The following is a 42,896-nucleotide window of genomic DNA, read 5'->3' on the forward strand; positions in this document are numbered from 1 at the left end:
ATCGGTAAGCCGTATGCGGGAAAACCGCACGTACGGATTGAAAGGGGGATGGGGAACCGGGTCCTTCGGGACACCGCGCCCCTGACTACCAATGGTTGATCGGTTTCAGGTCGTTCCTTCCGTTTACATCGCGCTTCGCAGGTCGGACGCCCGCGAGGAGGTTCTGCTGCAGCTGCGCCGCAACACCGGATACATGGACGGGCATTGGGCCATGGCCGCAGCGGGCCACGTCGAATCCGGTGAATCTGTCATCGACGCCGCGCGCCGGGAAGCCACCGAGGAACTCGGGATCGACATCTCAGCCGAAGACCTCGTACCGCTGTCGGTCATGCACCGAACGCATGGCGACCGCCGGGCGATCAACGAGCGGGTGGACTTCTTTTTCGAATGCCACCGCTGGACCGGTCAGCCCAGGCGGGCCGAGCCCGAGAAGACGGCCGATCTGCGGTGGTTTCCGCTGGACACGCCGCCGAGTCCGACCGTCCCACACGAGCAGTACATCCTCCAGCACCTGCGCGCCGGCACCGTCCCCCAGGTCACCACCTTCGGCTTCTGAACGCCCATCCCCGACGGGGTTTGGCCTTCACCCACGATTGTATGAGGACAGGCCGTCAATATACGAGGTCAGCCGGACGGTGATCCGGGAGGCGGGCGCATCCTGGAGCAGAACGAACGCGCCTACTTCGCGGGCCTCCCGAGGACGTTCGCCGAGCACCGCGCCATCCTCCAAGCCATCACGGCCGGCGACGCGGAGGCAGCGCGCTGGAGTTCGCGCGAGCACCTGAACCGCGTGATCTCGCAACAGGAATCTCTGGTTACAGCGGGCGAGGAGCCATAGTCGCGGCTGGCGTGGACCGACCGTGGTGCCTGCGCATGCCGCGCTCTCGGCACCGCGTGGAGGCTGGATCTCGCAGGCACACCTGTTCGGCTGCACGGCGGCGCGGAATCCGCCGCATTAGCCGTCGACGAACCGTGCGTCCACCAGCGATCGTGAATGGGGCAATTGACTCCGGGACCTTGACCGAAGCGTGCACGGCAAGGGCGTTGCACCACTCGGCCTCATCCGTGCGGCGCCCCTGCGGCACCGTCGCGCCGCGAGGCCGCACCCTTGCGGCAGCAGGAGCAACAGGGAACCGTCCACGACTCGGAAGACGTCGCCTACCACGGACGCCGCCTGGAGATGTTCGCCAGAACTCCGCCTGTGACCGCAAGATCCGGAAATCCTTTTCCGGCAGCTGAACTCGCAAGCGGGCGTCCCGGCGAAGCACCCGGTCGAGAACCCTGCGCCGGGTCGGCTGCTGTTCGAGAATTGGGGTCACCACACCCGCGCCGCGTCGACGGCGTAACCGACAGGAGCTATCCGCATGAGCGCTTCAGCGCAGATCGGCATCACCGGGCTCGCCGTCATGGGGCGCAACCTCGCCCGCAACTTCGCGCGCAACGGCTACGCGGTCGCCGTGCACAACCGCACCGCGGCGAAGACCCACGCCCTCATGGACGAATTCGGCGACGAAGGCGACTTCGTCGCGACCGAAACCCCGGCCGATTTCGTTTCCGCGCTGGAACGCCCCCGCCGCCTCATGATCATGGTCAAGGCCGGTGATCCCACCGACGCCGTCATCCAGGAATTCGCGCCCCTGCTGGAACCGGGCGACATGATCATCGACGGCGGCAACGCGCACTTCGCCGACACCCGGCGCCGGGAGCGCGAACTGCGCGAGCGCGACATTCACTTCGTCGGCACCGGCATCTCCGGCGGCGAAGAAGGCGCGCTGCACGGGCCCAGCATCATGCCCGGCGGATCCACACAGTCCTACAACTCCCTCGGACCAATGCTGGAGAAGATCGCCGCGAAGGCCGCCGACGGCGCACCCTGCGTGACGCACATCGGCCCCGACGGGGCGGGCCATTTCGTGAAGATGGTGCACAACGGCATCGAATACGCGGACATGCAGCTGATCGGTGAGGCCTACCAACTGCTGCGCGATGTCGCTGGATTCTCCCCCGCCCAGATCGCCGACGTCTTCCGCACCTGGAACACCGGCCGCCTCGACTCGTACCTGATCGAGATCACCGCCGAAGTCCTGTCCCATGTGGACGCCGCGACTGGCAGGCCGTTCGTGGACGTGGTCGCCGACCAGGCGGAGCAGAAGGGCACCGGACGCTGGACCGTGCAGCTCGCGCTCGAACTGGGCGTGCCGGTGCCGGGCATCGCCGAAGCGGTCTTCACCCACTCCCTGTCCGGCCACACCGCGCTGCGCGAAGCCTCCCGCTGGCTCGCGGGCCCCGCGGCGAAACCGCTGGGCAGCTCCGAGGCGACCGCGTTCGCCGACCAGGTCGAGCAGGCGCTGTACGCGTCCAAGATCGTGTCCTACACGCAGGGCTTCCACCAGATCGCCGCAGGAAGCACAGAATACGACTGGAACATCGACCTGGGTGCGATCGCCTCGATCTGGCGCGGTGGCTGCATCATCCGCGCCGCGTTCCTCGACCGCATTCGCGCCGCCTACGATTCGCGCCCCGACCTGCCGAGCCTGCTCTCCGACCGGACGTTCGCGCAGGAAATCACCGCCGCACAGGACGACTGGCGGGCGGTACTGGTCGCCGCCACCACCCAGGGCGTGCCAACACCCGGATTCGCGGCGGCTCTCGCCTACTACGACGCCCTGCGCGCGGATCGGCTCCCGGCCGCGCTCACCCAAGGCCAACGCGACTACTTCGGTGCCCACACCTACCGCCGCACCGACCGCGAAGGCTCTTTCCACACCCTCTGGGCAGCAAACCGCTGCGAAGTGCCGGCCTGACCGCTGCAGGCTATGCGGTTACGGCGCGGCCGTAGCGGTCTTCCAGGCGGACGACGTCCGCCTGCCACCCCGGATCCGCGGTTGAGGCTTCCAGCAGGACCACGTCGGACACGGCGATGATCCGGTGCACGACCCCGGACGGGATGCTCGCCGTCTGGCCGGGGCCCAGCTCCATCCGGACCAGCGACGCCCGGCTGGACCCGAGGTCGAGCAGCGCGAAGCCCGACTGGACGGCGACCGTCTCCTCCTTCTTCTCGTGGTACTGCAGCGAAAGCGCCTCACCTGCGCGGATGTGCAGCACCTTGCCGACGTATCGGCCCTCCACGACGGCGAAGATATCCTCGTGGCCCCAGGGCTTTTCGATCCGGACCACCGTTGCGAGCCTGGACAGCGCGAACTCTGCGACGTCGGTCACGACGATCAATTCCTTTCCAGGTGAAACGCCGACTCGAATGCGCGTTCGGGCAATCTGCCCGCGAACGCACGGACGTACGCGTCCACTGGGCATCTCGACGACCTGGCGGCGCATGACGAACCAGCATTCGATTCCCCCAAGCACGCGATGCGACGCACCACGGACTTGCGCACCATAACGCCGGAAATGCGATCCCGCCCGGTGTCCGGAGGCACCCGGGCCGACACCGCTACCGGATCGGACGACAGGCGGCGACGTGTGCTTCGGAAGTGACAACTGGGGCTGCTGTTGGGCTCGTGACCGAGCGCGTCAGGGAGTGGGGTCGGGCCCCACGGTCGGCAGGTAGCGCGGCGCCCGCCAGGCGTTGAGCTCGCGCTCGGCGACCGCCGCGAGCGACAGCAGCTCGGCGTCCTGCCGGTAGCCCGCCATGAGCAGCAACCCGATCGGCAGCTCGCCGACGGAGCCGGCGGGCACCGACACCGACGGGTAGCCCGCCACCGCCGCCGGGGTCGAGGACGGGATGACGTCGTCGTCACCGCGCTCGCAGTCCGTGGTCCACGCCGGTGGGTTCGTCGGCGAAGCAATGGCGTCCAAATGGTGCGCGGCCATGGTCTCGTCGAGAGAACGGCGGGAGAGATCCGCCAGCTCGGCGCGTATCGCCTGGTATTGCGGATCGGTCGTCGGCGGTGCGGCGAGCGCCCGCTCGAAGAGCTCCTGGCCGGCGAAGCAGGTCTGCTCCGCTGGCGTCCGGCGGTTGAACTCGATCAACTCGACGAGATCCCGGGGGCCCTCGCGGGTGGCGAGATAGGCGTCAATGTCGCGGTGAAACTCGCTCAGCAGCGCGGGGAACTCCAGCACGCCGAGCCGGTCTTGGTAGGGCGGGGTCACCTCCACCACCTCGGCTCCAGCGGCGCGGAGCCTCTCCTCCGCATAGGTCATCACGGCGTCGACCTCCTGTCCCAGCACCGGAAGCCGCCACAGGCCGATCCGCTTGCCGCGCAGGTCGCTCGGCGGTGAGAACGCAGCGTCGGTGTCCGCTCCCTGCAGCACCGCCAGGGTCAGCGCAGTGTCGATCACGTTGCGCGCCATCGGGCCCGCGGTGTCCTGCTCCGCCGAGATCGGCACCACACCTTCCTGGCTGACGAGGCCGAGGCTCGGCTTGTGGCCGACCACCCCGTTCATCCCGGCTGGGCACACGATGGAGCCGTCGGTTTCGGTGCCGATCGCCACCTGCGCCAGCGACGCGGCGAGCGCGGCGGCGGAACCCGACGACGAACCGCACGGATTGCGGTCCAGTACGTACGGGTTGCGGGTCTGCCCGCCGACCGCCGACCAGCCGGAAGTGGGCTTCTCCGCGCGGAAGTTCGCCCATTCGGACAGGTTCGTCTTCCCGAGGATGACCGCGCCCGCCTCCCGCAGCCGGGTCACCACAGCGGCGTCCGAGCGCGGCGGCCTCCCCGCCAGCGCCAACGACCCGGCCGTCGTCGGCAGGTCCCGGGTGTTCACGTTGTCCTTGAGCAGAACGGGAATTCCGTCGAGCGGCCCGAGGGTGGGGCCCCTGCGGTGCCGGACGTCGCTCGCGGCCGCCTGGAGCATCGCCGTCGGATCGGTGCGCAGCACCGCGTTGATCTTGGCGTCGACGGCGCGGATCCGCCCCAGGTAGGCGGCGGTCAGCGCCGACGAGGTCAGCAACCCGCTCGACATCCGGTCTTGGAGCTCCCCAATCGTCACCGTGTCGAGGTCGATCCCGACCGTGGACGCGGACTCCCGCCCGATGGCCCTGGAGTTGCCCAACATCAACGATCCTGCGGCGAGTGCCGCGATCAGCGCGACAGCGCCCGTCCTGCGCATGAGGCCCATGAGACAACGCCCAACCCGATCACCACAAGATCTTTTCGGCCTAAGTTTCACCCGCGGTGCGTACCCGCGCGGAAGCTGTCGGGCCACCGAGCCGGGCCCCTCGCCGAAGCGGTCGCCGAGATCTCCGGGGTCACCCGCCGAGAGATCCGCTAAGTCCAGCTGTCCCCGGGAGATTTCCTCTCAGCACTGACCGGCCCCCTACCTATCAACGGGCTGCGCCGACGCGGTGGAACCGATCCGGCAGAGCTTAGACCGGCGCCACGTCTCCGACGGCGTGCAGCACGCGCTCGACCGAGAGCCCGGCGACCTTAAGGAGTTCGCCAACCGCATCGGTGCGGGGGCCTGGCAGCTCTGGCCGTGCGTGCACTTCGGGCCCAAAAGATTCACGGCCGGCGTTGCCAGCACCCGTTTCAGGCTGGTGCACCAGTTTCTACAAGGCTTCCGTCGGCGAGGCGCAGCCAGCGGTTCACGCCGATGTTCGCGAGGAACCGCTCGTCGTGACTCACCACCACGAACGCGCCTTCGTAGGCGTTGAGCGCACTTTCGAGCTGCCCAACGCTCACCAGGTCGAGGTTGTTGGTTGGTTCGTCGAGCAGCAGAAGTTGGGGGGCCGGTTCGGCGAACAGTACGCAGGCCAGGGTCGCGCGCAGCCGCTCGCCGCCGGAGAGCACCCCGACCGGGAGGTGCACGCGCGTGCCGCGGAAGAGGAATCGAGCGAGCAAGTGCATCCGCTGCGACTCCGGCATTTCCGGCGCGGAGGCGACCAGGTTCTCCAGCACCGTGCGGTCGAGGTCCAGCAGGTCCAGCCGTTGCGAGAGGTAGGCGATCCGACCATCGGCGCGTTTCGTTCTGCCACCCTCCAGATCGCCGTTGATCACGCGCAGCAACGTGGACTTCCCGGCGCCGTTGAGCCCGGTCAGCGCGACCCGCTCGGGCCCCCGGATCGCCAGGTCGACGCCTTCGCCAGCGAAGAGGTCTCGCTCACCGCGGCGAACCCGCATCCCTTCGCCGAGGAAGACCGTGCGCCCGGCCGGAATGTTGGTCCCGGGCAGCTGCAGCGCGATCAGCTGCTCATCGCGCAACGCACGTTCAGCCTCGTCGAGCCGCGCCTTGGCGTCGTTGAGCCGCGCGGCGTGCGTCTCGTCGGCCTTCCCCGCCGATTCCTGGGCGCGTCGCTTCCGCGCCCCGGCGAGGATCTTCGGCAGCCCGGCGCTGTCGATGTTGCGGGCGGCGTTGCTGGCCCGGCGCTGCGTCCGCTCGCGGGCCTGCTGCATCTCCCGCTTCTCGCGCTTGACCTCTTGCTCAGCGGTGCGGATGTTCTTTTCCGCGACCTCCCGCTCGGCTCGCACGCTCTCCTCGTACACCGTGAAGTTCCCGCCGAAGTACCGGATCTCGCCCTGGTCCAGTTCGGCGATGCGGTCCATGCGGTCGAGCAGCGTCCGGTCGTGGCTGACCAGCAGCAGGCAGCCCTGCCAGTCTTCGAGCAAGCCGTAGAGCTTGCGGCGCGCGTCGACGTCGAGGTTGTTGGTCGGTTCGTCGAGTAGCAGCACGTCGGGCCGCTTCAGCAGCTGTGCCGCCAGGCCGAGGGAGACGACCTGGCCGCCGCTGAGGGTCGGCAGGCGCCGGGTCAAGGAGACGCCCCCGAGGCCAAGCCGTTCCAGCTGAGCGCGGGTGCGTTCCTCGATGTCCCAGTCGTTGCCGACCGCGGCGAAGTTCTCCTCGCTCGCATCCCCGGACTCGATGGCAGCGAGGGCCCGGAGCACCGGCGCGATGCCCAGGAGCTCGGCCACGGTCGGATCGCCGTCCAGGGGCAAGCTCTGCGGGAGGTAGCCGAGCACCCCTTCGACGGACGTGGAACCGCCGGCGGGCCGGTACTCGCCGGCGATCAGCTTCAGCAGCGTGCTCTTGCCCGCGCCGTTCGGGGCCACGAGGCCGGTACGGCCGCCGCCGACGGTGAAGGAGAGGTCCTGGAAGACCGGCGTGTCGTCCGGCCAGGAGAAGGACAGGTTGAAGCAGGTGATGAACGCATCGGACATGTGTGAGAACCCTCGTGGGTGATGCGGGCGCACCGAGGCGACCGGGCGGAGAACTTTGGAACGACGGCATGGCCACGACGGCGGCGCGCACGAGCGCCTGCCGGTGACAGATCACGTTCGGGTATCACCCGGAGATGTCGTCGTCGCCAATCACGTCTGGACTCCTTCACTCGCACTTCACTCCACCGTAGCAACAGGGCTCAGGACCGGGCTACCGGGTTTCCGGATCGCCGCACGGCCGAGGAGCCCCGGGCCGGTGCCGAAGTAGACCGCGAGCCGACCTGCCCGCAACAATCGGCTAACTGTCCACTTCAGACATTGGTGGCCCTTTCATCCGGGCGGTGCCCAACCGGAGTTCATCGGCACCAGAAGAAGAAAGAGACCTCGCGCTCGACGAACAGCCACGAGCCGTCCGGTCGGCGCCGGATCAGGTCGCGGTACCGGCCCGCCGCGACGTGCGGTTCGCCGTCGACGACGCACGACTGGAACAGCCAGGTCTCACCTTCGACTTCGACGCCGTCGATCGAGACGACTTCGTTACTAGGCGAAAATGGCGCCTGGACCTGGGAGTGCGTGAATCCCGAAGCGGGAAGGCATCGGCGGCGGTCGCGCTGCGTCCGCCGCCAACCGGGTGTTCCATTGTTGGTCGGGGTCCACCCACCGCTCGCGGAGCCGAATGCCGATTCAGGTACCGATCGGTACCGCGAAAGGAGACTCATGCTTCGAGAGGACTGGCCGACACCCGAGGAAGGCCTCGTCATCACGCATTTCCTCACCGTGCGCGACGTCGCCCGGTCACGGGAGTTCTACGCCGACATCTTCGGCGGGCAGGTCGTACTGGAGGAGAACCCGGCGATCGTCAAGGTCGCCAACTCGTGGATCATCATGAACCCTGGCGGTGGTCCTACTCCCGACAAGCCCGACGTAGTCCTGGAGCCCCCGGATCGGCCCACCACGCTGTCGGCCTTCATGAACGTGCGCGTGGCCGACATCGCCACCTTCCACTCCGAGGCGCGCCGGAAGGGCGCCGAGTTCCTCACCGAACCCATCGACCGCAAGGCCGAGATCCGTTGCTACATGCGCGATCCCGACGGTTACCTGATCGAGGTCGGCCAGGCCACCGGGATGCTCGAAGGGATCTTCGCCGACCGGCCGGTGGATTCGGGGCGCTGACCCGAGAATATCGAGCCCGCGCGCTTCGCCGCCCTCACTGCTTTGATGGACTGGGCGTCGAGCACGGCCGCCGACGGGTCCGCCGTGCGTCCGGCCTGGTGCCGAACCTGATCGCGCAGCGCGTCGTGGACACGGTCGATCGTGCCGTCGGCACTCCAGTCCCGAAACCAGCTACAGGCCGCGTCCCAGGGCAAGATCGCGGTGAATCATCCGCCACTGACGACCCGAACGCAGCACGTAGAAGATCCCGCTCAGTACCAGTCGATCGTCTTACTTCCTTGCCATACCGCCCTTTCGGCGGTCCCGTACCGGAATCAACGGTTCCAGGACGGCCCACACCTCATCGGCCAGACTGGACGGACAGCATGGGCGGCGATCAACCCCGCCGATATCGCAGTTGCACACACAACAAGATCACGGCGGGGATGATCTCTTTGCATCTCGACACGCTGGCCGCGATCAACATCACGCCACGCTCAGTGTCGTACAGTCACCCAACAGTCTCTGGGGCCCGCGGTCGCACCCGGTCAAGGACCCGAATCGCTTGCACGACCTTGAACTGGGAGAACTCGACCCGTTCAGCCGGGGAGATGCCTCGCGCCGACGCGCCATTGGCCGACCGCGGAAGCAGAGCCCGTTTGTCAGCCGTGCCGGGACAACCAGTCGACCGTGAATTCGTGCTCGGCCGCCAGAAGGCTGTGCACCTCACCCGCGAAGAGGTCTTCCAGTTTGCCGCCGAGCAGCGGGATGCCCACCTTCACATCGCCCGCTACTACGAACTCGCACCCCGTCGGCGGGAGATCCCGGAGCCGCTGCGAAGCCGTGATCGCCTGCGGCACGGCCAACGCACCCGCCGTCACTTCGCCCGCATAACCACCATCGGCCTCACGACGCCAGATCTCGCTACGGTCGATCGAGAGGTCCCCGCCGACGACTGCGCGCGCCACCGAGGGGATCGCCTCGGCGCGCACGCCCTGCCGGATCCGGAACCGCGCGCCGGTTGCGGTCGCCTCGTGCTCGACCAGTTCGTTGTCGCCGCCGAGCACTCGCAGCCGCTCGCGGATGGAGTCGGGGTCCGTCAGCGCTGCGAACACCCGAGCGGTGGGCCGCTCGTAGGTGCTCCGGTAGTCGATCCTGCGTGTCATGCAGAGAGGTTACGTCGATTTGACGACGCTGCGGTTATGACCCGGTGTCGCGGGGCCGACCGGTTCGCGTCACCTCCGCGACCTCGGACTGCCACCGTCGCCAACTCGTTCGAGCTGCTCACCGGTGGATTACCTCCGGGGGCGGCCCGGCGTTGCCCGGGCCACGGCGGATCCAGCGCAGGACGTTTTTGCGCGCTGGTGACGTGCAACGGATCGCAACCGTCCAACGTGGTCTTGGCGGCCGAGAACCTAGAATTTGAATAAATTCGGTGGCGTGGCGCGGAAAATCCGTAGATCATTGCTGCCTCAAGTCACCGGGAGGCAGGAAAAACGATGTACGCGGCAGTTGAAGGCGCAAGGGTACCGATCCGGATGTGGGCTGACCCTCAGTCGATCGAAGACGCCGCCATGCGCCAATTGCACAACGTCGCCAACCTGCCATGGGTGCACGGGCTGGCCGTTATGCCGGACGTGCACTATGGCAAGGGCGCCACCGTCGGCAGCGTGATCGCCATGCGCAACGCCGTGTCCCCGGCGGCGGTCGGCGTCGACATCGGGTGCGGGATGAGCGCCGTGCGAACGTCCCTGACCGCTGCCGACCTGCCGGACGACCTGCGTGTGCTGCGGGGCCGGATCGAATCGGCCGTGCCGGTCGGCTTCGCCATGCACCGCACCCCTGTTAACCCGTCGCGCATACCCGGGCTGGGCGGCTGGCAGGATTTCTGGTCCGTCTTCGGGGAACTGCACCCGGGCGTGCAGAACCTCCAGGACCGGGCGCGGGCGCAGATCGGCAGCCTCGGCGGCGGCAACCACTTCATCGAGGTCTGCCTGGAGCAGGGCGGCCCGGAAGCCGACCGCGTGTGGCTGATGTTGCACTCCGGTTCGCGCGGGATCGGCAACGAGCTGGCGAAGCGACACATCGACATCGCGCGGCACCTCCCGCACAACGCGGACCTGCCGGACCCGGACCTCGCGGTGTTCGTAGCGGGCACGCCGGAGATGCAGGCCTACCGCCGGGACCTGTTCTGGGCGCAGGACTACGCGGCGCGCAACCGCGCCACGATGCTGGCCCTCGTGCAGCGGGCGCTAGCCGAAACGGTGCCGGAGACCAGGTTCGACACGCCGATCTCGTGCCACCACAACTACGTGGCCGAGGAGAGCTACGACGGGGTCGAGGTGCTCGTCACCCGCAAGGGCGCGATCCGGGCGGGCGCGGGTGATCTCGGCATCATCCCGGGCAGCATGGGCACCGGGTCATACATCGTGCGCGGCCTCGGCAACGATCGGTCGTTTCAGTCCGCCTCGCACGGCGCGGGTCGGCGAATGTCGCGGAACAAGGCCCGCAAGACCTTCACAGCCGCTGACCTGGAGGCGCAAACGGCCGGCGTGGAGTGCCGCAAGGATGCCGGCGTGGTCGACGAGATCCCGGCCGCTTACAAGGACATCGATTCGGTGATCGCCGCGCAAACCGACCTTGTCGAGGTGGTGACCCACCTGAAGCAGGTCGTCTGCGTCAAGGGGTGAACGCCAGGTGCCGCGGTGGCCCGACCGTCGAGGCACCCGGGCGAACCGGCAGAACGAAGCACGGGCATTCCCCGATCGCGCCGACGGCTAAGGCGGCTCCGTGAAGCCGCGATTGCCGCCCGATCTGCCCGATCGGCGGCCGTTCGACCACCCGGCGACCACCGCGAAGTTCGGCCGCAACGTGGGGCTTTCGAGTGGCTCGGGCGGCGGCAGGCTGGTCTGATCGCAGGATGGATGTTGCTGCGAATCCTGTCGCTGCGGCTCGGTGGGACTGGCGTTCGGTGATCTGCTGGGCGCTTTGGGGCTGGGGATCATCGGCGTTCAACACCGTGATCCTCACCTTCGTGTTCACCGTGTACCTGACAGGCTCGGTGGCCAGCGATCCACAGACCGGGTCCAAAGCGCTCGGTGTCACGCTCACTATCGCCGGAGCATGCATCGCTGTGATCGCGCCGGTGACCGGGCAGCGCAGCGATGCCGGCGGACGGCGCAAGCGATGGCTGGCGCTGCACACCGCCCTCGTGGTGGTCAGCACGGCCGGGCTGTACTTCGTCCAGGACGTTGCGTCCTTCCTGTTGCTGGGCCTGGTGCTGGTCGCCGTCGGCAGCGTGTTCGTGGAGTTCGCGGGCGTGAACTACAACGCGATGCTGCTCCAGGTCTCGAGGCCGGCGACGATCGGCCGAATCTCGGGATTCGGCTGGGCGATGGGCTACTTCGGGGGTCTCCTTGCGCTGGCGATCGTCCTGTTCGGGTTCGTGCAACCCGAAGTCGGTCTGTTCGGCGTGACCTCCGAGGACGGGCTCAACATCCGCGTCGTCGCGCTGTTCGCGGCCACGTGGTTCGCGCTCTTCGCGCTACCACTGCTCATCTTCGTTCCCGAGGCCCCATCGGCTACGGATCAAGTCCAGCGGTCCTTCCTGACCGGGTACCTCGTGCTGGGCAAACGGCTGGCGCGGATGTGGCGCACCGACCGGAGCACGTTGGGATACCTGGCGGCCAGCGCGATCTACCGGGACGGGCTGGCCGCGATCTTCACCTTCGGCGGTGTGATCGCGGCGGGCACCTTCGGTTTCAGTCCCGGCGAGGTGGTGGTCTTCGCGATCGCGGCGAACCTGATCGCCGGCGCCAGCGCTTTCCTGGGTGGTCGTGCGGACGACCGGTTCGGCCCGAAGCCCATCATCATCACGTCGCTGTTCGGCCTGGTCGTGGTGGGAAGTTCGTTGGTGGTGCTACCCGACAAGGCCGCTTTCTGGGTGTGCGGGCTGCTTCTGGCGGGTTTCCTGGGCCCGACGGAATCGGCCAGCCGGACCTTCCTCGCCCGCATCACGCCACCGGGGAGGGAAGGCGAAACGTTCGGCCTCTACGCCACCACCGGACGCGCCGTGAGCTTCCTCGGACCATTGGCTTTCAGCGGCTTCATCGCCCTGTTCGGCACCCAACGCGCAGGCATGGCTGGGATAGTACTCATCCTGCTGATCGGACTGCTCGCGATGATTCCGGTTCGAGCTCCCCAACGCACCGGCGCGGCGACCACCAGCAGCCCGCTCTGACGGCGAGGCCGAAGCTGCTCCTACTTGCGGCTTTCGGTCAGGAAGTCGAGGGTTAGCCGGTGGAACTCGTCAGGTCGATCGACGGGCAGGTGCCCGGCACCGGGGATGACCCCCACCGCCCACGAGGGGCTGCCGCAGTCGCTCCCCGGCTTCCCGGTCGCCGACCAGCGGATCGTCCGCTCCCCGCAACCACAAGCCGGGAACGGGCAGGCTTCCGAGCTCCGGCAGGAAGTCGAGCCGCATCGAGAACGGCCCAGGGGCGAGGATCTGCCAGTCATCGAGCGCCTTCTCGCGATGCCGTGCCCTGGGCTCCGCTTCGGCCCGGGCGCACTCGACGAGCCCGTCGAAGTAGGCGCGCACGATCCCGCTGCAGAAAAGACAAGCTCACGAAACCCGTTCCGGACGCCGGAGACCGTAGCCGGTCGCGATACCACCTCCCATGGAATGGCCGACGAGCGCGACCCGTTCGAGTGATAGATGGTCGAGGAGCTCGCCCAACCGGAGTTCGCACAGCTCCTTGTCGACCATCCGCTGCCACGGCTGGCTGCCGCCGTGCCGCGACAGGTCGATCGCGTAGACGCCGTGCCAGATGAGCTCGACGGTGTCGAGCATCGCGCCGTGCAGGAGCACGAGCGGTTCGTTCTCGTCAGCACCGCGGCGTACAGGCACACCGGGCCGTCGGCGAGGTCGGTGACGCGGCGAAGCCGTTCACGGGTGCTGCTCTGGGTCGTTTTCGAGCTGCTCGGCCATGCGCCCCAGGAGCAGCAGATGGGTGTCGTTCGCGGCGGGCACGCCCGAATCCGGCAGCGACTCCAATCCCCGCTCGATTAAGGTGATCACCACGTCCAGCGCCGCCGCGAACTGGTCCCGGGCCAGCGGTCCGAGCACGGAGCTCGCCGACAGCAGGCCGATGGTGAACGAAGAGAGGGCGATGGAGATCGCTTCCGGGGCGGCGTCGGATGCCAACGATCCGGCTTCGTGGAGGGCTTCGACGTACTCGGTGATCCAGGCGAAACGCTGCCGGCATCGGTCACCCCCGACGGCGCGCACGTGGGATCCGAGAACCGCCACGTCGTCCAGGAATGCCGCGGTCATCAGCGAATCGTCGAGCAAGGCCTCGATCCCGAACCGGTAGACGGCGCTAAACCCGACCGGCGTCGACGTTTCCACGATGCGTTTGCGGACCTGGTCGACCAGACGCCGCGTGCACCGGGCGAGCAGCGCGTCCATCAGCTCGTGCTTGCTCCCGAATTCGCGGTAGATCGCTCCCTTGCCGATCCCCGCTCGGCGAGCGATCCGCTCGACGGTGACTCCGTCGAAACCGTCGCGCAGCACCAAACTTTCGGCGGCGTCGAGGATCGCGCCCACCCGGTTGGGGATCAGCGGCCGCGGCATTCGGACCACACCTCCTCATAGTGACCAGAGGATCGACTCTGGTCACTATAGCTCGGTTATTGGCTTGCCCAGCGGGACGTAGACGGGAAAGAGTTGACCTCGTGACCATCCGGTTTCCGCTGATGAGCTCTCGCCTGCGGGTTCGCCCGTTCCGAACCGAGGACCGCACCGCGATCCACGCGGTCTACGGCGACCCCGAGGTGATGCGCTACGTCGCGTACGGCAATGCGGTCTCGGCGGCGGAGAGCGCGGCGATGGTCGACGACTACATCCAGCACCAACGCATGCACGGCTACGCGTTCTGGGCAGTGACCGAGCGCTCGACGGGCCATCTCGTCGGCGACGCCGGGTTCGAAGCTCGCGACGTCGGCGCCGAGTTCGGCTACACGCTGGCGCGCCAGTGGTGGGGCCAAGGCCTCGCCACCGAGGCCGGGCACCTCTGCCTCACCGCGGCATTCGACCAACTTCACCTGCCGGAGCTGACGGCGGTCGTCGATCCCCGCAACACCGCCTCGGCACGCGCGCTCGACAAGCTTGGATTCCGGTCGCAAGGCGAATGTTTCGAATACGGCAGGCCGCACCGCAGATACCTGATCACTGCCGAAACATGGCGACGCGTCTTGGCCTAGCAAGCCGATTGCGGGCACCTTTTCGGACTTTCGCCCGCCACTCCCGAGGACCCCCGAACGAATTGATCGATAAATTCTCCGAATAATTCGATCACGTCGTCGATCATTTCTTTCAACGTCATTTTACAATAATCTTGAACAATTGATCTCCGAAGCGGAGAAGATCACAAATGCGATCGATCTAGCTATATGGACGATCGCCACGCCTGGACACATTCCGATAGTGACGATCTGTAACCGCACCCCCTGATCTCGCAGCCTCGATCAACGTACAGGGGACACCCGAGGCCGCCGCGAACGTGTCGATCTCACCTTGAGTGAGGAGTATTCCCAATTGGACATATCAACAGCCCCACGATCGTATGATCATGCATCGCTGCGGCTGCCGACCGGAAAGACCGTGCTTACCGTTACGAATAGTCGCCTTCCGGATCTCGCGAGGCGATTTGGGGAAAATGATCTCGGATGCGGGATTCTCGCGCATTGATCAAAAGGAGGCTCGAGTGTCCTCAACGCTTGTTCGCCTTGGCGGGATTGCCGCCTTCGTGTTGGGTACTTCGATCGGTCTTGCTCCACTGGGGAACGCCGAAGTGAATTCGGCGACACCACCGCTGGTCCGCACGGCCGATGACAAGTGCGATAAACCTGGGGACTGCCAACCACCGCCGCCGCTGCTGCCGTGCAACTTCGAAGAGTGCCCTCCTCCGTGCGTGGAGAACTGCCCGCCGGAGGAGGTCGCGCCTCCGCCTGCACCACCGGCAGCGGTGCCGCCAGCAGCGGTGCCGCCAGCAGCGGTGCCACCGGCAGCGGTGCCACCGGCAGCAGTGCCACCGGCGCAGTCGCCAGCACAGCGGCCGTCGGCTAGGCCGACATCGGCCAAGCCGCAGGTCGTCCCGACAGCCGCCATGCCCACCGTCCCGCCCACGCCGCAGGTCGTGCAGAAGCCGGTCGGCGCCGTTCCGGCGGGTGGCGGAGCCACGGCACAGGACGACTCCAGCGTCTCCGGCCCGCTGCTGGCAGCAGGCGGCGCGGCGGTCGTCGCCCTGGCGGCTGGTGGCGCTTACGCGCACCGACGTCGGCGTGCCGAGTCGCAGCGCTGATCCAGCTGGGATGGTGGTGTGCGCTCCGGAAGCGCACACCACCATCCCGCACGAATGCCCGCCTACAGGCGGAACTCGCCGTAGCGGAAGCACGGAGGTGGAACGTGAGAGCTGCGGTTCTAGCCGTGTGGATCACCTTGCTGCTGTCCGCGACGGGCGCGGCGGTCTTCGGCCCGGCGGGCGCGGATTCCGCACCGCCGCCGGCCGCGGCCCCCGCACCGGTGTTACCGGCGACGTCGGTACCGGGCGATCCGCATCCGATCGGGATCGCCATCCCTTCCATCCGGGTAGCGTCGAGCCTCGTGCCGCTGGGGCTGAACGCAGACGGTTCGGTCCAAGTGCCCCCGATCGAGACGCCCAGGCAGGCCGGTTGGTACGACGGTGGGCCGGGCGCGGGCGAGGTCGGCCCGTTCGTCGTGCTGGGCCACGTCGACTCCTACACCGAGGCCGGGGTGTTCTACCGGCTGCGCGATCTCCGCGCCGGTAACCGGATCCAGGTCGACCGCCGGGACGGGTCGCAGGTCACCTACCTGGTCGACCGCATCGAGCGGTTCCCGAAGGACAAGTTCCCCACCGACGCTGTGTACGGCGACGTGCCCCGCCCGGAAATCCGGCTGATCACTTGCGGCGGGGATTTCGACAAGTCGCGCCGCAGCTACGAGGACAACCTGGTCGTGTTCGGCCACCTCGCCTGAGATCGACGCGCTCGATGTCACCAGTTTATCCGGGAGAGCGCGGTCTCCGCGGGCTCGCGGAAAGCTGCTCCGGCGGCTCTACCTGCGTGGATAGTCGCCCGAGCGGGATGTAACGGCGCGCTCGGACGACTCCGCGCAGCGCCACCGCCGCACCCGACGTCCTTGAGGACGACCGCTACGTCACCGCGCTCATGATGCATGCATGCCCACGCCGATCAGGCCGCGGACCCCTTCGGCGATCTCCGCGGAGGACCTCGCGAGTGCTCGACCACGGTCGACGTACGGGTTCCCGAGCGGACGCGACGCGCGGCTGAACCGACGCCGAGTGCCGATGGCCTCTGTTCCGCCACCTCACATCCGAGCCACGCTTGGTGCGCGGGCTGTTGAAGGGGGTGCTCGCGTGCCGTTTGAGAACCGGAGGGACGCCGGTCGTCGGCTGGCGCAACAGTTGTTGCACTTCCGCGGCGCGGACGCCGTGGTTCTCGGATTGCCGCGCGGTGGGGTGCCGGTGGCGTTCGAAGTGGCACAGGCGCTGCGCGCGCCGCTGGACGTGATCGTGGTTCGCAAGCTCGGCGTGCCCACCCATCCCGAGCTCGGCATGGGTGCCATCGGGGAAGGCGACGTTCGCATCATCAACGACGAGGTGCTGTGGAAGACCGGGGTCGGCGCGAGGGAACTGGACGAAGTGCAGCGGCGCGAACGGATCGAACTGGACCGGCGCGCGCGGCTGTTCCGCGTCGATCGCCGACGTTTGGACGTGACCGGCAGAACTGCGATCATCATCGACGACGGGATCGCCACCGGCTCCACCGCGCATGTCGCCTGCCGAGTGGCCCGCGAGCAGGGCGCCGCCCGCGTGGTGCTGGCCGTGCCTGTGGCTCCGCCGCAGGCGCTGGAACGACTTGAGGAAGTGACCGACGAGCAGGTCTGCCTGGAGACTCCGGGCTGGTTCATGGCGATCGGCCAGTGGTACCAGGACTTCACCCAGATCTCCGATGCCGAAGTCGTCGAGTTGCTCCATCACGCCGACCAAGCCCGCGCGACGCGGACCGCAGATGAGCGATGAGCCCCGCGGATGTTCATGACCTCGACGCGGTGGCCAAACGCTCGGTCAGGAATCATTCCAGCCCCGAGCGGGAGCGTTCAGCGGAGCACTCGTCGTACTGGATCCCCAACTCCGGGCTATTCGCCTGCGGCGCCCTGAAGGCGCGCATGATGTTGCCGAACGCCGCAGCTGCCAGCCCGGGCGGACACCTCGGCGCGGTAGGTTCGCTCGCGGCTGAGACGAGGTCAGAATTCGCGAGTGCAGGCGAGCAGCGCCGCGCCTTACGCATGGGCGGGCCGATGGCTCCCATCCCGGAATCGAGGGCCCGCGAAAGCACCTCAACCACGCAGCGCCAATGCCTAGACACCCCCAGCTGTGCGTGGGCCGGCCGACTTCCGGGAATCGAACCTTGATCCTCTTAAGACGGTGCGGCCGGTGTGGCAGCACGGGCAGGGGCCGGCCCTGCTCGCCATGCGATTTTCTTCAGTCGTAGCCGAGGGTGATCACGTCGTCATCGTCGTTGCCCTCGGTCGGTTCCGGAGCCGAACTGCTGGCCGTCGGCGGTACATCCCCGGATTTCTCGACGTCGGTCCGCACCGCGCTCTCCTCCCGGATCATCTGGATCATCCCAATTGCGTTGTACCGTTTCCAATCCGCGCCGGTCGGCATCCGATTCCCGACGCATGACGGGAAATTCCTCGTCGCAGTAGTACGCTTCCGGCCTACCCGCGCAGGCGCGGCCAGAAACCAGAAACGTGCTCGCGCTTCCGTCCCGAATGACTGAGCGGTAGGGGCAGCGGGAATTCGGTGGCTGCCGCAGGGTGGGCGCCGCCAACCCTGGCCCATGATCTACGAGCCTCCGCTGGGCTCAATTCCGACGGTGAACGGTCCGAACGGACAGCCGGGCCGGCTACCCGCCCATCGCCACCATCGTCGGGGATTGTCTGCCCTACCGGCATGCAGCCGGCTGCGGAGCTGCGAGAACCCCCGCCTAGTGCAGACCAGCCGCGCCTGGCGCCCACAGCGACCGACATCTTGCCGTGGAACCTCGCGGCCAGCGGTGCCCGACGCGGCGGAGGCTGCCAACGCGGGGGTGCCGACCACCGGTCGTCCGGCACTACCAACCGCGCCCCAACTTCCCCACTGACAACACCGTCCACATTTCTCATCCGATTCCAGCCTGGCGACGAGCGCACCTTTGAGCTGTGCTGGCGCGGGGAACACTTCGGTCGGATGTTGAACTCGTGCTTGGGAGTGATTTCGTCATGGGAATTCTGAGCTGGATCTTGTTCGGCCTGATCGCCGGAGCGATCGCCAAGTTCATCCTCCCGGGCCGCGACCCCGGCGGAATCATCGTGACCATCGTGATCGGGATCGTCGGTGGGCTGCTCGGCGGATGGATCTCGACCCGCCTTGCTGGTGGCGCGGGAGTTACCGGCTTCAACGTGATGAGCTTCGTGTGGGCGGTCATAGGATCGCTGATCCTCCTGCTGCTCTACCGCCTGATCTTCCACCGCACACACGCTTGACGCGGTCGCCGCGGACCGGACGTCGCCACGAGTTCCCCACTGCCTCCCGCGGGCCCGGTCAGGCTGCGAAGCGCGCGAGCCGGTCCTCCAGGTCGTCGACAGCGTTCGGCATGCGGAACGACGGCGGCTGGAGCATGCCCGGGTTGCGGCCGCTGATCGCCTCCTGCAGGAAGTGCCGCACCAAGCCGGGGTCGGGCAGGATGTCCTCGCCCATGAACTCGATGGCCGTGGTGTCTCCCCGGCCGTCGGTCTCGACCCGCAGCGCCCAGCCGCTGACCTCGTCCCAGGTGAGCAGGAGCGGGAAGTCCACGAGGGTGGGTACCTTGGAGTGCACGAGGATGATGGCCGTGGCCAACCCGCTTTCCAGGTCGACGTCCACCTCGTACACGTCGTCGCCCAGGTCGCCAGCCACCGTGCGCACGTAGTTGACCAAACCACCTGCTGCCGGACTCGTCATGTCCATTGGTTTCCCCCCGAACCAGAACAGCGCCTCCCGCTGTTCTCCTGGGGGTAACCGAGCCACCGGTCCCACAGTCCGCCCGATGGCATGAATTCCCGCTGTCGGTGATCTTCCCGCTTCCGGGCCGTTCGCCGGTGACCTCGCGGTACTCTCGCCGGCATGGCCGAGCCGGGACCGAAGTCCGACCTGCACCTCTACCTGCGGACCGCGCGCGAGGCCCTGCTGTGGAAGCTGGACGGGCTGTCCGAATACGACATCCGCCGACCGCTGACACCGACCGGCACCAACCTGCTGGGGCTGATCAAGCACCTGACCGGCTGCGAGCTGGGGTATTTCGGCATCACCTTCGGGCGCCCGTTCGACCAGCCGCTGCCCTGGCTGACCGGCGACGCGGAACCCAACGTGGACATGTGGGCGACCGCGGACGAATCGCGCGAGGAGATCATCGGGCTTTACCGCAGGGTGTGCGCGCACTCGGACGCCACGATCGACGAGCTGGAGCTGGACGACGCCGGCACGGTGGCGCACTGGCCGGACGACCGGAAGCGGATCACGCTGCACCGGGTTCTGGTGCACATGATCGCCGAGACCTACCGCCACGCCGGCCATGCCGATATCGTCCGGGAGCTCATCGACGGCGCCACCGGCCTGCGCAGGGAGAACGACAACATGGCACCGGGCGACCAAGCGTGGTGGCAGGCCTACCGGGACCGGCTCGAAAACGTGGCGCAGCAAGCCGACCGGGGTTGACGGCCGCCACCGAGCCGCCGACCGCTTCGAACCCTCGCACCGGTGTCTCACTCAACACTTCAATCCCCGCGTGCCGACTGGCGGAACCAGCTCGGCATGCGAGTTCCAGCAACCTCCGCGCCTGCGCTCCGCTGTGCCCGTGCGGGCACGACTCCGTGAAACCGATCAGCCAGGAGATCATCTCTTCCGGCGAGTGGAACTGGCGAAACCAGACAAGATCGGGAGCGGATTTGTTCGGTTCGGACAACCGGTACCACCGGACCGTCGGCCATCCTCGGTCTGGAACGGTTCGGCAGTTCCAATCACGGAGGTTGGTCATGGACGGCGAGGGCACAGGTCACAGCCGTGATCCGCAAGCCGTGACCGCAGTCCTGACGGATGCGCCCGGTTGCGCTCGCCCCGCAGCGCGGTGGCTCTGGACGTAATCACCGTCGTCCGGGTCGACGCGGTGGCCCGGACTCGTGGGACCACGCAGGCCGGTAGCCGCCAGCGACCCCATTGAGCGAGCCACGCATCTGCCGTTGCGCCGTGCTGCCGCACCGCATTCGAGTCTCGGCAGTCGATGGTCGTCGTACCGGAGCCCAGACGGCGTTCTCCCGCTCGCAGCAATCGCGCTCGCCGCCCTGCCGCCACACGCCGAACGGTCCCGGCATCCGCCGATCCGGGACGCCACCGATGAACAACACGAGGACACGCCATGGCCACGACGCAACGTCTCTGGTTGACCCAGCATGCCCACGACCGGCTCCGGGAAGAGCTCGCCGAGCTGCTCGACCAACGCCAGGGCGGCTCCGCCAAGGGCACGGTCGACGACCAGGACTTCGCCGTGGACGCGGGTCGTCGCCGCGGACGCATCCGGGAGATCCAGGAACTGCTCCGGAACGCGGTGGTCGGCGAGGCACCACCGGATGACGGAGTCGCCGAACCCGGCATGGTGCTCACCGTCCGCTTCGACGATGACGAGACGGAGACGTTCCTGCTCGGCGCGCGCGATGGCTCCGACCTCGATGGGCTCTCTGTCTACTCGCCCGATTCCCCCCTGGGCGCCGCGCTGTCCGGCGCCAAGCAGGGCGAGGAGCGGACTTACTGCGTCCCCAACGGCAGCACCGTGCAGGTGACCTTGGTGCGTGCCGTGCCCTACGGGCGCCACGGCGCTGGTCAGCCCTAGCTAGGCGGCGCCGGGGTCCGGGGCGGTCACGCCGGGGGCGCGAGCACCACCGCCGAGTTGTGGCCGCCCAGTCCGAGCGAGGACTTCAGCGTGAGCCGGTCGGCCGGTGCAGTCGGGCCGTCCAGCAGTCTCGGGTGGCCCAGGGCGACCTTCGGCGGCGCGGGAATCAGGCCGCGGTCGTACCCGAGTGCGGTCGCGGAGATCTCCACCGCCGAGGCCGCGCCCATGCAGTGGCCCACCAGCGGTTTGACCGAGTAGAGCTCGGCGTCGGCCGGGAGCAGTTTTTCGAACACGGCTGCCTCGGCCAGGTCGCACTGCTGGGTGCCGGGCCCGTGGGCGTTGAGGTAGCGCACCTGCGATGGCTCCGCACCGGCGTCGGCCAGTGCCTCGGTGAAGCAGCGGACCAACTCGGTCAGGTTCGGGTCTACCGAGGTCACGTGGTGGGCATCGTGCGACATCGCGCCGCCGAGCACGCGTGTGTAGGGGTTCGGCGACCGCTTCGACAGCACCATCCCCACCGAGCCCTCACCCATGATGAAGCCGCGACTGCCTTCCTGGAACGGTCGGCAGGCCTGCAGCGGTTCGACGTCGGTGATCGCGACCCCGAGCCGGCGGAAGTGCAGCACGGTCTCGGGCGTGCAAGACAGGTCGGTGGCCACGAAGACCACGTCGTCGACGACATCGGCATCCAACCAGGCCTTCGCGGAGAGCAAGCCCGCGTTGCCGGAGGCGCAGGTCGCCGAAACGTTCATCGCCGGGCCGTGGAAGCCGTACTCCTGCATGAACGTCGAGACCGGGGTCGACGGCATCAGCGACAGATAGTCGCGAACCGATACGTTCGCACCCCGCGTGGCGTAGAAGTTCCGCCACAGTTCCACGTCCCCGAGCACGGCCGCGTGCAGCAGCCCCACCCGCCGCCCGGGCCGCCAGCCCCGCCCCTCGGCGTCGATGATCGCCTCGCGCGCGGCGGCTCGCATGGCCCTGGCGAAGCGGCTCGGACCGTCCAGCTCGTCGCCACCGTCCGGCACGTTCGCGACCCACGCCGTCTGGTCCCGGTCAAGGCCGTGCCCGCTGATCGGTCGCGCGGCCACCTCGCCGCCGACCAGTCCGTCCCATAAGGCCTCGCGGCCCCAGCCGTAGCCGGTCACCGCGCCAATTCCGTTGATTCCGCAGTGCTGCGCGCCCATTTGCTCGTCTTCCTCCGAACCGGCCACCACAACTGTCGTGGTGGATTGCCCGGGACCGCGGCGCGTACAGATCGAATTTCCGTAGTAACCGCATTAGAAAATTGATCCCAAAACAACACCCACAAGAGTCAAGACCGATGCAATTGATCGCCACGGTATGTGTTTCGGCTCTCCAATTTTCACACGGATGAATTAAGATCGCAAATGGCTGCGCTTTCCGCCTAAATTCGTGTTGGCATTTGACGTGACGCTCGCTCGTGATCGGGGGCTCTCTCGTGATCGGCCACGGTGTGTGCCGCTGGCACGAGCGGTTGGTGGCCACCAGTTTTGGGAAGTGCTAGAGCGGACGGAAGACATGGCGCTGTGGCCACGACGGGCGCGGCTAACGCGGTGAACGGCGGGGCGAGGTCTCTTCATTGGACGGATCATGGAGATCGATCCTGGGGGCGGGTTCCCGAGCGGTTCGGGCCTCAACGACGAGTTCCTGGACCTCGCGCTATCCACGCAGGGCGCGATCGGGTGGACGTTCGACTTCGCCGACCACCGGATCACCTGGACGCCCGGCTTGGGCGCGCTCCTGGGCATGTCCGGTGCGACCGAGGAAGACCTGCGGGTCCGCCTGGCCGAGTTGATCGAGCCGTGGACCGTGGCGGCGGAGACCACCACGCAGTGGCAGAACCTCGACCTAGAGCAACCCATCACCACCGCCGACGGCGGAACGCGGTTGCTGCACTTCCACGCCCGCCCGTTCGGCGGCTGGCGGACCGCCGGCCTCATCGGGCTGGTCCGGGAGGTGACCGATCAGAACCGGGACAGGCAGGCCCTGGCGGACCTCGCCAGCCGGTACCGGCTGCTCGTCGAGCTCAGCCCGGAGGCGATCTGCGTCCACCAGAAGGGGATCATCAAGTACGCCAACGCGGCGATGAGCACGATCGTCGGCGCCGAGTCCAGCAAAGAGTTGCTGGGGCGGCCGGTTGCCGACTTCGTTGCCCCGCACTCGATCGCCGAGATGCACGAGCGGATCCGGTCGCTGAAGACCGCCGGCACCGCGACGCCGCGAGCGCAGGCCGATCTGCGGCGGGTGGACGGCACCCCGGTCCCGGTGGAGCTGGTCGCCGTGCACACCACCTGGGAGGGACACCCGGCCGTGCAGGTCATCGGGCGGGACGTTACCGCGCAAAAAGCGGCCGAAGCCGCGCTGCGCTACCAAGCGGCGCTCGTGCAGCACGTCAACAACGCGATCATCGCGACTAGCCGCGACGGGGTGGTCACCAGCTGGAACCCGGCCGCCGAAGCCGTCTACGGAGTGCCCGCCGACCAGGCGCTGGGGCGGCACGTCGCGACGCTCGTCGGCGCCCCGCTGCGCCCCGAAGCCCTGCTCGCCGACGGCGGGGTCACCGAGGCCGTGCACCGGCACCAGGACGGCTCCGCCCTGATCATCCGGATCTCGACGGCGGAGATGGACTCCGGTTACGTGCTGGTGTGCGCCGACGAGACTGCGCGGCGGCAGGCCGAGCAGGACTTCGCGACTGTCGTCGCCGCCCTTGACGAAGGCGTCGTCGTGATGGGGCGGACAGGGCTCGTCGAGTCCGCCAACCCCGCCGCCGAGCGCATCACCGGCGTGCCCGCAGCCGAGATCGTCGGCAACTCACCGACGTCCTGGCCGTTGTTCGACGAGTCCGGGGTGACGCTGCGACCGGAGGAACACCCGTCGGTGATGCCCCGGCAGACCGGGAAACCGGAGAACTCGCGAGTGGTCCGCGTGGACCTGCCGGACGGCCGCAAGACGTGGCTGCGGGTCACGTGCAGTCCGCTGAATCCCCAGGACCGTCCTCCGCACAAGGTCGTCGCCTCGTTCACCGACATCACCGAAAGCCGGGCCGCCCGGGAACGACTGGAGCACGAAGCCACCCACGACCCGCTGACCGGGCTGGCAAACCGCACGCTGGTCCTGCGGCACCTCGATGACTCGCGACGAGCGCGCCCGACGGCAGTGCTGTTCATAGACCTGGATAACTTCAAGCGCATCAACGATTCCCTGGGCCACGGCACCGGTGACGAAGTGCTGCGGATAACCGGGGAACGCCTGGTGCGCGCGACGCCCGGCGGAGCGCTGGTCGGTCGCCTCGGCGGGGACGAGTTCGTGGTCCTCGTCGACGGCGAGAGCGACCACGCCCTGCTCCGCAGGCTCGTCCAACGGCTGCTCGCCGCCCTCACCGAACCGATCCGGGTGGCGGGCAGGCAACTGCACGTCAACGGCAGCATCGGGGTGGTGTTGGTCGGCCCCGGCGACACCAGGTCCGGGATGGACCTCCTGCGCGACGCCGACGTCGCCATGTACCAGGCCAAGGCGCAGGGCGGCGGCCGCTGTGCGTTCTTCGGCGTCGACCTGCGCGAACGCGTGCAGCGGCACATGGTCCTGGAACAGGACCTGCGCCACGCCGTGCCGAACGACGAACTCTGGGTGGCCTACCAACCCGTCGTCGATCTGCGCGGCGACCGCCTGGTCGCCGTGGAGGGCTTGCTCCGGTGGTCGCACCCGCTGCACGGAACGGTCTCGCCGGGGGAATTCATCCCGCTGGCAGAGGAGAGCGACCTGATCATCCCAATCGGCGCGCACATGCTGCGCCTCGCGACGCGCCAAATCGCCGCCGAACGCGAGCGCCATGACCTTGATCTGCAGCTCAACGCAAACCTCTCACCGCGCCAGCTCGAAGATCCCGATCTGCTGGACCACGTGCAGCACGCGCTCGCGGATTCGGGGCTGCCAGCCCACGCGCTGTGCCTGGAGATCACCGAGAACGCGATCATGCAGGACCCCACCGCCGCGACCCGCATCCTGACCGCCCTGCGCGAGCTGGGCATCTTCCTGGCGATCGACGACTTCGGAACCGGGTACTCCTCGCTGGCGCAGCTCCGGCGGCTGCCCGTGGACATCCTCAAGATCGACCAGACGTTCGTCACCGACCTCGGCACCTGCGACGAGGTTGAGGTCATCGTCGCCGGCATCGTCGCCATGTCCCACGCGGTCGGTCTCGACGTCGTGGCTGAGGGCATCGAGACTGCCGCCCAGCTCGCCATCATCCGCGATCTCGGCTGCGACCAGGGGCAGGGCTACCACCTGGGCAAACCATATTCGATCGGCGAGCTGTTCCCACCGCCCGCCGACCGGCGGTGACACCGCACCCTCCACACTGGACTGCGAAGCTGGCCGGCGTCGTCGAACTCCTGCGCGGTTCGGGCCACGCACCGGTCAACCATCCGGATGCTTTTCGGCTGTTCTCGGCGTGTCGGCTGTCGCGCGGTCCGGGTTTCGGTCGGGTTTCGACTGGCTGCGCCCGGTGTCCGCTGGTCTGATCGTGACGTGGGTATGTCTGCGAATCCCCCGCCCGCAACTCAGCGGGACGTGCGCGGGGTGATCAGCTGGGCGCTGTGGGACTGGGGTTCCGCGGCGTTCAACACCGTGATCTTGACCTTCGTGTTCACGGTGTACCTGACCGAGGCCGTGGCAGCCGATCCGAAGAGCGGGTCGGAGGCCCTGGGCCTCGCGCTCACGATCTCGGGCGTGTGCATCGCGCTGGTGGCGCCCGTGACCGGTCAGCGCAGCGACGCCGGCGGACGGCGCAAGAGATGGCTGGCGGTGCACACCGCACTGGTCGTGGCCAGCACGGCCGGACTGTTCTTCGTCCAGGACGCCCCGCAATACCTGTTGCTGGGGCTGGTGCTTGTATCGGTGGGCAGCGTGTTCTCCGAGTTCGCGACGGTGAACTACAACGCGATGCTGCTCCAGGTCTCGACGCCTGCGACGATCGGCCGCGTTTCCGGATTCGGCTGGGGCATGGGCTACTTCGGGGGCCTCGTCGCGCTGGTGATCGTGCTCATCGGCTTCGTGCAACCCGAAATCGGGCTGTTCGGCGTGACCTCCCAGAACGGCCTGAACATCCGCGTTGTCACGGTGTTCGCGGCCGTGTGGTTCGCGCTGTTCGCGCTGCCGCTGTTCTTTTTCGTTCCCGAAGCGGAGTCGTCCGGCGAGCCACTGCGCCACGCCATCGTGGGCAGCTACATCGTGCTCGGCAAACGGCTGGCACGGATGTGGCGCACCGAGCGGCGCACCCTGGGGTACCTGGTCGCCAGTGCGCTCTACCGGGACGGCCTGGCCGCGATCTTCACCTTCGGCGGCGTGATCGCGGCGGGCACCTTCGCCTTCACCGCCAGCGAGGTGGTGGTCTTCGCGATCACTGCGAACCTCGTGGCCGGCCTGGGCGCGTTCCTGGGCGGCCGTGCGGACGACCGGTTCGGCCCGAAAACCGTCATCCTCGCCGCGTTGATCGGGCTGGTCGTGGTCGGCAGCGCACTCGTGGTGCTGCCCGGCAAACCCGCGTTCTGGGTGTGCGGGCTGCTGCTGGCGATCTTCCTCGGACCGACCCAATCGGCCAGCCGTACGTTTCTCGCCCGCATCGCCACCCCCGGCCGGGAAGGCGAGGTTTTCGGCCTCTACGCCACCACTGGACGAGCCGTGAGCTTCCTCGGACCACTGGCCTTCAGCGGCTTCATCTCTCTATTCGGCACCCAACGCGCAGGCATGGGCGGGATCGTCCTAATCCTGCTGATCGGCCTGCTCGCGATGATCCCGGTGGCGGCACCCGACCACACCGGCAACACCGACGACGTCGCGACCAGCGGCGCCCATTGAGCGTGCTCGAGGACCTGCCCGATCAGACCGTCCGGTGAACCAGTGCAAGCGCCTCGCCGGGTGCCTGCTGCTTGGCGAGCGCGAGGAAGGCTTGCAGGGCCGGGTTGTGCGCTTCCTGGCTCCGCGCGGCGAGGCCGAGGCTTCGTCGCCTGGTCGGCGCAACCGGGCGGACCACGAGCGTGTCCGGAAGCGACGGGACCGCCAGTTCCGGCATGAGAGTCACCCCGAGCCCGCCCTCGACCATGGCCAGCGCGGTGGAACCTTCCCGCACCGCGCCGGATTCGAACGGCTCCAGGCCGTGCTCGCGGAACGCGTCCCGAACCAACGCCGCGCACCCCCCTGCCTGTCTGCCCTCGAATCCCTCGCCTGACGTCCAGTGCGCGCGGCCGAGGGCGACGGCCCGCGGCCTTGGAGCGGCGATTTCGCGCAAATCGCCACCATCCTCGAACCAGCGGCCACACCAGTCCAATATAGACATGTCTCGGCATGCGAGTGGCGGAGCGAGGTTCACAGCACTGCGCCACGCTGGGCCCTCACGAACAGGAACACCGGTGGTGTTGAACACCTCGAACAGCTCCGGGGCGATATTCGCGGCTTCTCCCGGCCGCCGTTGGTCCACAATGTCGATCTCGAAACCCGTGTTCCGCAGCGAACCGAAGATCGAGGACAACGATCGCCGGTAAAAGGTGGCAGTCACTCGTTGCCCATCCCAGTCCAGTCCTCGGTGACGGCTTCGGTGCGGTGGTAACCGTCCTGTCCGACAAGAGCCAGCCCGTGATGGGATGGTGCACCGAGAAGACCAGCGCACCGCCGGGCACCAGGCACCGGTGCAGCTCCGCGAGCAGGGGTGACCAGTTCTCGATGTAGCGCAAGACCAGCGAAGCGACCACGACGTCGTCGATGCCGCCGGTCGGCACGGCGTCCAGAGGTCGTTCCAGATCGGCACTTCCGCACGGGCGCTCTCACCAGCCTCTGCCTGGCGAGTTCGACGAACCGCGGCTCCCCGTCCCGGGTGAACACATCGGCTCCGCGCTCGACGAGCTGCGCGGTGAGCACCCCGGAAGCGCACCCGATTGATCAGCCACTCCACCGAGCCTAGCCGTGCGGAGACCGCGCAGAGGCGGCAATCGCCGTCGTCTACTTCGTGCGGAAGGTGAACCGGAAGGTTCCGATCCAGACCTCGTCCCCGTCCGCCAGCTCGACTCGATCAACCGGGGTGTGGTTGACATAGGTGCCGTTGAGCGAGCCGGAGTCCGTGATCGTGTACTGCTCGCCGTCGTGGTGGATCTGGGCGTGAAAGTGGGAGACGGTCGGCGCGTCCAGCGTGATGTCGCAATCCCGGCTACGCCCAACCGTCAGCGGCGTGCCCGTGACCGGGATGGCCTTGCCCGACTGGGGGCCGCGGGCGATCACGAGCTCCGCGCTGCTACCAATCGGCACCGCTGCGGCACGTGGTGCTGGTGTGCCGACGCCTGCCTGCGCGGGGATCGCAGCGGGCGGAGCATCGCTGAAAGCTCCCGTGGGCGGCGCCGCGCCGAATCGATTCTGGTTCATGACGTCCTCCTGACGGATCCGGGTCGCCGTCGCGCTCACGCGATGGCTGCCGATTCCGGGTCGTCGGGGGAACCCGCCAAGCCCGACCTCACTCCGGCGCCACGGCCCATCCCACCGCTGGTCACCCACTGGGCTTACGCCTTCCACGCTACCGGCGACACCGCGCCCCCTCCCGCTGGAAAATGCTGAGAATGCGCTGGGAATACACCCGCGACGAGTAATTCGTCACCTCAGGTCCGTAGTAGATCAAGCGCGCGACGGGCACCGGGCCATCCACGAGACGGGGAGCCGACTTGGCACAGTGTCGTTGCACACGTTTACTGGGCGTCACGACGCCCGAAGACTGTCACCCTGTCCGGGCTATCGCTACCCTCGACGAGGGCAACCTCATGACGCCGGGTGCATTCAGGAGGTGATCAACCTGCGGACGAGCGATGGGCTGACCCGTTCGGGGCATGCCGCTCCTCCTCACCTGCGGACGCAAGAGGTCGGGCTCGACCTGCTGGCGACCGCCATCAACGAGTACGCGATCTTCATGCTCGACCTGGACGGGCGCGTGGCCAGCTGGAACCCCGGCGCCGAGCGCTTGAAGGGCTACCGCAGCGACGAGATCATCGGGCAGCACATCTCGGTGTTCTACCCTCCCGAACGGCTCGCCGAAACCCCCTCGGAGTGGGAGCTGGAGCACGCTGCGCGCTCCGGCTACCACCAGGGCGAGGGGTGGCGCGTCCGGAAGGACGGCAGCCAGTTCTGGGCCCACGTGGTCACCGCCGCGTTGCGGTCCTCCGACGGAAGCCTGCGCGGCTACGCGAAGGTCGTAAGGGACGACACCGAACCTCGCGCCCGGCTGGAGCGCTCCAGTGAGCGATTCACCAACCTGATGGGTCTGACGCCGGTCGGCATCGCGCTGTTCGACGAATCGCACCGCCTGGCGCGGGCCAACGACGCGCTGTGCGACCTGCTCGGCGCAAGGATCTCCGAACTGCACGGCACGCGGGCCGACGACCTTCTGCACCCGCAAGACCGGTTGGAGCCGATGATCTCGCGGGCCCCGATCCCCGACGCCCCCACCCATCGCGTGCTGAAGCGGCCCGACAGACAGCCGGTGCACTGCGACCTCCGCTGCACCGCGGCGGTGCAGGACGACGGGCGGTTGTTCTGGCTGGTGGCGTTCCAGGACATCACCGAACGACACCAGCGGGCCGAAGAACTCCACTACCAGGCCACCCACGACTCGCTGACCGGCCTTTTCAACCGCCGCGCGGTCAAGGAGCTCCTGAACGAACTGGTGCGCGGCCCCCGCGCCGACCGGGTCGGCGTGCTGTTCTGCGACATCGACAACTTCAAGCGGATCAACGACTCCCTGGGGCACGACGCCGGCGACGAGTTGGTCGCAACCCTGGCCCGACGGCTGCAGGGCGGCCTACCCGCAGGCTGCACCCCGGCCCGGCTCTCCGGCGACGAGTTCGTGGTGGTCTGCCCCGACGTCGAGGCGGTGGGCGGGCTCGAAGCGCTGGCCGAGACCGTATCCGGCCTGCTGCGCACCGTGGTGAGGCTCCAAAACCAGCAGGTCCGGGTGTCCGCAGCGGTCGGCGGCGCGGTGCTCGACGGCGCCGGGGTGTGCGGCGAGGACCTGCTCCGCTTCGCGGATGCCGCGATGTACCGGGCGAAGCGGCGCGGACCGGGGCGCGTGGCGCTGGCCGATCCAGGCCTTACCGAGTCCATCAACCGGCAACTGCGTCTCGAGGCGGAGTTGCGCGACGCCATCGACAACGACGATCTCGTGCTGCATTACCAGCCCGTCGTGGACGCTGCGGGCACCGTCGTGTCCGCCGAGGCACTGGTCCGGTGGATGCATCCCGAGCACGGTCTGCTCCCCCCGGACGTCTTCCTCCCCGTTGCTGAGCAGGGCGGGCTGATGCGCGACCTGGACCGGTGGGTGCTGCGCACGGCACTGCGTCACGCCGCCGCCTGGCCCGATGTCTGCGGACGCCCGGTGGGCATCGCCGTCAACCTCGCCGGGCTCCTGCCCGATGACCACGACTTCACAGCCGAGGTTACCGACGCCATCGCCGAGTCCGACATCGATCCGAACCGGGTCGTTCTCGAGCTGATCGAGACGGTGCTGGTCGACCTGCCGCCCCAACCCCGCCGCGCCATGCTCGACCTCGTCGAGCACGGCGTCCGGTTCGCCGTCGACGACTTCGGCACCGGTTACTCGTCGCTGGCCCGGATCAAGGACCTGCCAGCGCAGATCATCAAGGCCGACCGCAGCTTCGTCGCCGACCTCGGCGCCGGTTCCCGGGATCTGGCGGTGGCCCGGACGGTGGCGGACCTCGCCCGCGCACTGGGCTGCCAGAGCGTCGCCGAGGGCGTCGAGACCGTGGAGCAGTTCGAACTGCTGCGCGGCGTCGGGATCGACGTCTACCAAGGTTTCCTGTTCGCCCGCCCGGTCCCCGAAGCCGAGCTCACCACCCTCCTCGAAAACGGCCTCCCGCTCCTGTCATGAGCGACCGGTGCTTCGGTCAACACCGCGTCCACCACGGCGTAGACCGTCCACTTCGGAATCGTTGGCCGACGCGGACCGCGGCGTCGGCGCCGTTCATCGCCGTTGTCGGCCGGGATTCTCGGTGCGGGCGAGGATTTCGTCCTGGAAGGCGAGGTAGAGGTTCGCGACGACCTGCGCCGACGTTATCCGCCCTCCGACGAGCTTCTCGACCGTGCGGAGGCGGTAGCGCACCGTGTTCGGATGGATGAAGAGCAACTCGGCGGTTCGCTTCACGTCCTGATCGCAAGCCAGGTAGAGCACCACCGTCTCGACCAGATCCGGCGCCTTGATCAAGTCGCCGAAGTACCTTTCCAACCGGTCAGCCACCTGAGCGTCGTCGCGTCGCGTTAGCAGCCATGCGGCGAAATCGACCTCGTCCAGTCGAACGATCGTCTGGTCACTGCCCCGATCATGGCGGCGACCGGCAAGGTGCCAAGCCGTCTCGGCCTCGTGCGCGTATCGGCTCGCCACCGTGAGATCGCTGAAGGCACCGCTCAACCCGACCAGGTGGGTGCGCGCGAGCACCCCGAGCCAGGCAGCCGCGGCGTCTCGCTCCGCGATGACGGCCGTCAGGCCGGTCGTCGGGTCTTGGGCGTCGCGGTCGTCGGACAGGACCAGCGGCACGCCCTCGGCCTCGGCCGCTTCTAGAAGGGCTTCGGCGGTGGTCGTCGACCCTCGTGCGGCCCGGTCACTGATCGGGCTCGCGGCCACGACGCGGAGAGCATCACCGACCCGAAATCCGAACGCCCGCAATCGGTCCCAGGTCTGGCGCACCTGCGAGGTGGTCACGCCACCGCGCAGCGCCGACACGATTCGGGCGGCCTCCGCTCGCTCTTGGCTGATCACCAGTGACCGCGAGGCGTTGGCCGCCGCGAGCACCCGTTCCGCCGTTTCCAGCAGTTCTGGGCTGATGTCGTCGAGCAGCGACCTGTTCCGCGACGCCACCGCCAACTGGAAGCCGGATCCCCGGAGGCGGAACGGCCGGGTGGCGACCATCCACTGCCCGACCACGAAGCGCTGCGGTCCCGGCTCGCGCGCGCTGATCTCCTCCCAAACCAGCCGCAGGGGCCCGTGGCCGGTCGAGGCGACGATCCGCCCCGCGCCCTCGTAGAGGACAGCTGCCCCTTTGCACAGCGTGCCGAGCCGTACCACGAGTGCGCTCACCGGGTCTGCCGCCGACAACGCGTGCAGCAGGTCGTTCTGCAGCCAGACCGCCCGCTTCAGCAGGTAGGTCTCCGCGGACAGCGCGCCGCGGTTGATGAAGTCCTCGATGGCGGCGAACCGGCTCCCGCCTCCCACGCTCAGCAGCGGGAAGTTCCGCTCCCGCGCGCCGGCACGGAGAGCTCGCGGAACCTGATCGAAGTGGACGCCCGTGCCGAACAGCAGGGCGGCCGCGAACTGCAGGCCGGTGGTGAGCACGATCGAGCGCGGGCGCAGCCAACTCACGGCGTCGGCGATCTCGATCGAGTGCGCAGAGCGGACCACCGCCGAGAGGTCGCCGGGTTCCTCCACGGTCAGCTGCAGGCTCGGCTCGTCGACGAGGTCGCGCAGAGTCAGCTGCGGCCAGCCGCCGCGGCTATCGGTGCTCATCTGCCTCCTCTCCGCGCCCCGAACAACAAGAACTGTGCGACAGGACAGATCAATTTCCCGGCATTTGTAATTCTCACAGTGACAGCGCCTACAGCGTGGGGCAACCTTCTTTTCCAACCGCAGCCGGCGGCGGATACCAGCCAGACCCGCACGACTTTCAAGGAGACCTCCCCATGGCCAAACAGCGTGTGGCCGTCGACGTCGGCGGCACGTTCACCGACGTGTGCGTGTTCGACGAGGACGCCCGAAGCATCCGAGTCACCAAGGTCCCGTCCACCCCGGACGACCCGATGCGCGCCGTGCTCAGCGGTGTCGAACGCGGCGGCATCGACCTCTCCGAGGTGTCGCTGTTCTCGCACGGGACGACGGTCGCCACCAATGCGCTGATCACCAGGAAATTCCAGCCCGCCGCAATGGTCACGACGACCGGTTTCCGGGACGTGATCGAAATCCGCGACGGGACCAAGGACGACCTGTGGGACGCCTACTACGACGTGTCCCCGCCCTACATCCGCCGCCGGGATCGCTTCGAGGTCACCGAACGCATCGACTACGCGGGCCACGTCGTGAAACCGCTCGACGAGACCGAGGCGCGGCGCGTGGCGGCGTTGCTCCGCAAGCGCGGGTCGCGGACCGTGGCCGTCTGCTTCGTCAACTCCTACGCCAATCCCGCCCACGAGATCCGGATGCGGGAGATCCTCGAAGAGGAACTGCCGGGGGTCGCGATCTCCACCAGCGCGGAGATCCTCCCGGAGATTTTCGAGCACGACCGGTTCAACACCACGGTCGCGAATGCCGTCCTCGCGCCGCTCGTCAGCGGCTACGTCAACCGGCTGGCCGAAGAGCTGAGCGCGGGTGGTTATCGCGGAGACCTGTTGCTGCTGCACTCCGGTGGCGGGTCGATGACCCCGCGCATGGTGGAGCGGTACCCGGTCCGCCTGGCCGCCTCGGGCATCGCCGCGGGGGCCATCGCCGCCCGGCACGTCGCAGCCCAGTGCGGCTACGGCAACGCCATCGGCTTGGACATGGGCGGCACCAGCACCGACATCGCCATGGTGCACGGCGGTGAGCTGCGGGTAACCAAGGAGTGGTCGGTCGAGTATGGGTACCCGATCATCTTCCCGTCGATCGAAGTGCTGACCATCGGCGCTGGCGGCGGCTCCATCGCCCACATCGACGATGCCGGCTCCCTGCGCAACGGCCCACAGTCGGCCGGCGCCTCGCCCGGCCCGGCGTGTTATGGCACGGGCGGCACCGAGCCCACCAACTCGGATGCGAACCTGGTGCTCAGCCGCCTCGGCACCGCCCTGGCGGGCGGAGCGAAGCTGCTGTCCCCGGAACTGGCCGAGAACGCCCTCCGCGACCAGGTGGCCCGGCCGCTCGGGCTCACCATCGAGGAGGCAGCGAGCGCCGTCCTCCGGGTCGCCAACGCCAACATGGCCGACGCGGTCCGCCTGATCTCGATCCGGCGCGGCTACGACCCCCGCGACTTCGCCCTGATCGCCTTCGGCGGTGCGGGCGGGTTGCACGGTGCCGAGGTGGCGCGCGAGCTCAACATCCCGACCGTCGTCGTCCCGCCGAACCCGGGTGTGACGTCGGCGCTCGGGTGCCTGCTGGTCGACATCCGCCACGACCTGTCGGCAATGTTCGACGCCGTTGGCGACGAGGCCGACGTCGAGGAGTTCGAGAACGCGTTCGCCGGTTTGGAAGCCGAGGCATCGGCCCGGCTGCGGCACGAGGGCGTCAACGCCGAGGACGGCGTTCTGCAGCGCACCGTCTCGATGCGCTACCTGGGCCAATGGCGGTCCCTGACCGTGAAGTGCGGCAGCGGGCCCGATGCCCTCCACGAGGCGATCGAGTTGTTCCACGAGCAGCACGAGCGGGAGTACTCGTTCCGCAGGGACGAGACGCCGGTGCAGATCTACCAACTCGGGCTGACCGCGATCGGCGTCACGCCCAAACCGGTGGTCGCTCCGCACGAGGTCACGCCAGGTGCAGCGCCGACAGCGCAGCAGAACCGCAAGGTGTACTTCGAAGGGCAGGGATGGGTCGACACACCCGTCCACGACCGAGCCGCGTTGCCCGCCGGGTGCCGGCTCACCGGACCCGCGGTCATCGAGCAGTTGGACTCCACCACAGTCGTACCGCCGGGTGCCCGGGTCGAAATCGACGAATGGTTGAACATCCGCATCCACCTGATGGAGGCCTGAACCATGACGACCGACCAGCGGCCGGCGCCATCCGGCGCGGTGACCCCCGCAGGCCTCGACCCGGTGACCTTCGAGGTGCTGAAGAATGCCTTCGCCACCGCAGTCGACCTGATGAGCGAGCAGATCATGCGCACCTGCTACTCCTTCGTGATCTACGCGCGCGACTTCTCCTCCGCGCTGTGCGACGCCGACGGCAACACCGTGATGCAAGGCAGCGCCGACATCGCCGTGCACGTGGGCACGCTGCACTTCCAGTGCAAGGCAGTCCTGGAGGAGTTCGGCGACGACATCAATCCCGGTGACGTCTTCGCGGTGAACGACCCGTACCGAGGCGGCACGCATTTCAACGACGTGAGCTTCATCCGGCCGATCTTCGTGGGAGCGGAGATCATCGGGTTCGCCCAGAACAAGGGCCACTGGGCCGACATCGGCGGCAACGTCCCCGGTTCCTTCGACGTGAACGCGAAGGAGCACTTCAGCGAAGGGCTCCGCATCACCCCGGTCCGGGTGTGGCACCGGGGACGCCAGCTCCGCGACGTGGCGCAGCTGCTGGTGTCCAACACGAGATCGCCGTACAGCTGCATGGGCGATCTGAACGCGCAGGCCGAAGCCACGGCGGTGTGCGAGCGCGAAATCCTCCGCCTGGTCGAGCGCTACGGCAGGGACACCGTCGTGGCAGCTATGGGCGGCGTCCAGGACTACGTCGAACGCATCGTACGCCTCAAGCTGGCCGAACTCCCCAAAGGCGAATGGGAAACGGTCGACTACCTCGACGCCGACCCCAGCAAGCCGGAGGGGCTGGTGCCGATCTCGGTCAAGATGCGCATCGACGACGACGGCATCCACTACGACCTGTCCGGCAGCGCCCCGGCCGTGTCCACGTTCCTCAATTCCGGTTACGGCACAACTCATTCGGCGCTTTACGCCGGAACCAAGACGTTCTTCCCCGACGTGCCGCTAAACTCCGGGCTGTACCGGGTGGTGCACGCCGAACTCGGCCCCGAGGGCACCGTCGTCAACGCCAGCTGGCCAACCGCAGTCACCGGATTCTGCTCCGGCCCCTACGAGAAGCTGATGAACGCGCTGTTCGAGATCTGGTCGCAGGTCATGCCCGAGCGTGCCATGGCTTGCGCGTTCAACCTCGAATACCTGCTGATCGGCGGCAAGGACGGCCGCACGCAAGACCGCCCCTACTTCATGTGGTACGACTGGATGGCTGGCGGCTGGGGCGGCCGATCAACCAAGGACGGATCGGGAGCGACGGCGCCCGTTTTCGGGCCAGGCCTCGCAGTGCAGCCGGTCGAAGGCCAGGAACGGCTCTCCCCCGTGCTGACCACCGAGCACACCATCGTGACGGACTCCGGCGGACCGGGACGCCATCGCGGCGGCTGCGGGTTGGAGAAGGGCGGCGTGCTCACCGACTGCGAGAGCACCGTGATGTCGTACTGCTGCGACCGCGCGCGGTCGATCACCTGGGGCATCGCCGGTGGCCTGCCCTCACTGCCGCACGGCGTCTGGCTGAACAAGGGCACCGAGGACGAACGATTCCTCGGCGCCACGTTCTCTAACGTCGCGATCGAGCCCGGTGATGCGTTCACCCGGCCATCGGCCGGTGGTGGCGGCCACGGGGACCCGCTCACCCGCGATCCCGCTCTCGTGGTCGAAGACGTGATCGACGGGTACGTCTCGATCGAGCGTGCTGCCAAGGATTACGGCGTCGTCGTCGAACCTATCGACCCCGAGTTGGACCGGTACGCCGTGGACAGCGCCGCCACCGAGGAGCTCCGGAGGTCCATCGCCGCCGATCGGCGGGGCTGGTTGGAGGCGGACCCGCACGTAGTGGCCCACCGGTATCGCACGGGCGAGCTGGACATGCTCGATTCGATCAGGCGGTACGGCGTGATCGTTGATTGGGGAACAGGCGAGCTGTATGAGAACACCACGCGCCAGTACCGAGAACTACTCCACAAGCGGGCCGCGGCCTACTGGGACTGACCCGCGCCACCCGACGGTGTGCCGACCGGTGCATACCGGGCGCAAGCTCTTGCCGACGACAGCGCCGACCACTACCTCGACCACTTCACCGACATCGCGGAAACGATCGATTCACGAATCCCTGACCGCTCCTACGGCCTTGCCGCCGAAATCCTCCGGGACGTGACGGGCCACCGCCGGCGTGGATCGTCCTTGGTACAAGCACGGGCGCGAACTCGCCGGCCGATACCTGCGCCACCACGACTTTCCGACGCGAGTGGCGGTGGTGGCTCCGGAGCACTCGGCGTACTTCCCCCGCTGGGCGACAACTGTGCCGGCTAGGCGACCGGAATGCTCACGCTCGTCTACTACGGGCTGCGCGACAGGCACATCCGTGCCCTGGCCCGCCCGGCAGCCGAGGCGGCGTGAGCAGGCCGGACGTGATCGGGTGCGTAATCGCCGCTGGTCTGGTCCCACCCCGCGGGATGGCGTGGCCGCCCTCCCCGATTGACCCCACTCGCCGGCCACCCTTCCGGCACCGGCCCCGGAACCCTGGTGAACACGACCCCACCACGAACAAAGACAACCACCGCCGGACCTCGGGTTCCCGACGTGAACAACGATCGCGCGCAAGGTGTCGGCGTCAAGGCCAAGCCCCTGACGGGGTGGCCCCACGGCCAGCCCTGACGCCGACATCTCAACCGCGCACTCCCACACCCAGCCGGAAACCGCGAAAACACTCCACAACCGCGGGGCACAAACAGCCTTGACCGGCCCCGCCCCTTCATGGATGACCAGCTTCACCAGCACCCGGAGCCTGGCCGACACGGACGGCGCTTGAGCCCGACAAGCCGACGAGGACCAGAATCGCGACGCTGATCGGATCGGTGGTGGCAGCGGATAATTTTGACCGCGCCACAGGAGGCGGGGGCGCACGACATCTCGGCATCTCGGCATCGGGCCAGATTCCCGGCACAACAACTCTGCGCCGTCCCCGATCTGCGAGCCGGGGCCTTTCGCCCCTGGAACCGGCAGCTCCAGCTCCCGCACGGTGACTTACTGGCAGAGCACATGCCTGGTCGGCCCGCTGATCCGAGCAGTCCGGGCGAGCGGAGGGGTGGCGACATGACAACGCACGGAGCACGACGGATGCACACCGGCTGGGTGGGATGGGTGTATTTCGCGGCCGTCGTCCTGCTGCTGGCCGGAATCGTCCAGGTGATCAACGGGTTGATCGCGTTCGCCCGCTCCGGCACGACGTATGTGATCCCGGCAGGCGCGGTCCAGATCAGCTACGCCGGGGTCGGCTGGAGCTTCCTGATCACGGGTGCCGTGCTCGTCCTCACCGGAATCGGGCTGTTCGGCGGTCGCACCTGGGCACGTGCCGTGGCCATCGTCATGGCGGTGATCAGCGTGCTGGCCAACCTCGCCTTCTTCACGGCGTATCCGCTTTGGTCGGCGGTCGTTATCGTGCTCGACGTGATCGTGATCTACGCATTGGCCGCCCACGGCCGAGAGGTCAGCCGCAGGTAGTCGCAACGCACGCGTCAATCCGGAGGACACGCACCGAATCTACGCGGCGCTAGCCGAGATCGCCGGTGTCGAACGGCCGATCACGGGTCGACGATCCTCAGATGTTCGCCGACGTGCTGCCGCACGGACGACGACAACGGTTCGCCTAGCTCGCCAGCCAGCACGACCAGGAAGACTTGGCGAATCCGCTACGGAGCGGATGTCCACGGCGCCACCTCGAAACCGGTGGAGACTTTCCAACATCTCGCCTCCCGCCTACGGCGTGCGGGTCGTCGGACTGCACGCGGACTGAGCCCGGGCAGTGTCGTCCTTCGGTTCGCAGCAGCAGCCCGAAGCGCTCGCGGTCTTGTGATTCAGGCCCAAAGGCCCTAGCCCTGTCAACGCGATGACGTGGAAACGTTGAGGTGGACGTGTGCCAGGTGCGACCAACGTCCAGCCGGGGTACAACCGGGACCTACCCGAACCCACTCTGATGCTGGTCCGTTCTGCTCACGGGGCATTCGGCACGGGGACACGGGCCCAACCGCTCGTTCCGCCACTTGGGGGAGACGCTCATGAAGATCGTGTGCATCGGGGCCGGACCGGCTGGCCTCTACTTGGCCATCTCGGCGAAGCTCCGCGATGCCGGCAACGACATCACGGTGATCGAACGCGATCCGCCGGGCGCCACCTACGGCTGGGGCGTCGTGTACTGGGACGACCTGCTGGACATGCTGTACCGCAACGACCGGGAGAGCGCCGAGCGGATCCGCGCCGCATCGACGCTCTGGCAGGAACAGGTCGTCTCGCTGCGCGGCACCGAACACGCCTACCTCAGCGGATACGGCTACAGCATGAACCGTGCGCGGCTGCTGGAGATACTCGCCGATCGGGCCGCGATGCTTGGGGTGGACATCCAGTACGAGCGGGCAGTGGAGGACCTGTCGGATTTCTCCGATGCGGATCTGATCGTGGTGGCCGACGGCGCCAACAGCCGGATCCGGCAGCAGTACGCCGACGAGTTCGGCACGGACGTGTCCCAGGGTCGCAACCCCTACATCTGGCTGGGCACGGACCGGGTCTTCGACAAGTTCACCTTCGACTTCGAGGAGACCCCGCAGGGCTGGATCTGGTTCCACGCCTACCCTTCCAGCGCCGGGATCAGCACCTTCATCGTCGAATGCAAGGAGGAAACCTGGTACGGGCTCGGCCTGGACCAGCTCGGCGCCGACGAGAGCATGCGGCTGCTGGAGGACATCTTCGACAAGCCTCTGGCCGGGCACTCTCTGATCAGCCGCTCTCGGGGAAAACCCGCGTCGTGGCATCGTTTCACGCAGGTCTACAACGAGACCTGGCGGCGCGACAACGTGATCCTGATCGGCGACGCCGCGCACACCACGCACTTCACGCTCGGCTCCGGCACCAGGCTGGCCATCAGCGATGCGGTCGTGCTCGCGCAGAAACTGCTGGAGTGCGAGCAGATCGCCATGGCGCTCAAGGAGTTCGACCTGGAAGGCCACGCCGCGCTGCACATAGCGCAGTCCTCGGCGCGCACCAGCATGGCGTGGTTCGAGAACGCCGACTTCTACACGGATCGCAATGCCGTGGACTTCTGCTACGCGATGTCCGCCCGGAACAGCTTACAGCCGCCTTGGCGCTACCAGCAGCACGTTCTCACTCAGAACCCGGCCGCGCGCAAGGTCCTACGGCTGATCAACAACGCCTTGCGCTGGGCTCAGGCGCGCAAGCGCGGCGAGTCGCGGCGGCCCTAGGACGGCCCGGGAAACCGTTGCCCAACCAACAACAGCGAACCGCCGAAAACCGTCACCGGCGCTCGGGGCCGGAGCGGAAGGTGCGGCTGATACCGCGCCGAACCTCACCGGGGCTGTGCGCCTCCCGGTCCGGGTGGCGGATCGTGCTGGAGTGCAGCTGCCAGGGGACGCTGGTGACCATCACCCCCGGCACGAACAGCAACCGGCCCTTGAGGCGCAGTGCGCTCTGGTTGTGCAACAGGTTCTCCCACCAGTGCCCGACCACGTACTCCGGGATGTAGACGCACACGACGTCGCGCGGGCTGGTGCGCCGGATGTGCTTGACGTAGTCGACGATCGGCTTGGTGATCTCCCGATACGGCGACTCGACCACCTTCAGCGGCACACCGATGTCCCGCTCCTCCCACTGCTGCTGCAGTGCGCGGGTTTCCGCGTCGTCGACGTTGATCGTGACCGCCATCAGCGTGTCCGGACGGGCGGCGCGGGCGAAGTTCAGCGCCCGCACCGTGGGCTTGTGCAGCGTCGACACCAGCACGATCGCGTGCACCCGGCTGGGCAACGTGGCGGGTTCCTCGTCCAGCCGAAGTTCCTCGCGGACCTGGCGGTAGTGCCGGGAGATCGACCGCATCAGCACGTACAGCACAGGTATCGCAATCACCACCAGGTAGGCGCCGTGGGTGAACTTTGTGACCAGCACGACCACCAGCACCACCGCCGTCATGCCCGCACCGAACCCGTTGATCAGCCGGGACCGGTGGATCTTCCGCCGCTGCGCGGGATCGGTCGCCGTGGGCAGCTCCTGGTTCCAGTGCCGCACCATGCCGATCTGGCTGAGGGTGAACGAGGTGAACACGCCCAGGATGTAGAGCTGAATCAGCCCGGTCACAGATCCCTCGTAGACGTAGATCAGCGCACCGGCAATGACCGAGAGCAGCACGATGCCGTTGGAGAACGTCAGCCGGTCGCCCCGGGTGTGCAGCTGCCGCGGCAGGTAACGGTCCTGGGCCAGGATCGACGCCAGCAGCGGAAACCCGTTGTACGCCGTGTTGGCGGCCAGAATCAGGATCAGCGCCGCACTGGCCTGCAGGTAGTAGAACAGGAAGGTGTTGTCGCCGCCGAAGACCGCGGCGGCGATCTGGGCGATCACGGTCCGCTGCGGATCGGTCTCGCAGTTGCCCGCGAAGCCGACCAGGTCGCAAGTGCTCTCCGCGACGTGGACCTGGGAGATCATCGCCAGCACCGTCACGCCGCCGAACATGACGATCGCGATGGTGCCCATCGCCAGCATCGTGCGGCCGGCGTTGACGGCCTTCGGGCGGCGGAAGGCGGGCACACCATTGGAGATCGCCTCGACCCCGGTCAACGCGGTGCAACCCGACGAGAACGCGCGCAGCACCAACAGCGCCAGCGCGAGCCCGGTCAGCCCGACCTGCTCGGGCTGGATGTCGTACCCGGCGCTCTCGGCCACCGGGGGCGCGCCCACTGCGGTCCGCACCAGCCCGACGACGATCATCAGCATGACCCCGGCGACGAACAGGTAGGTCGGCACCGCGAAGGCCCGGCCGGACTCCCGCACGCCGCGGAGGTTGATCGCCATCAGCACGACGATGAACAGCAGGTTTATCCCCACCCGGTACCGGTTCAGCTCCGGCACCGCGGAGATGATGTTGTCCACCCCGGCCGCGACCGACACCGCCACGGTCATCACGTAGTCCACCAGCAGGGCACTGGCCACCACCAGGCTCGCCGACGAACCCAGGTTCTCCGAGACGACTTCGTACGATCCGCCGCCGCTGGGATAGGCGTGCACCACCTGTCGGTAGGACGCCACCACGACGGCCAGCAGCACCACCACCGCGAGCCCGACCCAGGGCGTCAGGTGCAGGAACACCAGCCCGCCCAGCGACAGCACGAGCAGGATTTCCTGGGTGGCGTAGGTGACCGAGGACAGCGGGTCGCTGGCGAAGATCGGCAGCGCCAGCCGCTTCGGCAACAGCGTCTCCCCTAGCCGATCACTGCGCACCGGTCGGCCGACGAGCAACCGTTTCAGCACTTCAGACAGCCGCACGGGCTCAGCGTAGGCCCGGCCGCACCAACCCGGCCCCTCGAGAACCCGGCCGGGTCAGGGCCCTGGCGGGAACGTCCCCGGCGGTCTCTAGGCCGCCGGTGGTGCGGCCGGGCATGTCTGTCGACGTGCACGGCCGCACCACCTATCGCCGGGTTGTTCGGATCACTCGACGTGGGTGGCGTCGCGGACGGTGCCGACGTATTCCTCGACGAGGTCTTCGAGGGCGACGATGTCGATGGGTTGGCCGGTGGTGTCGGTTGCGGTGGCGAGGTGGCTGCCCGCGCGGCGTAGGGAGGTCATGGCGTGGTCGAGTTGGGCGCTGGTGAGCATCAGCGAGCCTTCCTGGCTGGCTTTGATCACCACCCGGGCGCGGGTTTTGCCTTGGACCAGCAGTGCTTCCAGCCGGTCCCGGCGGGAGGACAGCAGGGAGAACTCCGCGCCCACGAAGAACGCGTTGAGCAGCAACAGGACAACACCCAGCACGATCGCGAAACCGTCGCTCATCGAACT

At 67.9% G+C, this 42,896-nt stretch carries 35 protein-coding genes and 2 pseudogenes; 21 read left to right on the forward strand and 16 right to left on the reverse strand.

Annotated elements, in window-relative coordinates; genetic code table 11:
• The first annotated feature begins 91 nt into the window (after window positions 1-91).
• From ACWDKQ_RS18415 to gndA, 3 genes are all read left to right on the forward strand, one after another.
• A complete protein-coding gene (locus tag ACWDKQ_RS18415; protein WP_450139948.1) occupies window positions 92-556 on the forward strand; it encodes an NUDIX hydrolase in 465 nt (154 codons plus the stop codon).
• 102 nt (window positions 557-658) lie between these two features.
• On the forward strand, window positions 659-838 hold the full coding sequence (locus ACWDKQ_RS18420; protein WP_450139980.1) for an FCD domain-containing protein: 180 nt from the start codon (window positions 659-661) through the stop codon (window positions 836-838).
• Between the two features lie 526 nt (window positions 839-1,364).
• Window positions 1,365-2,804, forward strand: coding sequence for an NADP-dependent phosphogluconate dehydrogenase (gndA, locus tag ACWDKQ_RS18425; RefSeq protein WP_450139949.1), 1,440 nt, complete (start codon window positions 1,365-1,367; stop codon window positions 2,802-2,804).
• A gap of 10 nt (window positions 2,805-2,814) precedes the next feature.
• On the opposite strand, the gene ACWDKQ_RS18430 is transcribed toward gndA, so the two are convergent.
• The 3 genes from ACWDKQ_RS18430 to abc-f all read right to left on the reverse strand — a co-directional run bounded on the left by ACWDKQ_RS18430 (window position 2,815) and on the right by abc-f (window position 7,115).
• Window positions 2,815-3,219 carry a cupin domain-containing protein gene (locus tag ACWDKQ_RS18430; protein ID WP_450139950.1) on the reverse strand — a complete coding sequence of 135 codons (405 nt, stop codon included), beginning with the start codon at window positions 3,217-3,219 and terminating at the stop codon, window positions 2,815-2,817.
• A 309-nt stretch (window positions 3,220-3,528) separates the two neighbouring features.
• A complete protein-coding gene (locus ACWDKQ_RS18435; RefSeq protein ID WP_450139951.1) occupies window positions 3,529-5,070 on the reverse strand; it encodes an amidase family protein in 1,542 nt (513 codons plus the stop codon).
• Between the two features lie 419 nt (window positions 5,071-5,489).
• Complete coding sequence (gene abc-f / locus ACWDKQ_RS18440; protein ID WP_450139952.1) at window positions 5,490-7,115, reverse strand: ribosomal protection-like ABC-F family protein; 1,626 nt, start codon at window positions 7,113-7,115, stop codon at window positions 5,490-5,492.
• 717 nt (window positions 7,116-7,832) lie between these two features.
• Here abc-f and ACWDKQ_RS18445 point away from each other — a divergent pair.
• The gene (locus ACWDKQ_RS18445) at window positions 7,833-8,288 is read left to right on the forward strand and encodes a VOC family protein (RefSeq protein WP_450139953.1); all 456 of its coding nucleotides are present in this window, start codon (window positions 7,833-7,835) and stop codon (window positions 8,286-8,288) included.
• 641 nt (window positions 8,289-8,929) lie between these two features.
• On the opposite strand, the gene ACWDKQ_RS18450 is transcribed toward ACWDKQ_RS18445, so the two are convergent.
• Window positions 8,930-9,433, reverse strand: coding sequence for a DUF2505 domain-containing protein (locus tag ACWDKQ_RS18450; RefSeq protein WP_450139954.1), 504 nt, complete (start codon window positions 9,431-9,433; stop codon window positions 8,930-8,932).
• Between the two features lie 333 nt (window positions 9,434-9,766).
• On the opposite strand from ACWDKQ_RS18450, the gene ACWDKQ_RS18455 reads away from it, so the two are divergent.
• The 3 genes from ACWDKQ_RS18455 to ACWDKQ_RS18465 all read left to right on the forward strand — a co-directional run bounded on the left by ACWDKQ_RS18455 (window position 9,767) and on the right by ACWDKQ_RS18465 (window position 12,507).
• The gene (locus ACWDKQ_RS18455) at window positions 9,767-10,957 is read left to right on the forward strand and encodes an RtcB family protein (RefSeq protein ID WP_450139955.1); all 1,191 of its coding nucleotides are present in this window, start codon (window positions 9,767-9,769) and stop codon (window positions 10,955-10,957) included.
• Window positions 10,958-11,057: 100 nt separating this feature from the next.
• Window positions 11,058-11,180, forward strand: coding sequence for a hypothetical protein (locus ACWDKQ_RS18460; protein ID WP_450139956.1), 123 nt, complete (start codon window positions 11,058-11,060; stop codon window positions 11,178-11,180).
• A gap of 7 nt (window positions 11,181-11,187) precedes the next feature.
• The gene (locus tag ACWDKQ_RS18465) at window positions 11,188-12,507 is read left to right on the forward strand and encodes an MFS transporter (protein ID WP_450139957.1); all 1,320 of its coding nucleotides are present in this window, start codon (window positions 11,188-11,190) and stop codon (window positions 12,505-12,507) included.
• Between the two features lie 69 nt (window positions 12,508-12,576).
• Here the strand turns inward: ACWDKQ_RS18465 and ACWDKQ_RS18470 are convergent, their stop codons facing one another.
• From ACWDKQ_RS18470 to ACWDKQ_RS18480, 3 genes are all read right to left on the reverse strand, one after another.
• Window positions 12,577-12,867 carry a hypothetical protein gene (locus tag ACWDKQ_RS18470; RefSeq protein WP_450139958.1) on the reverse strand — a complete coding sequence of 97 codons (291 nt, stop codon included), beginning with the start codon at window positions 12,865-12,867 and terminating at the stop codon, window positions 12,577-12,579.
• Between the two features lie 24 nt (window positions 12,868-12,891).
• Window positions 12,892-13,137, reverse strand: coding sequence for an alpha/beta fold hydrolase (locus ACWDKQ_RS18475; RefSeq protein ID WP_450139959.1), 246 nt, complete (start codon window positions 13,135-13,137; stop codon window positions 12,892-12,894).
• Between the two features lie 78 nt (window positions 13,138-13,215).
• The gene (locus ACWDKQ_RS18480; RefSeq protein ID WP_450139960.1) at window positions 13,216-13,902 is read right to left on the reverse strand and encodes a TetR/AcrR family transcriptional regulator; all 687 of its coding nucleotides are present in this window, start codon (window positions 13,900-13,902) and stop codon (window positions 13,216-13,218) included.
• Between the two features lie 101 nt (window positions 13,903-14,003).
• On the opposite strand from ACWDKQ_RS18480, the gene ACWDKQ_RS18485 reads away from it, so the two are divergent.
• From ACWDKQ_RS18485 to ACWDKQ_RS18500, 4 genes are all read left to right on the forward strand, one after another.
• Window positions 14,004-14,531 carry a GNAT family N-acetyltransferase gene (locus ACWDKQ_RS18485; protein WP_450139961.1) on the forward strand — a complete coding sequence of 176 codons (528 nt, stop codon included), beginning with the start codon at window positions 14,004-14,006 and terminating at the stop codon, window positions 14,529-14,531.
• 503 nt (window positions 14,532-15,034) lie between these two features.
• A complete protein-coding gene (locus ACWDKQ_RS18490) occupies window positions 15,035-15,631 on the forward strand; it encodes a hypothetical protein (RefSeq protein WP_450139962.1) in 597 nt (198 codons plus the stop codon).
• Between the two features lie 104 nt (window positions 15,632-15,735).
• Window positions 15,736-16,326, forward strand: coding sequence for a class F sortase (locus ACWDKQ_RS18495; RefSeq protein ID WP_450139963.1), 591 nt, complete (start codon window positions 15,736-15,738; stop codon window positions 16,324-16,326).
• A 400-nt stretch (window positions 16,327-16,726) separates the two neighbouring features.
• Window positions 16,727-17,392 carry a phosphoribosyltransferase gene (locus ACWDKQ_RS18500; protein ID WP_450139964.1) on the forward strand — a complete coding sequence of 222 codons (666 nt, stop codon included), beginning with the start codon at window positions 16,727-16,729 and terminating at the stop codon, window positions 17,390-17,392.
• 462 nt (window positions 17,393-17,854) lie between these two features.
• Here ACWDKQ_RS18500 and ACWDKQ_RS18505 read toward each other — a convergent pair whose 3' ends face one another.
• Window positions 17,855-17,998, reverse strand: coding sequence for a hypothetical protein (locus tag ACWDKQ_RS18505; protein WP_190813173.1), 144 nt, complete (start codon window positions 17,996-17,998; stop codon window positions 17,855-17,857).
• 638 nt (window positions 17,999-18,636) lie between these two features.
• Between ACWDKQ_RS18505 and ACWDKQ_RS18510 the strand changes: the two genes are divergently transcribed.
• Window positions 18,637-18,900: a GlsB/YeaQ/YmgE family stress response membrane protein gene (locus tag ACWDKQ_RS18510; protein WP_450139965.1), complete on the forward strand. Its 264-nt coding sequence runs from the start codon at window positions 18,637-18,639 to the stop codon at window positions 18,898-18,900.
• Between the two features lie 58 nt (window positions 18,901-18,958).
• Here ACWDKQ_RS18510 and ACWDKQ_RS18515 read toward each other — a convergent pair whose 3' ends face one another.
• Complete coding sequence (locus ACWDKQ_RS18515) at window positions 18,959-19,357, reverse strand: DUF6292 family protein (RefSeq protein ID WP_450139966.1); 399 nt, start codon at window positions 19,355-19,357, stop codon at window positions 18,959-18,961.
• 162 nt (window positions 19,358-19,519) lie between these two features.
• Here ACWDKQ_RS18515 and ACWDKQ_RS18520 point away from each other — a divergent pair, with 162 nt between their 5' ends.
• Window positions 19,520-20,110 carry a DinB family protein gene (locus tag ACWDKQ_RS18520; RefSeq protein WP_450139967.1) on the forward strand — a complete coding sequence of 197 codons (591 nt, stop codon included), beginning with the start codon at window positions 19,520-19,522 and terminating at the stop codon, window positions 20,108-20,110.
• 697 nt (window positions 20,111-20,807) lie between these two features.
• The gene (locus ACWDKQ_RS18525; protein WP_450139968.1) at window positions 20,808-21,278 is read left to right on the forward strand and encodes a GreA/GreB family elongation factor; all 471 of its coding nucleotides are present in this window, start codon (window positions 20,808-20,810) and stop codon (window positions 21,276-21,278) included.
• Window positions 21,279-21,304: 26 nt separating this feature from the next.
• On the opposite strand, the gene ACWDKQ_RS18530 is transcribed toward ACWDKQ_RS18525, so the two are convergent.
• On the reverse strand, window positions 21,305-22,465 hold the full coding sequence (locus ACWDKQ_RS18530; protein ID WP_450139981.1) for a beta-ketoacyl synthase N-terminal-like domain-containing protein: 1,161 nt from the start codon (window positions 22,463-22,465) through the stop codon (window positions 21,305-21,307).
• Between the two features lie 427 nt (window positions 22,466-22,892).
• On the opposite strand from ACWDKQ_RS18530, the gene ACWDKQ_RS18535 reads away from it, so the two are divergent.
• A complete protein-coding gene (locus ACWDKQ_RS18535; RefSeq protein ID WP_450139969.1) occupies window positions 22,893-25,643 on the forward strand; it encodes a sensor domain-containing protein in 2,751 nt (916 codons plus the stop codon).
• A gap of 192 nt (window positions 25,644-25,835) precedes the next feature.
• Window positions 25,836-27,158: an MFS transporter gene (locus ACWDKQ_RS18540; protein ID WP_450139970.1), complete on the forward strand. Its 1,323-nt coding sequence runs from the start codon at window positions 25,836-25,838 to the stop codon at window positions 27,156-27,158.
• Between the two features lie 22 nt (window positions 27,159-27,180).
• Here ACWDKQ_RS18540 and ACWDKQ_RS18545 read toward each other — a convergent pair whose 3' ends face one another.
• The 3 genes and pseudogenes from ACWDKQ_RS18545 to ACWDKQ_RS18555 form a co-directional block, all read right to left on the reverse strand.
• The gene (locus ACWDKQ_RS18545; protein WP_450139971.1) at window positions 27,181-27,855 is read right to left on the reverse strand and encodes a LysR substrate-binding domain-containing protein; all 675 of its coding nucleotides are present in this window, start codon (window positions 27,853-27,855) and stop codon (window positions 27,181-27,183) included.
• A 145-nt stretch (window positions 27,856-28,000) separates the two neighbouring features.
• Window positions 28,001-28,075 (reverse strand): annotated as a pseudogene (locus ACWDKQ_RS18550) (class I SAM-dependent methyltransferase); the annotation flags it as partial.
• A 220-nt stretch (window positions 28,076-28,295) separates the two neighbouring features.
• The gene (locus tag ACWDKQ_RS18555) at window positions 28,296-28,712 is read right to left on the reverse strand and encodes an FHA domain-containing protein (RefSeq protein ID WP_450139972.1); all 417 of its coding nucleotides are present in this window, start codon (window positions 28,710-28,712) and stop codon (window positions 28,296-28,298) included.
• 412 nt (window positions 28,713-29,124) lie between these two features.
• On the opposite strand from ACWDKQ_RS18555, the gene ACWDKQ_RS18560 reads away from it, so the two are divergent.
• Entirely contained in the window at window positions 29,125-31,221 is a 2,097-nt protein-coding gene (locus tag ACWDKQ_RS18560) for a putative bifunctional diguanylate cyclase/phosphodiesterase (protein WP_450139973.1), read from the forward strand.
• A 93-nt stretch (window positions 31,222-31,314) separates the two neighbouring features.
• Here ACWDKQ_RS18560 and ACWDKQ_RS18565 read toward each other — a convergent pair whose 3' ends face one another.
• Window positions 31,315-32,850 carry a helix-turn-helix domain-containing protein gene (locus tag ACWDKQ_RS18565; RefSeq protein WP_450139974.1) on the reverse strand — a complete coding sequence of 512 codons (1,536 nt, stop codon included), beginning with the start codon at window positions 32,848-32,850 and terminating at the stop codon, window positions 31,315-31,317.
• A gap of 173 nt (window positions 32,851-33,023) precedes the next feature.
• Here ACWDKQ_RS18565 and ACWDKQ_RS18570 point away from each other — a divergent pair, with 173 nt between their 5' ends.
• From ACWDKQ_RS18570 to ACWDKQ_RS18585, 4 genes are all read left to right on the forward strand, one after another.
• Complete coding sequence (locus tag ACWDKQ_RS18570) at window positions 33,024-35,060, forward strand: hydantoinase/oxoprolinase family protein (protein WP_450139975.1); 2,037 nt, start codon at window positions 33,024-33,026, stop codon at window positions 35,058-35,060.
• 3 nt (window positions 35,061-35,063) lie between these two features.
• Window positions 35,064-37,055: a hydantoinase B/oxoprolinase family protein gene (locus ACWDKQ_RS18575; protein WP_450139976.1), complete on the forward strand. Its 1,992-nt coding sequence runs from the start codon at window positions 35,064-35,066 to the stop codon at window positions 37,053-37,055.
• 1,104 nt (window positions 37,056-38,159) lie between these two features.
• Complete coding sequence (locus tag ACWDKQ_RS18580) at window positions 38,160-38,567, forward strand: DUF7144 family membrane protein (protein WP_450139977.1); 408 nt, start codon at window positions 38,160-38,162, stop codon at window positions 38,565-38,567.
• 554 nt (window positions 38,568-39,121) lie between these two features.
• On the forward strand, window positions 39,122-40,318 hold the full coding sequence (locus ACWDKQ_RS18585; protein WP_450139978.1) for an FAD-dependent monooxygenase: 1,197 nt from the start codon (window positions 39,122-39,124) through the stop codon (window positions 40,316-40,318).
• Between the two features lie 52 nt (window positions 40,319-40,370).
• Here ACWDKQ_RS18585 and ACWDKQ_RS18590 read toward each other — a convergent pair whose 3' ends face one another.
• Both ACWDKQ_RS18590 and ACWDKQ_RS18595 read right to left on the reverse strand, forming a co-directional pair.
• Window positions 40,371-42,386: an APC family permease gene (locus ACWDKQ_RS18590; RefSeq protein WP_450139979.1), complete on the reverse strand. Its 2,016-nt coding sequence runs from the start codon at window positions 42,384-42,386 to the stop codon at window positions 40,371-40,373.
• 288 nt (window positions 42,387-42,674) lie between these two features.
• Window positions 42,675-42,890, reverse strand: a pseudogene (locus ACWDKQ_RS18595) (CNNM domain-containing protein); the annotation flags it as partial.
• Window positions 42,891-42,896 lie beyond the last annotated feature (6 nt).

Source organism: Saccharopolyspora sp. NPDC000995, from assembly GCF_053599315.1.

Coding starts and splice junctions, on each gene's coding strand:
- ACWDKQ_RS18415 (WP_450139948.1), top strand. CDS start 92: ATGGTTGATCGGTTTCAGGTCGTTCCTTCCGTTTACATCGCGCTTCGC.
- gndA (WP_450139949.1), top strand. CDS start 1,365: ATGAGCGCTTCAGCGCAGATCGGCATCACCGGGCTCGCCGTCATGGGG.
- ACWDKQ_RS18435 (WP_450139951.1), bottom strand. CDS start 5,070: ATGCGCAGGACGGGCGCTGTCGCGCTGATCGCGGCACTCGCCGCAGGA.
- abc-f (WP_450139952.1), bottom strand. CDS start 7,115: ATGTCCGATGCGTTCATCACCTGCTTCAACCTGTCCTTCTCCTGGCCG.
- ACWDKQ_RS18445 (WP_450139953.1), top strand. CDS start 7,833: ATGCTTCGAGAGGACTGGCCGACACCCGAGGAAGGCCTCGTCATCACG.
- ACWDKQ_RS18450 (WP_450139954.1), bottom strand. CDS start 9,433: ATGACACGCAGGATCGACTACCGGAGCACCTACGAGCGGCCCACCGCT.
- ACWDKQ_RS18455 (WP_450139955.1), top strand. CDS start 9,767: ATGTACGCGGCAGTTGAAGGCGCAAGGGTACCGATCCGGATGTGGGCT.
- ACWDKQ_RS18465 (WP_450139957.1), top strand. CDS start 11,188: ATGGATGTTGCTGCGAATCCTGTCGCTGCGGCTCGGTGGGACTGGCGT.
- ACWDKQ_RS18480 (WP_450139960.1), bottom strand. CDS start 13,902: ATGCCGCGGCCGCTGATCCCCAACCGGGTGGGCGCGATCCTCGACGCC.
- ACWDKQ_RS18505 (WP_190813173.1), bottom strand. CDS start 17,998: ATGATCCAGATGATCCGGGAGGAGAGCGCGGTGCGGACCGACGTCGAG.
- ACWDKQ_RS18510 (WP_450139965.1), top strand. CDS start 18,637: ATGGGAATTCTGAGCTGGATCTTGTTCGGCCTGATCGCCGGAGCGATC.
- ACWDKQ_RS18515 (WP_450139966.1), bottom strand. CDS start 19,357: ATGACGAGTCCGGCAGCAGGTGGTTTGGTCAACTACGTGCGCACGGTG.
- ACWDKQ_RS18520 (WP_450139967.1), top strand. CDS start 19,520: ATGGCCGAGCCGGGACCGAAGTCCGACCTGCACCTCTACCTGCGGACC.
- ACWDKQ_RS18525 (WP_450139968.1), top strand. CDS start 20,808: ATGGCCACGACGCAACGTCTCTGGTTGACCCAGCATGCCCACGACCGG.
- ACWDKQ_RS18530 (WP_450139981.1), bottom strand. CDS start 22,465: ATGGGCGCGCAGCACTGCGGAATCAACGGAATTGGCGCGGTGACCGGC.
- ACWDKQ_RS18535 (WP_450139969.1), top strand. CDS start 22,893: ATGGAGATCGATCCTGGGGGCGGGTTCCCGAGCGGTTCGGGCCTCAAC.
- ACWDKQ_RS18540 (WP_450139970.1), top strand. CDS start 25,836: ATGTCTGCGAATCCCCCGCCCGCAACTCAGCGGGACGTGCGCGGGGTG.
- ACWDKQ_RS18555 (WP_450139972.1), bottom strand. CDS start 28,712: ATGAACCAGAATCGATTCGGCGCGGCGCCGCCCACGGGAGCTTTCAGC.
- ACWDKQ_RS18565 (WP_450139974.1), bottom strand. CDS start 32,850: ATGAGCACCGATAGCCGCGGCGGCTGGCCGCAGCTGACTCTGCGCGAC.
- ACWDKQ_RS18570 (WP_450139975.1), top strand. CDS start 33,024: ATGGCCAAACAGCGTGTGGCCGTCGACGTCGGCGGCACGTTCACCGAC.
- ACWDKQ_RS18575 (WP_450139976.1), top strand. CDS start 35,064: ATGACGACCGACCAGCGGCCGGCGCCATCCGGCGCGGTGACCCCCGCA.
- ACWDKQ_RS18580 (WP_450139977.1), top strand. CDS start 38,160: ATGACAACGCACGGAGCACGACGGATGCACACCGGCTGGGTGGGATGG.
- ACWDKQ_RS18585 (WP_450139978.1), top strand. CDS start 39,122: ATGAAGATCGTGTGCATCGGGGCCGGACCGGCTGGCCTCTACTTGGCC.